The following is a 57,671-nucleotide window of genomic DNA, read 5'->3' as shown; positions in this document are numbered from 1 at the left end:
CTTTAGCCTAACGCTAATGTTACCATTAGGCTGATTAACAGTTACACTCCCAGGCCTATAGCCAATGTAGGAGAATGAAAGCACTGCCCCCTTTTCAACACTGAGCTGAAACTTACCATCCTGATTGGTTACCCCTACAGGGGTGCCGTTTGCAGCAATAGACACTCCGGGTAGTGGAATTCCATCCGTATCATCCAAAACGGTTCCGCTAACCTCTATTCTCTCGCCCTGCGCGAGCCTATCAGACAAAGGAGTTGCAGCTAATTCTGTTGTAAACGTGGGCCCTGTTAAACAGAGGCACAAGGAGAGCATTGCTGCCCGACTTATTTGGCGCCGCCCCTTTGAGGATAGTGGTAAATGTTTTCTCATGTGACAAGAGCTTTATTTAGCTGATTTTATTTAGGTTGTAATGTTTAGTCTCCTTGTTCCAGGTGAGGGCAGTAAAGAAAATAGCGAGCACACAGGCGGCCACTAACACTATAAATCCACCATCCCAGCCCCATGCGTCCACTACAAAGCCCATAGCAATGTTGGCAAACAAAGCCCCGCCCATGTAGCCGAATAACCCTGTAAGGCCCGCCGCTGTGCCGGCAGCTTTCTTTGGCACCAGATCCAGCGCCTGCACGCCAATGAGCATAACAGGTCCGTAAATCAGGAATCCTATGGCTATCAAGGCCATGTTATCGACCCAAATGTTGCCTGCCGGGTTTTTCCAGTACACTAAAACCGCCACCAGCACCAGCACCATGTAAATGATTGTTGCAGGAGCGCGCCGGCCTCTGAAAACCTTGTCGCTGATCCAGCCGCAGAGCAGCGTGCCAGGTATGCCAGCATACTCGTAGGCAAAGTATGCCCAGCCTGTTTCTTTCACAGAAAAGCCTTTCGCCTCTTCCAGGTAGGTTGGTGCCCAGTCCAGGATGCCGTAGCGCACTAAGTATACAAAGGCGTTGGCAAATGCGATGTACCACAGCACACGGCTGGTTAATACATACTTAAACAGGATCTCCTTCGCTGACAGCTCCTTTTCATGATCTGATGTATAATTGCTTGGGTAGTCGTTTTTATACTCTTCGATGGTAGGCAGGCCGCAGGATTGTGGCGTATCCCGCACTAACATGTATGTGATCATGGCGGAGAGCAGGGCGATCATGCCAGGGAAGTATAACTTACTCTCCCATGTACCAAAAAGCGCTACGGCAGCTATTGCCAGAGGCCCCACCAAACCGCCTCCTATATTATGCGCAATGTTCCAAACCGACATTTTCGTGCCTCGCTCTTTTGTGGAGAACCAGTGCACCATTACTCTCCCGCAAGGAGGCCAGCCCATACCCTGAAACCAACCATTCAAGAACAGCAGCACAAACATGATGGCAATAGAACTGGTAGCAACTGGCACTGTGCCCATCATAATCATGGTGAGCGCCGAGAGCAGAAGGCCAACACTTAGAAACACCCGTGCATTACTTCTGTCGGAAACATTGCCCATCAGAAACTTGCTTAAGCCATAGGCAACAGAAACACCAGACAAGGCAATACCTAAATCTGATTTAGAATACCCCTGCGCAATCAGGTCGGGCATTACAAGTGAGAAGTTTTTACGCACCAGGTAATAGCCGGCATACCCAATAAAAATCCCCAGGAAAACCTGAAACCGCAAGCGTTTATACTCCGGATCAATCCGTTCTAAAGGCAACCTATCTGTATGCTGAGCAGGAGAAATAAGCTTCATATAAAGTATAGTATTATGGTAAAATGATGAAACAAGTAAGCTTTCTGGTGCCTAGTTGGCAAAGAGGCGGCACTTGCATGTTGCTTTCAGTTTTCATACTTACCATTACATAAGTTTCGGCAGGTTATTATTCATTTCGATTTAACCCAAAACCTATTTCAGATACAAAACTATAAAAGCTTTAAACAAACTGGCACTGCCAACCCAGACTTAACTTTTTAGTAACATATATAGCGCAGCGCCAATACCTGCACCCAGCAAAGGCCCCACCACCGGCACCCAGGCATAGCTCCAGTCACTGGAACATTTATTTTTAATAGGCATAAGCGAGTGAATAATTCTCGGCCCAAGGTCGCGGGCAGGATTAATGGCGTAACCGGTTGTTCCGCCTAATGATAAACCTATCGCCCATACTAGAAAAGCCACTGGAATTGCCCCTAATGAGCCCATGCCAATAGGTGTTTTCTGATCTCCCAACTCTGGATTTGTGAAATAAAAGATCACGAAGATCAAGACAAAGGTGCCCAGGGCCTCGCTGAATATATTTGAAAACCGATGTCTGATGGCAGGGCCTGTGCAGAACACCGCGAGCTGCGAAGGCGCATCCTCGGTAGCATCGAAATGAGGCCTGTATAGCAGCCACACCAGCAAAGCACCCACCATGGCACCCAGCAACTGAGCCAGTACATACAACCCAACGCCCTGCCAACTGAATTTGCCAGCCAGTGCGAGTGCCAATGTCACGGCAGGGTTAAGGTGGGCTCCGCTATAAGGCGCCGCAATAACAACCCCTGTAAACACAGATAGCGCCCAGCCTGTGGTGATCACAATCCACCCGCCGTTACTCCCTTTGGTGCCCTTCAAGACAACATTCGCTACCACACCGTTGCCCATCAGGATCAAAAGCATGGTTCCAATAAACTCGGCTGAAAACGCTGACATATTTATACTTTAGCTTTAGCGTCCATGATTACACCCAGGCTTTTGCCGCCTTCACGGCCTTGTGCCAACCTTTTAGAAGATCATCTGAAGACAGGCTTGCACTTGGCTGAAAACTTTTACTGACAGTCCACTGCTGCTGTATCTCCTCAACACTGCCCCAATAGCCTGTTGCCAACCCTGCCAGATAAGCAGCACCAATGGCTGTAACCTCTGTTACCTCTGGTTTTATCACCCGGGCTCCAAGTATGTCTGCTTGAAACTGCATGAGCAAGTCGTTTTCGGTAGCCCCGCCATCAGCCCGCAATTCTTTGATAGTGATTCCGGCGTCTGCCTCCATGGCTTTTAACACCTCGTAGGTCTGGTAAGCTATACTTTCTAATGCTGCCCTGGCTATATGCGCAGAGGTTGTCCCTCTGGTTATGCCCACCATGGTGCCGCGTGCATGCTGGTCCCAGTGCGGCGCTCCCATGCCCACAAATGCCGGCACCAAGTATACGCCATCACTTCCGGCTACCTTTTTGGCCAAATGCTCTACTTCCTCAGAAGTTGCTATTACACCTAACCCGTCCCGTAGCCACTGTACTACTGCGCCGGCTATAAAAATGCTTCCTTCCAGCGCGTAATGCACCTGGCCCTGTATTTGCCAGGCAACGGTTGTTACCAGCCTGTGCTCAGATATTATTGGTTTCTCTCCGATGTTCATCAGCATAAAACACCCTGTACCATAGGTGTTTTTCACCATACCCGGTTTAGTGCACATTTGTCCGAACAAGGCAGCCTGTTGGTCGCCGGCAATGCCTGCGATGGGTATTTGAGTGGAGAAAAGAGAATTGGATGTATGGCCGACTACCTCGCTGGATGCTTTTACCTGAGGGAGCATGCTGGCCGGGATGCCAAAAAGGTGCAGCAGGTCTTCGTCCCATGCAAGGGTATGGATGTTGTAAAGCAAGGTGCGGGAGGCGTTGGTAACATCCGTAACATGCTTGTTGCCGCCGGTCATCTTCCAGATAAGCCAAGTGTCTATTGTTCCGAAGATTAAACTACCGCATTCGGCTTTCTCTCTGGCTCCAGGCACATTGTCGAGAATCCATTTTATTTTGGTGGCAGAGAAATAAGCATCGAGCACCAGCCCTGTTTTCTCTCTGATAAGCGGCTCCAGCCCCTGGTCTTTCAGCTGATCGCAGTATGCAGCAGTACGTCGGTCTTGCCACACAATGGCGTTGTGTACAACCTCGCCTGTATGCCTATCCCAAACAACAGTAGTTTCTCTTTGGTTGGTGATTCCGATGGCCTGAATATCCTTTGCCTGAAGCCCTGCTTTCAAGATGGATTCTGCTGCTACTCCTACCTGTGTAGACCATATTTCATTAGGGTTGTGCTCTACCCAACCTGGCTGAGGGTATAGTTGAGTAAACTCTTTCTGGGCAACAGACACAATAGCACCAGCATGATTAAATATAATGGCTCTGGAACTGGTAGTACCCTGATCAAAAGCAAGTATAAATTTCTCCATAGGTTTGCATTGTATGGTTAATCTTGGCTAACTGCTGCAGGCGCCATCTTTTTGAGAGGCTCCAGGAGATAGTTGTTGGCGAGCGCTGTAAAGACATCGACTTGCTTTTGCTGCCATTCTTCGTCAGTGCCTAACTCGGCAGCCATAAGCGCAGCTACCTGAGGCGCCATTTCTATCGCCGCTTTGGCATTCAGGAACAGCACGCGCAGCCTTCTAGCCAGCACGTCTTCTACTGTCCTGGCCATCTCGTGTCGCACTGCCCAAACTACTTCTGCATACATGTAAGGATATTCTTTGTGCAGTTTTACACCTAATTCCGGGTTGTCTGCAATGAGCAGGTTTATTTCCTCGGCATCAGCCCCGTAGATGCTTAAAGACCCGAATATATTGTTTTTTTTATTTATAGCACCGTGAATCTGCAGGTTTGCCGTTACACAGGAGCGCCTGGGCAAGCCTGCCACAGCAATAGCTTTGTCTATAGTATCTTCTGCCATTTTTCGGTAAGTGGTCCATTTACCGCCTGTTATGGTAATTAAGCCTGATTTGGCAACCAGCAGTTTATGGCTCCGAGAGATTTCTTTGGTACTGCTCGCATTCTTGAGAGGAGCCGCCAGCGGGCGTAGCCCGGCAAATACGCTTAACACATCTTTTCTGGTTGGCTTGCGCTCCAGGTACTGCCCGGCCGTTTGAAGTATAAAGTCTATTTCAGCCTCTAGCGCTGTTGGTTCTAAGCTAGGGTTCTCAAGTGGTGTATCTGTTGTTCCTAACAGCACGTGTCCGTGCCATGGCACAGCAAACAGCACGCGTCCGTCAGGGGTTTTAGGTAGCATCAGAGCATTCTCCCCGTCCAGGAAAGAGCGGTTTACCACTACGTGCACCCCTTGGCTTGGCCGCACTAGCGGCTGCTGGCTAGGGGCATCCATTTGCAGTACATTGTTTACAAAAACGCCAGTTGCGTTTACAACCGCCTTGGCATGTAATTTATACTTGCGGCCAGTCTCTACATCAAGCGCCAAAACTCCTGCCACCTCTCCCTGGTGGTTTTTCACCAACCCATCCACTTTCATATAGTTCAGCACCACTCCGCCTTGCTCTACACATGTCTGAGCTATATTTACAGCCAACCTTGCATCATCAAACTGTCCGTCGAAATATTCTACACCACCTTTCAGACCTTTCTTCCGCACGTTTGGCAAAAGGCGGGCAACTGTTTCCTTATCCAGAAGTGAGGTTTTCTGCAGCCTATACCTGCCCGCCATCCAGTCATACACCTTTAACCCTAAACCGTAAAACATTTTGTTCCACCAGCTGTAGTTCGGGATAATAAATGGCTGCTCGCTTACCAGGTGAGGCGCATTTTTTATCAACAAGCCTCTTTCATGCAACGCTTCATAAACAAGGCTTACATCGCCCTGTGCCAGGTAACGCACACCTCCGTGCACCAGCTTTGTGCTTCTGCTGGATGTGCCTTTTGCAAAATCACTCTGCTCCAGCAGCACAGTCTTGAAACCCCTAGATGCCGCATCCACAGCCACACCCAACCCTGTTGCCCCGCCTCCAATTACAATAACATCCCACACATTTTCCTCCCGCTCCAGTTCCTTTACTAATTGAGAGCGATTAAAATTCGACACGTTGCTTCTCTTTGTATTCTTATTACTCACAGGGCAAATAGATAAATTGATTACTTACTAACTGTTTCGAAATAAAAGTATAGATAATTATTTAATAATGAAACGAAATAATAAAAAATATATAAATAAGCGATTGCTCACATGTATGAATGCAGCACAACATTGGTAAACTGATTATTTTAGCCAACAATTATTGCAGCTAAGCACCTGATTTATTTCATTTAAAGAGCAAAAAAAGAAACAGTGATATCAATACAGGAGCAACACATATATACAGAGAAGAATCAAGCTAAGCGATATTTCTATTTCTTTCGAAACACCAGCTTTCGAAACTTAAGGGCATAGATGCAGGAAAGAGAGTTTCTATGGTTTATAAATACAAAGGCCGCGCAGATACTAAAATCTACGCGGCCTTTGCAGCAACTGCTTATACTTGAAATAGCTTAAAAAGGACTTTGCGGCAATGCAAAGCCCTTTTTAAGTAGATTGCGGACAAGATCCAACACCATTCATGCAAACGCAAAGTTAGCTTTGAGTCTGGAGGAGGGGTAAGTAGTACTAAGAAAACTGTAGCACTACCCCAACAGTTATGATTTATTACTGCATTTTTTACAGCGATTATGTGGGCATGAGACTTACCGGTAGCATCACCACCAGCATATCCTCCCTGTCAGAAGGTGTATTTTGGGATTTTCAGGATGAGCAGCTTTCCAAGGACATACTTCAGTACTACAACTTCAACAAATCGCTTTTCCCACAAATCAACCCTGTTTTCTCAGAGCACGGCACCGTAGAAAAAGGCGTGGCAGATGCGCTCGGGCTGGTGGCAGGCATACCTGTTACCTACAAATCCGGAGATCAGCCTAACAACGCGCTCTCGCTTAATGTGCTAAAACCCGGTGAGGTTGCTGCCACGGCAGGTACTTCGGGGGTAATTTATGGGATAAGCGACAAACTGGTTTTTGATCCGCAATCGCGGGTTAACACGTTTGCCCATGTTAATTACACCCGAAACCAGAAGCGCCTGGGTGTGCTTTTATGCATCAACGGCACAGGTAGCATTAACCGCTGGATAAAGGATATTGCAGGTACGGGCATTACCTATGCCGACATGAATGAGATGGCGGAAAAGATAGCCATAGGCAGTAATGGTCTGCGTGTTTTACCGTTTGGCAACGGCGCCGAGCGTATGCTTAACAATAAAATTGTCGGCACGCATTTCCACCACATCGACCTGAACACCCATACCAAGGCACATTTATTCCGGGCAGTGCAGGAGGGCATAGCCTTCGCCTTCCGCTACGGCCTTGACATCATGCGCGAGAATGGCATGAACCCTAATATTATTCGGGCAGGCAAAGCCAACCTCTTCCTGAGCGACACTTTTACAGAAGCCTTTTTGAACGCCACGCACGTGCCAGTTGAGCTTTACCGCAACGACGGCAGCGTGGGTGCGGCGCTGGGTGCAGGTATCGGCGTAAGGGCTTTTAAATCTGAAGAGGAGGCCTTTACCAACAGTGAAAAGCTACAGATAGTAGAGCCCAATGCGGTAAGCCAGTACGAGCCGGTTTACCAGGAGTGGAAAGCGCTGCTTGAAAAACAACTACACGAAGTTTAACATCCATATAACCATTTGACCTTATGGCAAGCCATACCTTAACACAAACAGAATATTTTAAAGGGATTGATAAGATAAAGTTTGAAGGGCTTGAGTCGGACAACCCGCTGGCGTACCGCTGGTACGATGAGAACCGCGTGGTGGCGGGCAAGAAGTAAGAGCACCTGCGCTTTGCCGTGGCTTACTGGCACTCTTTTAATGCTGATGGTTCTGATCCGTTTGGTGGGCCTACACTTCATTTCCCGTGGAACACGAAGTCTGACCCTATTGCCCGGGCGAAGGATAAGATGGATGCTGCGTTCGAGTTCATCACCAAGATCGGCATGCCTTACTACTGCTTCCATGACGTGGATGTGGTGGATTATACCAACGACATTACTGAGAACGAGAGAAGGCTGCAGACTATGGTGGAGTATGCACAGCAGAAGCAGCAGGAAACAGGCATAAAGCTGCTGTGGGGCACGGCCAACGTGTTCTCGCACAGCCGCTACATGAATGGTGCCTCCACCAACCCAGACTTCCATGTGCTGACGCACGCCGCAGCTCAGGTGAAGGCCGCACTCGACGCCACCATCGCCTTGAACGGCGAGAACTATGTGTTCTGGGGTGGCCGCGAAGGCTACATGACCTTGCTGAACACAAACATGAAGCGCGAGCAGGAACACTTCGCCAAGTTTCTGCACACGGCCAAGGACTACGCTCGCAAGCAGGGCTTTAAAGGCACGTTCTTTATAGAACCGAAGCCAATGGAGCCGACCACGCATCAGTACGACTACGACGCGGCCACTGTGATTGGCTTCCTTCGCCAGTACGACCTGCTGGACGACTTTAAGATCAACATTGAGGTAAACCACGCCACGCTGGCAGGCCATACGTTTCAGCATGAACTGCAGGTAGCCGCCGATGCCGGTTTGCTGGGCTCTATTGATGCCAACCGCGGGGATTACCAGAACGGCTGGGATACCGACCAGTTTCCGAACAACATCACCGAGCTGACAGAGGCCATGCTGGTGTTTTTGGAAGCAGGAGGTGTGCAGGGTGGCGGTATCAACTTTGATGCAAAGATCAGAAGAAACTCAACAGACCCAGCGGACTTGTTCTACGCCCACATCGGTGGTGCCGACACTTTTGCCCGCGCCCTGATCACGGCAGACAACATCCTGGAGAACTCAGACTATAAAAAGGTTCGGGAGGAGCGCTACGCCTCTTTTGACAGCGGCAAAGGCAAAGAGTACGAGGAAGGCAAACTGAGCCTGGAGGACCTGCGCAATTATGCTGCCGAAAAGGGAGAGCCCGAGGTGAGAAGCGGACGCCAGGAGTACCTGGAGAACCTGATCAACCGCTACATCTGAGAAACAAAGTTCTTTAACCATTTATCCTGAACATCATGAGTAAGAACGAGACAGAAACAGCGGGGCACAACCTCCCCTACATTGCCGGAATCACCCTGATCGCTACTTTAGGCGGCTTACTTTTCGGGTATGACACAGCGGTTATCTCGGGCGCTGAGAAATCAGTTCAGAACTACCTGATAGATGGGCTGGGGCTCAGCACCTGGGTGCACGGAGCCACAATCTCCAGCGCCTTAATCGGCTGCATTATAGGCGGAGCCATCTCAGGCTTCTTTGCGTCTGGTTTAGGCCGCAAGAAGACGCTGCTTATAGCGCCAGTGCTATTTTTTCTGTCTGCCTTAGGGTCTGCTTACCCAGAGGCTCTGTTCTTTAACCAGAGTGAGCCAACGATGGGCTTGCTCTACATGTTTAACTTCTACAGGATAATTGGAGGCATAGGCGTAGGCTTGGCCTCTGCAGTAAGTCCGGTTTACATCGGCGAAATAGCTCCGGCCAACCTGAGAGGCCGTTTGGTTTCACTAAATCAGTTTGCCATCATCTTCGGTATGCTGGTGGTATACTTTGTAAATTGGGGAATTTCCAGCGGCCAATCTATTGAATGGATCAACGAAGTAGGCTGGCGCAGAATGTTTCTTTCAGAGGCCATTCCGGCAGGGCTGTTTGGTATTCTGCTATTTTTTGTGCCCGAAACGCCACGCTATTTAAGTATGGCAGGCAGAGATGAAGAGGCAATGAAGATACTGAAAAAGATAAACGGGCCTGAGGCTGCCAAAAGGATATTTACTGATATCAAAAGCACTGTGGAGCACCATTCCGGCAAACTCCTCTCTTACGGCAGAACTATTATCATCATCGGTATACTGCTTTCGGTTTTTCAGCAGTTTGTAGGTATCAATGTGGCCCTCTACTATGCCCCAAGAATATTTGAAAGTATGGGTGCCGGCAAACACAAACAGCTACTTTTTTGAAGTAGCTGTTTGTGCTTATTTAGGAGATATTACCATATAGGATTCTCTTATTTCACCATTATCATTTTCAGCAAATAGGACTGGCTCAACCAACTCAAAACTGCTCCCAAATTCATTATGCTTTTTTTCATATTCATCGAGAAGTTCTTTATAGTTACTATACTGCTTATTTTTCCCAGTGAAACGATAAGAATCATGCTCAAAATCAGATAGATTTTTGATTTCAATAACAATATTATCTGTGATGGATTCTACTGTGAAAAAGGCAGGGTTGTAGTTAAGGTGATTTAAAAGCAAAATTTCTGCCTCTTTGTTTAGATGAGGCTCTTTTAATACTGTGTATCTATACAGCCTATATTTTTTACAAGCTTATCACTTAAGTATATAATCTTATAGATATAACCTCTAACTAATATTGGCTTTGCTAACCTATACCTATCAGTTGTGTATTCGGTATATTGAGTTTCATCAGAGAGATACATGGTCTCAAACTCAAAAATGTTTTCAAAATCAAACCCTCTCTTATCTAAAACAGATTTTAACGCTTTTTTGCCTGCTACCTCAGCATATACTTCAGAGAGTCTATTATGAATTTTTTCAATTTCTTCTACTTGTAGAGTTTCCGCTTCTTCTTCCGACCTCCTATGTTTACTATCAAGCCAACCCATAGTTCATTTTTTCAAGTAATTTATAATTTAAATGTTATTTAGAAACCATATTACTCTATTCATAAAGCCTTACATTTCAAAGGATGTACCTTATAAACAGCCACTCTTTAAGTAGCTGTTTATGCTTAAGTAGATGAACAACAGTAACTGACTTGAAACACAAAAGCCTTATCAATATTGATAAGGCTTTTGTTATGCTTGGAAGAATGTTATGCACTTTGTTGTGCAGTACAACTGCAAACAACTAATAAACAAGCACATAGCTAATATAATAGTGGAGATGCAGGGATTCGAACCCTGGTCCAGACAAGGAAACCGTCGTGCCTTCTACATGCTTAGGTTCATTCGGATTGTCGGGAGCTTGCTAGTATAAACCAAACTAATGCGCACTCCTTAGATGCTTAATTTCGCCTGTGCACCGCACCTTTACACAAACTAGTAAATCGGGTCGAAGCCTCTGATGTGCAAGCAGATTCACGAAGCCTGCACGAGACTATGGCTAGTGCTTAGTACCTAGACTAGGCAGCCATGGCGTAATTAGATTCGCCAGTTATTGTTCGAACGAATTTTTGACAGGTGGCACGTTCATCACCCGGCATGCTTACACGCAATCTGCGCAAGCTGTCAATTCCGGTCATCCCCATAAGTTAAAGAACGAATTCTTATTGTTTACACTTCAAGAAGTATGCCACAAATATAAGAAAAGTTTGTGGCATTTTGGCTGTTGCCACGCTTATTTAACGTGTGGCAACAGCCAAAAAGTTTCAGGTTTATACGTTATAGTTACTTAGAAGCAGTGGTGGCAGGCAGCACTGGCGCCTGGTACAGGTCTGCGAGCGAGCTGGTATACTTAAACCTGTCCAATTTATACTTGCGCTGGAACACTTCAGGCACTTTAGCCCCTACCGGCACCAGCATCAGCGAGCTCTTGCCGTCCACGGTTTCTCTCTGGAAGGCCACCCCCTCACGGTTATCAAACTTCACATCAAAGTAGTACAGGTATGGGTATATCCAGTTTACGTACTGCGCTTTGTTGGCTCCAGACAGGCTTCTGATCTCCAGTTTGCTGTAGTTCCTGGCGATGGCCTGCTGAAACTCCACAGCACTAAGCGGCACATTATTCAGCACCGGCATCACGTCGTACTGCCCGTCCAGCATTACCCACTTCTGCATGTCCGGCAAGTATACTTCTAGCAGCACGTGGCCGGCCCCGAACTCCATTGTTTCCACTTCCTTCATCTTCAGACCCATGGTGCGGGCTGGCAAGCCAATGGCATTTAAAGCGGCTGTTGTTACGATGCCATACTCTACGCAGCGGAACTGCTTGCCTTCTTTGGCCTCAGCAAGTATGGTCAGCGCGTCTGGCTGGCTTGGCTCGTTCATTCCGTTATGCTGCCACTGCTTGTGCACCCAGTTTACCATACGCAGCGCCTTCTCAGTATCATTGGCAGCACCTGCCACAATGGCATCCAGGTTATACTTGCTGCGTAGCTCCTGTAGGTAAGCGTTGTTTTGGTTCTGCTCATACATCAAGGTATAAGCTGGCACCCGCTGGTCTTTATTAAACTGAACCGCCTCAAAGCCGTAGCCCTGTAACTCTGTCAGGGCATAAGCTGTGTCGTTCAGGCTTACGTAGAAGCGGTACGACTTGCCAGCCTGTACTTTAAAGCTGATCGAGTCGGTGTTGGTGTAGAAGGTAAAGTTTTCTTTGGCCTTGTGCACCGGCACTTTCAGCACATCTGGTGAAAGCCGTGGCGAAATGTTCCAGTTCCCTTTTACCAGTTCCTTGCCAATCTTGTAATCTGCCATGCTGGAAGTTGCCTTTATAACAGGGAAGCCCTTGTAAACATTTTGGGCGAAGGCCGGCGCTATCAGCACTAACCACACAAGTAGTAATGAGAATGATTTTTTCATGGTTTTATTTTGTAGTAATGGTTCGTATAATCAAAATTCCGAGAATGTCTCTTATTCAGAGCGTAACGATGTTACGGGGTTGGCCACGGCAGTTTTAATGGCATGGAAGCTCAGGGTAAGCATGGCAATAAGGAAGGTTGAGATGAAAGCGAAGGTAAAGATCCACCAACTCAGCTCCATCCGGTCGGCATAGTTGTTCAGCCAGCCGCTCATAAAGTACCAACCCAGCGGCAGTGCGATCAGGTTAGCGATCAGCACCAGTTTCAGGAAGTTCTTGCTTAGCATGTACACGATGCTGGAGACGGAGGCGCCCAGCACTTTGCGGATACCGATCTCCTTGGTGCGCTGCTCCGCCGTGAACAGGGCCAAACCAAACAAGCCAAGGCAGGAGATAAAGATGGCTATACCCGCGAAGTACTTCGTCAGCTGGCCCATAATGGCTTCTGTTTTATACATCCGCTCAAAGTCCTCATCCAGGAAGTGATATTCGAACGGAAAGGCTGGGTTGTGCTTTTTCACAATGCCTTCCATGGCAGACAATACCTCTGCTGTTTGCCCGGAAGTAACGCGGACAAATACCGTATTGGCGTCATTCATGTCCAGCATCATCACCAACGGCTTCATCGTCTCGTGCATAGAGGTGGTTTTGAAGTCTTTCACCACACCGATAATTGCAGCGCGTTCATCTCCACGGCCAAGCCACTGCCCTACAGGCTCCTTCATCTGCATTAACCGGGCAGCTTCCTCATTGATGATCACTTTGGATTCTTCTGCGCCAAACTCTTTCGAGAAGCTTCTGCCCTCTTTCATCTGCACTCCCATGGTCTCCAGGAAATCATAGTCTACTTTCAGGATGCTAAACAGAATGTCCGCATTGGGGTCCTTCCCCTCCCACGCTATGTCTCCCGTAGAGTTACCGACCATCAGCGGGTTCTGGTTGGCAGCCGTAAGACCTGTTACTCCCGGCACCTTCAACATCTCTTCCTTCATCACATCGTAACGGTCAAGGAGCTCTCCCTCCAGTGGCAGCAGCACCACGTTTTCTCTGTTCAGGCCGATGTTCTTTGTGCGGATGAAGTGCAGTTGCAGGTATACCACCAGGGTACTAATGATCAGCAAGGCAGAAAGTATAAACTGGAATACCACCAAGCCTTTACGGAACACCGATACGCTCTTGCTGAGTTTTGCTGTGCCTTTCAGCACCACCGCCGGATTGAAAGAGGACAGGAAAAAGGCTGGGTAGCTACCAGAGACAACCCCTGTAAGTATAGCCACCCCCAACAGCATCAGGAGCAGCGACGGATCAGAGAGGTTGAGCTCTATAAACTTCCCGGTTAAGTCGTTGAAGTGCGGCAGCAGGATGCCAATCAGGTTTACCGCAATGAACAGCGCTAGGAATGCCACCAGCACCGATTCCACCATAAACTGTTGGATAAGGGCTGATTTGTTGGCCCCGATGGCTTTGCGCACCCCCACCTCTTTGGCGCGTTTGGCCGAGCGGGCAGTGGCCAGGTTCATAAAGTTGATGCAGGCAATGATCAGGATGAACACAGCTACCACCGCGAAGAGGCGCACGTTCTCTACGTTTCCGCCCGTGGCTTTGCTTCCCGTAAAATCGCCAAACAAATACATCTCGCTAACAGGCTGCACAAATACTTCAGTGTTCGAGCCCGGGTGATACTTCTGTATCATTGGCTTTACCTTCTCGTTGAAGGCGGCAATATCGGTGCCTGGCTGCAGCTGCAGGAAGGTGCGCAAGGCGTTATTTCCCCACTCCTTTAGCCATTCACCTCCGGGATTGTTGATCCAGTCACCCACCGGCATCACATAATCGAACTGCATAGTGGAGTTCTTCGGCACATCCTGCATCACGCCAGTTACCTTGTAGCTTTTGGTGTTATTAACCTTGAACAGCTTACCCATTGCCTCCTCGGGAGAGTTGAAAAACTGGTTCGCCACTGTTTCTGAGATCACCACAGAATTAGGTTCAGCCAGCACATTTTTAGTATCGCCATGTAAAAGCGGGAATGTGAATACCTCAAAGAACTCCGGGTCAGTATACCTTCCGTTTACCTTCAGTACTTTGTCGTTATAGGCGAAAAGCTGTTTCCAGTCCCAGGTAGTGGAGCGAACGGCATGAACCACCTCCGGCACATCCCGTTCCAGCGCCTCGGCCAAAGGACCCGGCGTAGCATCCACTGTCAGGTCATCAGCACCCGGGTAACTCTGCACTTCCATCACTCGGTACAGGTTGTCAACGTCTGCATGAAAACGGTTGACACTCAGCTCGTCCTGCACCCACAGCAGGATAAGAATGCTGCAGGTCATGCCCAGTGCCAGGCCTGATATGTTGATGAGCGAGAAGACCTTGTGCCGCATCAGGTTGCGGTAGGCCATTTTAAAATAGTTCTTAATCATAGTTGTAGGCTTTGTAGCGATGTAAAAGTATAGCTGCGAAAAATTTTTAATGTTTTCCTCTGATGTACCTCAAGGCTGCAAGAAATTAAGATGCCAAAAACATAAAATCCTATAAAACAGATAATTGCAAACAGCACACAGCCTAGATGTGTACGTTTTCGATACACTTGCCTGCGCCACACCTGTGCGCTTCCGCTACAGGTATAAACACAGGTTATACTTCACTACAACATACCGTTTCTTCTATTTTTAATTTTATCACAAGAAATTGTTATATTCGGTTCTTTAAACAGATTTTGCTGTACTATGGCCACTGTAAAAAATGCCCGCGTGCTGGTGGTAGATGATGAGACGGACGTGCTGTTCGCCCTGAAGATGCTGCTCAAAACGGAAGTAAAAGAAGTTGTAACCGAAAAGAACCCTGACCTGCTGCCCGGCCTGCTGGAGCGCCAGAAGTTTGATGTTATTTTTCTGGACATGAATTTTAAAAGCGCCCTGAACACAGGCAATGAAGGGCTTTTCTGGCTGCGGCAGATACTGGAGAAGGATAAAGATGCCTCGGTTATACTTATTACCGCCTATGGCGATGTAGAACTTGCCGTAAAGTCTCTGAAAGAAGGCGCAGCTGATTTTATTGTAAAGCCATGGCACAACGACAAATTAGTGGAAACGCTGCACCAAACACTGGAGAAGCGGCGACAAAAAGCGAAAGGAGGCACAGCTGCGGCAGCTATCCCAAAAAATACCAGCACTACTATACTTGGCGAGAGTGAGGCGATAAAAGAGATACTTTACAAGATAGAGAAAATTGCGCCCACCGAGGCCAACGTACTTATACTTGGCGAAAACGGCACCGGTAAAGAACTGGTGGCAAAAGCCCTGCACGAGAAGTCGTTTAGGGCCAGCAAACCTTTTGTAAGCGTAGACATGGGGGCACTTACGGGCTCTTTGTTCGAGAGCGAGTTGTTTGGCTATAAAAAGGGTGCCTTTACCGATGCCCGCGAAGACCGCCCCGGACGGTTTGAGGCAGCCAGCGGCGGCACGCTTTTCTTAGATGAGATAGGCAATATTTCGCCGGCTATGCAAGCCAAATTGCTTACGGTGCTCCAGAACCGGCAGGTAACTCCGCTTGGCTCAAACACCCCCACACCTGTAGACATTCGTTTGATATCGGCCACCAACGAGCCTATTTATGAGCTGGCGGCCCGCAACCAGTTTCGGAAAGACCTGATTTACCGCATCAACACTGTTGAGGTTACGCTTCCGCCGCTGCGCCAGCGCCATGGCGATGTGGAGTTGCTGGCACGGCACTTTGCTGCCATCTATGCCCGGAAAAATCACAAGGCCACTCCCGATTTTGCACCCGAAACCCTGCAGAAGCTACGGCAGCACAGCTGGCCAGGCAACGTGCGCGAGCTGCAGCATGCCGTGGAGCGTGCCATTATACTTGCCGAAAGCAGTGTGCTACAACCGCAGGACTTCAGTTTCTCGCCTATGGAGACGGTGCCTGCAGCACCAGCCGCAGCCTACATTCCCGATACGCCAGTGCCGCTAAGCGAGATTGAGCGCGAAACCATTATCCGGGCGCTGGAAAAGAATAAAGGCAATATCTCCCGAACCGCTAAGGAACTCGGCCTTACCCGCACCGCCCTTTACCGCCGACTGAACAAGCATGATATTTAGGCGCCTTGAGTTTGGGCTACTGCTCCGGTTTATACTTTTGCTGGGCATGATGTACCTCACTGTGCATTACCTGGTGCGGTTTACGTGGCTGCAGGTTGGGTCGGGTATACTTGTAATGCTGGCGCAGCTGTGGGAAATGGCCAAGTATGTAACCCGTAGCAACAACGAATTAGCCCGTTTTCTGGAGGCCGTTAAACAGCGGGACTTTTCGCAACGGTTTAACGAGCACACCACCAACAGCTCACTGCGGCAGCTGCATTACGCCTTCAACCTGATCAACAATACCTATAAGCAACTCCACATGGAGCAGGAGGCGCAGTTCCAGTATATGCAGACCATCCTGCAGATGATTGATACAGGTATAATAGCTGTGGAGGAGGAAACCGGGGAAGTGGAGTGGGTAAACGATGCCTTCAAGAAAATACTGCACCTGCCCTACCTTAAAAGCATAAACGGTTTAGCGCCTCGCTACCCGCTCCTGCACAAAACTTTGCAAAGTATAAAGGCCGGCGATAACCACCTGCTTAAGCTAAAGTTGCAGGAAGGCACCTCGCAGCTGCTTGTTTCTGCTACTGCCTTTACCCTACAGCGTCGCCAACTGCTGCTGATTGCCTTTAAAAACGTGAGTGCCACTGTAGATGCCACCGAGACAGAGGCCTGGCAAAAGCTGCTGCGCGTGATGACGCATGAAATTATGAACTCCGTGGCTCCTATCGCCTCTTTGGCCGACACACTGGGCCGCCACCTGCACCAAGAGCGGGAGAAGTATGAACAGGAAAGCTACATTGACCCGGAGCTGCTGCAGGACACGGAAGAAGGTATCTCTATTATAAAAAAGCGGAGTGAAGGATTATTACGCTTTGCCCACTTTTACCGCAACCTGAACAAATCGCAGGAGCTGATGCTGACCACGGTTTATGTGCAGGAGCTTTTTAAAAGTATAAACGGCCTGATGCGCCCGCAGCTGGAGGAGCAGGGCGTGCAGCTACACTGCCAGGTAACACCGCCAAGCCTCACCCTCTACGGCGATGTAAACTTACTGGAGCAGGTACTTATTAACCTAATCCTGAATGCCAAGCGTGCTGTTTCAGGCCGCCCTGATGCTAAAGTAACGCTTACCGCCGGCCACGAAAACGGTAAAACATTACTAGAGGTGCAGGATAACGGCATCGGCATACCCGAAGAACTGCAGGAAAGTATATTTATACCATTTTTCACCTCGCATAAAGATGGCTCCGGTATAGGATTAAGCTTGGCCAAACACATCATGCTGCTGCATAAAGGCAGCATTCAGGTGGAGAGCAAGGAAGGTGTAGGCACAGTATTCAAGCTATACTTCTAGCAGTTCTGCTCAGCTATACTTTAATTAAAGCGCAGCCGCAATAGCTTACTTCTTTCAGGTTCACCTCCTTTTAAGTCCATCATTAAATAGGGTGCTCCAATCAAGCAGGAACTCTCCTTCCGCAGGGGCAGGGATGGAGTTTTGATGCCACTCCTCTAAAAGTACGTCTTAGTGAGCAGAAGTTCTTTAAGATCAGTTTAACTAAAGTATAAAATCATACTTTCAACGTTTACAATATAGGCTCCCATAAGACAAAACCCATAAAAAACAAAACATCAGGATCCTTAAAAATTCACCATTCTGCCTGGCTACGTATTCACCCAAGTTTTTAACAATTATCTGCTGCTCGCGTTCTAGTATAAAACAACTATAAATACACATAATACAATTCGGCATACTTAACCCTCTGAACAATGAGTTCTCAAAACTTACGGCAGCAGGTTGCAGAAGCATTAGCCATAGCAGACGTTAAAATAAACAGGTCTGCCCCATGGGACCTGCAGGTGCACGACAGCAGGTTTTATAAACGCATACTCACCGAAGGAACTCTGGGGCTTGGCGAGTCTTACATGGACGGCTGGTGGGACTGTGAAAGTATAGATGGGTTTGTATTCAGGGTTCTGCGAGCAGATTTATATAAACAAGCCAAACTTGGGTGGAGATCAGTGCTGCAGGTGCTGCTGGCCAAACTCCTGAACATGCAGGGCAAAGGCAATGCCGCCCGTAACTCACAGCGCCACTACGACATCGGAAACAAGCTTTACCAGCTGATGCTCGACAAGCGCATGACCTATAGTTGCGGCTACTGGCGCGGTGCAGAAAACCTGGACCAGGCGCAGGAAAACAAGTTAGACCTTATCTGCCGGAAACTGCGGATACAGCCGGGCCAGCGGGTATTGGATATCGGGTGCGGCTGGGGCAGCTTTGCAGGTTACGCCGCAGCAAAGTATGGCGCTGAAGTAGTGGGGGTAACTGTTTCAAAGGAGCAGGCTTTGCTAGCCCGGCAACTTTGCCAGGGCTTGCCTGTAGAGATAAGACTGCAGGATTACCGTGAGGTGAATGAAACTTTTGATCATGTGGTTTCGGTGGGTATGGTGGAGCATGTCGGCTATCGGAACCACAGAACTTTTATGAAAACCGCCGCCCACTGCCTTAAAGACGAAGGCCTTTTTCTGCTGCACACCATAGGCCACAACTTCTCAAAAGTATCAGCAGACCCTTTTACTGACACTTATATTTTCCCGAACTGTCTTATACCTTCCATCAAACAATTGGGCACTGCCATGGAGCACGTTTTTATGGTGGAGGACTGGCACAACTTCGGCCCTTATTATGACCCTACTCTTATGGCCTGGTTCAGCAACTTCGACAATAACTGGGAGCAGCTGCAGGATGAGTATGGTAAGCGTTTTTACCGCATGTGGAAGTACTACCTGCTCTCCAGCGCCGGCTCGTTCCGAGCCCGTAATAACCACCTTTGGCAACTGGTACTCTCTAAAAAAGGAGTTATAGGCGGATATGAAGCAGTTCGATAATAGAAAGGGCCGGCAGAATACTCTGCCGGCCCTTTCTTGTTGCTAAACAGTTGTGTTATCTGTTTACCACAATACGGGTAAAGGTCACCTCTTTGTCAGTTGTTAGTCTGGCAATATATACACCTGCCGCCAGTTTACCTCTCTCAAACTGATAGCTATGATGTTCTCCTGCCTTGCCAGCACCTTCAGCCAGCACAGCAACCGACTTTCCTCTCATGTCCACAATATCCAACCTATAGTTAGCATCGTCTGTCAGCGTAAAGTCAATATCAGTTTTGGCGTCTACAGGGTTAGGCACAGCTCTTAAAGCTAGTTTTCCATCCTTGCCCAGATTATCTAAGGTAACTGCAGCTGATGAAGACGTTGCCACAAGACCGCAGTCTCCTAATTTACCTTTGGCAGAAGTTATGAGAGCAGGTACAGCGTTAGGGCTTACACACACTGCTACACCATCTTTGCAAACCAGCACTTTGTCTTTCTTGCTGTTGCCGCAACGCACATCAATCACCTCTATGGTAACTGTGTTTGATTTGGTACAGCCAACATTGTCGGTACCGGTAACCGTTAAAGTATAGGTTCCCGCTGCTGTCGGGGTAAACACAGGGTTTGTAATATTGGCATCGCTCAGGCCTGCTGCCGGGCTCCAGCTATAATTTACGCTACCGCTTGCTTCCAGCATTACGCTTTGCGGTCCGTAACCTAAGAAGATAGTTGTGGGAGCAGCACCGGTATACACGTTGGATGTTGGCGTTACTTTTATCTCTGGCTTTGAGCAAGCATATAGCGGAGGCACATCAAACGCTTCTACCTGGTCTAGCCTGCTGGTGTTTGTTCCCTGGCTAGCACTGAAACCAAGGCCTCTTTTAGCAAATACCTTCCAGAGGAGTTCCTGGTTAGCGCCACCATAGTTCAGCTGGTCTGCCAGCAGAATAGCATCTCGGCCGTCAATAAAGCCAGGTCTGCAGCTCTGCAGCTTTAAACCATCAATCACCAGTTGCATGGCTATGTTATTACCGCCCGTTCCGTTGTAGATATCCTCGTCATAGCCATACTGGTCTATCATAGCCCAGGTCATATCCCACAGCATAGTTGACCAGACAAACCCGATACCGTGCGGCTGGCTGATAGCTGTGTTGTTAGTGGCTGCATAAGTATAGCCGTTCACACTGAAATCAGTAGAGTATGGTGCCGGTCTGATACCCTGGCCTGTGGTTGGCTGATGATTGGCGTATGTACCAATTCCACGGCGTTTTTCACCTGTGTCACCTGGTTTCATGGTCATCATCAGGCCAAACCAGTCGCTCCAGCCCTCGCCCATCTGCTCGGCGTTGCCAAGGCAGTTTACTACCAGACGGCCACCTGTTAAGCGATTAGAAATGCCATGTCCGTATTCGTGCACAATAATACCGTTGTCAAAATCACCATCTATCTCAGGGCCAGAGCCATCGTCTTTCAGCACTACGCTTACCTCCTGGTTGTTGTCAAGCTGTGTTCTAATGTTTGCCCCCGTTTCGTTGCTTACCATAACAGCCGGAATGGTAATAGGCACAGCAGGCACGCCTCCCATTGTTGATGGCGGCCCTGGTACGTTGTTTATAACGATCACAGCGATTGCGCCGGCTGCCTGGGCATTTTCCACCTTCACGGCAAAGCCACAGCTGCCTCTGTAAATAACGGCAATATTGCCAGCTACTTCGTTTGCATTGGCAAGTGCACCGCAACCTTCGGCAGGAGCCGCAGAGCCATCGTTTACCAGCACAAGTTTGCCTGTTAACGGTGTGGAGGTGAGTTGTATACTAAACGACGCCTGCACAGCTGCATAGCTGCCTGCCATACTTGCAGGAGAAGAGATTCTGAACATATCCTGATCCGGAAGGCCGCTCCACAAATACATTTGCATTCTTGGCCGCTGCCCCTCTGGCGTGGTTGAGAAGTTGGCGTTATTTCTGGTGGCAACTATGTTACGGCTATCCTGCGCCTCAGCCATTACATGGTCGCCGGCGGTACCGCCTCTGCCAAAGTTATCTGCCTGAAAATTGCCGCTTTCTTCGTCAAACCCATACTGATACCAAACGTCGTGGGTCAGGTTGTTCCAGTAAAACAAGTTGGCAATGGCGGCATCGCGGTAGGTTACCGGCTCTTTGGTAAAATCTACCGGAAAGTCGAAAACAAGCTCTGAACCTCCCTCTGGGCTATAACCATAAACTTCCTGGGCTGCTCCTACATAGCCTGTGTTATTTGGGTCTTCGTAGGCAAATACGTTATTGCCTCTTGTAGTTGTGTAGGCGTTTGCACCAACCTTGTGCCAGCCCGATGGAGAGGCAACCGCATCAGCAGCGGCATTGCTTACTTGCACTCTGCCACCATGGCTAGGGCTTTCGGCTGGCATCGGGTATACATTGTAATAGTTTGCTGTAAGTAATGTGGCTGCTACAACTGTCTCAGGAGCAAAGGGAGCGGCAGGCTCGTGGCTGTGGTTTTCGTGGAGCACGCTACCTCCCGCTCCGTCGTTCTCAAAATTGCAATGCGTTACCAGGTTGTCCTTATCCAGCACCTCGCCTGAGTTAGCATCTAGCCGGAGCAGCCAGTAGTTCTGCGCATCCAGCATGTAAATAGCTACTTCCCAGGCAAGTTTCAGGCTGCCGTCTTCCATAGGCTGATAAACCAGCTTTGCGGTGATTGGCTCCAGCGAAATGCCTCCTTTGGAGAATGTAACTGCTTTGTTTGGCTCAGAGCTTTTTTCCTGCACCTTAAGCGGCTCTTTAAGGGTTACGTTCAGGTAGCTGGCTGCCGCCGCCACTGCACCTGCCGCATCCAGGTTAGCCTTATTGCTTTTTACTTTTTTACCTACCTCCTTATGGAAGCGGTTGCCCATTGTTATAACTTTATCTTCTTTTGTAATGCTGATGTTTGTAACAGAACCGTGCACCTCAATACCCTGATGGAGCTGCTTGATGTAAAGGTGCCTCACCCCGCTTTTTTTGCTTCGTGTTTCGCTGCTGAGTTCCAGTTCAGCTATGTCCTGATCTGTAACCTGCATCTTTTGCTTGTTCTTCTTGATATGATCAAGCGCTACCTGTGGAATTTGTTTTTTCTCGGCCTTGCCTGCTCCTTGTCCATAAGAAACAGTGCTGCCGAACAGCATGGCTACAACAATAGCCAGCCGCGTGTAAGCGCGTAGATTTTTACCCATGATTTGTCTTTGAAAGTGATAAAGTTATTAAGGAATAAGTCAACTTTGTACGCCCTATATTACAATATAGTTATGGTAATAGCGAACAATATTCTCATTGTATTATTAATATTTTAGCAAAACCTTACCATTAGTTTAAAAATATAGATATATATAAATACAAATCATTTAATTAATTGATTTATAAGCAATAAAATTAATTTCTACTAAAACATAATGCGTAAAACTCAATGTCATCACATTTAAACTTCATAAAAATACTACAACTTATACCACACTTGCAGTCTACATATTTTTAAAGCTCTTACTCAAATCGTTTTTATATTTGGCGAAAGCTTATACTTGATGAAATTAGTTAGGTAATTTTGTAAAGCTACCTCTGCGTATAGCCGCTAAAGAAGTATAGTATTAAAGAGATAATTGATGCAGCCCAGGCAATTTTATACTTTAGGAACAGCCTCTCGGAGAATATTAGCTAATTGATATTGACAGGAGCTGCCTTTTTCATCCCAAAGAAATAAAAGTGGTATTGCGCCAACAAAAAATACAAGATTTTATCTATTTTAGGGCTGTATATGTGTAGTATGCATTGTAGGGGCTTGGTAGGTGCTTTTGCAATGTAAGAGCCAAGCCCAAAATTTGTATGAAGAAGCATTACCGTTCCGAAAAAAACTGTCTCAACTGCGGCACCACGGTACACGATAAGTTTTGCCCGAACTGTGGCCAGGAAAACCTGGAAATGCATGAGAACTTTCTGCACCTGGCCCTGCACAGCGTAGGTCATTACTTTCATTTCGAGTCTAAGCTTTTTAACAGCATAGTTCCCCTTTTTACTAAACCCGGCTACCTTACCAAAGAATATTTTGCTGGCAAAAGAGCCTCTCACCTGAACCCGGTGAGTATGTATATCTTCATCAGCATTTTGTTTTTCTTCCTGTTTACGGCAAATACCAACATCAACAAACGGGAAATTATAGACGAAAATGCAACGGCTGAAAAACCAGCCACCGAAACGGAGAACATACAAAAGGCCGTTAGTTTGGCAAAGAACAAATTAAACAAAGATGTAGCCGCCGGAGAAATATCAGAGAAAACAGCAGCTTATACTTACACTATACTTGATAAGACTGAGGCAGCCCTTGATACAAGTCAGATAAAACCCAATGAGGCAGTTATTTATACAAAGCCTGTTACCGAGGCGGAGCAAAAAGCTGTGGAGACTGAGGAGAGCGGAGTATTTTATGCCTTAAAAACTAAATTTAAGCAAGTAGCGGATGATGATCTCAGCAGCGAGTTGTTTAAAAACAAACTGGTAAGTCACCTGCCGAAGATCATGTTTATACTTCTGCCGCTGTTTGCCCTGATCCTCAAGTTTGTGCACTGGCGATCATCGAAACTATATGTCGAACACCTGATCTACTCTGTTCACGTTCATTCTTTCCTGTTCCTTTTTATCTCGCTGCTAATCATACTTAGCTGGATAATGCCTTTTCTGTCGGATTGGCTTTCTTTTCTGGGTAGCATGACGATTCTTTGGTATATATACCGGTCGATGCGCAACATTTACGGCAACTCGCGCTGGCGAACCATTTCTAAGTTTTTCCTGCTGTTTTTTGCTTACAGTTTCCTGCTGTTTGTGTGCGGCTTTGCAGTGGTGGTAGCTACGCTGTATACTGTTTAAGAATAATTTGGCGCAATTTAGAAGACTTTCTCTTTTACCCAGTTAAGGGCGCCGGAGGCTTTATCGGCATAGTTGTTTATGTCGTTTACCACCTCCCCTATGTGGTGTTTTTCCCAGAGGGCGCCAAAGGTTTTGCTGCGCGGTTTGTCGATGTTCAGCAGCTTGTTTTCGGGTTGTACGTTTATTTCATCCTCCAGCGTAAAACCTTTTACTTCCGCCAGTACATAGTGCTGCTTATTGAGGAGCACGTAAAACTTATCGGATCGGTCTGGACGCACATCAAATGCAGCGGAGTCGATATCGGTGTAAAATATAACTTTCTCTTTTTGGTCACTTACCTGTATGCGCAGCGCATTAGGAGTATATTCTGGCTTAATGGTCCAGAGGCCTTTCACAAACGCGTTTCCAATCCGCACGTTTACATTGCTGGCGTTTGCCTTTAGCAGCGGCAACCCTTTGTAGGCCGCATTCTGTGCCAGAGCTGGGGTAAACAAGAAGAAAGATGAAGCAGTGAGGCTCAATAAGGTCGTTTTCAGCGTTTTCATAGCTGGATATTTTTTTTAGCAGATTTTAGAGCAAATATAGATTGCCAGCACAAGGCAATGCATTCCTCTATGTTAGAGCGTATAGCAACAGGTAATAGTACAGCAAGTTAAAATTTAAATGTATACTTTATCTAAGTGAAGGGCATTAATTTTTATAAAAATGCTGTTGTAAGTATACAGGCTAAAGTATAGCTGCTGGTGGATAAGTATCTGGAAAAGCACTGGATAAAAAGCACTCCCATCTCACCTTCAGTTTGATTATCTTTGTAGTAATGGAAAATTTTGTAGTATCAGCGCGTAAATACCGCCCTACCACATTCGATAGCGTGGTGGGACAGCACCATATAACCAATACCCTTAAAAACGCCATTAGCAGCAAGCATTTGGCGCAGGCCTTTCTGTTTTGCGGCCCACGGGGTGTGGGTAAAACCACCTGTGCCCGCATTTTGGCCAAAACCATTAACTGCCAGAACATCACCCCGGAAATTGAGGCCTGCAACGAATGCGAATCGTGCCGCAGCTTTAACTCCAATAGCTCCTTTAACATACATGAGCTCGATGCCGCTTCCAACAACTCGGTAGAGGATATCCGGAACCTGGTGGAGCAGGTGCGCTACGCCCCGCAAACCGGAAAGTATAAAATCTACATCATAGATGAGGTGCACATGCTCTCGAACCAAGCCTTCAATGCCTTTCTGAAGACGCTGGAGGAGCCGCCATCCTATGCCATATTTATACTTGCCACCACGGAGCGCCACAAAATCATCCCGACCATACTTTCGCGTTGTCAGATCTTTGATTTCAACCGAATCCGGATTGAGGACATGGTACGCCACCTGGGCAGCATAGCCCAAAAAGAAAGTATACAGGCCGAGCCGGATGCCCTGCACCTGATCTCACAGAAAGCCGATGGAGCCCTGCGCGACGCTCTGTCGATTTTCGATCAGATGGTGACTTTCTCGGGCAGCAACGTGACGTATAAATCCACGGTTGAGAACCTGCACATCCTGGACTACGACTACTACTTTAGGCTGACAGACCACCTGCTCACGCAGAACCTATCGGGCTCATTGTTGCTGTTTGATGAAATCCTGAAAAACGGGTTTGATGCGCACAACTTTCTGATTGGCATTGGCGAGCATTTCCGTAGCCTGCTGGTATGCAAAGACCCGCAAACGGTGCAGCTGCTGGAGGTATCGGATAACATAAAGGCAAAGTATGCCGAGCAGTCGCAGAAGGCCTCTGTGTCGTTTCTGCTGTCGGGCCTTAACCTGGTTAGCACCTGCGACACCAATTACAAGAGCAGCAAAAACCAGCGCCTGCACGTGGAGCTGTGCCTCATGAAAATGGCGCACCTGAACGCTGCGCTCAGTTTTGCACAGGAAGGCGACGTATCAAAAAAAGCTAAGGTAGCAGCGCCGGCACCAGCCGCTACCGGTTCAGCAGGTGCTACTACGCCGTCTGTGCCGCCATCGGCCCAGATGCAGCAGCCATCGCCGGGCAGTGTGCCGTCGGAGCGTTTGCAGCAGCCGCACACGCCAATGCATGTACCCTCCGAAGGATTGCAGGAATCCTCAAAGCCGCAACACGTAACCAAAGATGCGCACATTGCACCGGGCACGCCACAAACACCTCCAGGCACTGGCCCTGAGCGCGGACCGGATAAACCACGCGCCGGTTTGCAACTGCCTCCGCAGAAAAAACTGAGCAAGCTGCCCAGCCTGAAAGACTTACAGAATGCGCCAGTTGCGGTAGCTGAGGTAGCCGTAGCAGAAGAGGAGGAAGATGCCACTTACGGCGCTGTGGTGCCCGTGGATGAGGCAAAGCTGAAAACTGTATGGCATGCTATTCTTCGCCGCAAGAAATCTGAAAACATGATGGAGTTTACGCTCCTCAACCGCCAGTACCACATTGGGCCGGAGAACGAAATTATACTTCACCTGGAGAACCACGTGATGTTGGATCAGTTTACAGCCCTTCGCCCGGATATTCTGCGTGAGTTGAAGCTTGAACTTGGCAACCGAAGTATAAAACTCAGGGCTGAGGTAGTGGAGGCACAGGACGAAGGCCGCAAACTTTATACTTCTGCAGACAAGTTTAACTATCTGGCCGAAAAGTACCCTGTCATCATCGACCTGAAACAACGCTTCGGCCTGGACGCAGATTTTTAATACTGTCCGCTCCTAGTAAACAGGGACTTTCACCTCACCGCAGCCCTCTCCTTTTATCGTGGGCCCCTACCCCGAAACAGGAGAGGGAGTACCTGCAGCGCCTGATCCAACCACCCCTGCCCCTCAGAGCTACGCTCGCTAGTTTCGAACTCTCGTTCTCACTAGTCTAAGGAGGGGAATTCTGCTGAAGCTCCGTCAGCCGCAGCTATCGAACTGATCCCAGTACTTGGGTTGAGCGCCTTCTATATTTCCAGTTTCGCTTCAGCGAAATTGCGATGAAGGAGCAAAGGAAATGTAGACAGCGCGATGCCCTTATCGAGGGCCCCTTCCCCCAGGACGAGGCCTCCCAGCTATGAGGGAGCCAAAGCCAGAGGTGAAACGAGCAGGATGTAAAGCCGTGGATAAGCTATGGCTAGAAAGTATAGCTTGCATCGATTCGCTAGAAGCAAGGGCTAAGGTATCAAAGGCACAAGCTGACGCTTACGCCAGTCAGAGGATGGATCGCAGCTACGCAGCATCAGCAGAAAATAAAGAAGCACCACAGCGTTCGCGTGAATTAAAAGTTTTCCTGCTATCTTTATAATGCAATAACAAACATCAAAACTATGGCTATAAAAAAAGGCTACTCTTTGCTCTTGCTTGCGTTAGGCTTAACGTTTACGCAGTGCAAAAACGAAGCATACCAATCCCAATCCACCACAGAGGCAACCGCCACTTCTCCGGCTGCCCTAAAAGATTATACCTACGAAACAGCGCCAAACGACCCGCTGAACGCCCGTATCTATACTTTGAGCAACGGCCTGAAAGTATACCTGTCGGATTATGAGGAGGCGCCGCGCATCCAAACCTTTATTGCCGTGCGCGCCGGCTCTAAAAACGACCCTGCCGACGCTACAGGCCTGGCGCACTACCTGGAGCACATGGTGTTTAAAGGAACCTCAGAGCTTGGCACCCAAAACTGGGAGAAAGAAAAAGCAGAGCTCGACAAAATAGAAGCGCTTTACGAAAAATACCGCGCTACCGAAGACGAAGCTGCCCGCAAAAAGATTTATGCCCAGATCGACTCTGTATCAGGCGTAGCTGCTACTTATGCCGTTGCCAACGAGTACGATAAAATACTGGGCGCTATCGGAGCGAAAGGCACCAATGCCTATACCTGGGTAGACCAGACGGTGTATACCAATGACATTCCGAGCAACCAGCTGGAGCGCTGGATTGAACTGGAGGCGGATCGTTTCGGTGACATGGTTCCCCGCATTTTCCACACTGAGTTGGAAGCCGTTTACGAAGAGAAGAACCGCTCCCTGGACAGCGATGGCCGCAAAGTAGCCGAGGTTATCAATACCGAACTGTTCCCGACCCACCAGTACGGCACGCAAACCACCATCGGTACTATTGAGCACCTGAAAAACCCGTCTATCACTGAGATCAAAAAGTATTATAATAAATATTACGTGCCCAACAACATGGCCATCGCTATGTCCGGCGACATCGACTTTGACCAGACCATCCGCCTGATTGATAAATACTGGGGAGGAATTAACAAAAGCCAGGTGCCAAACTTTACCGTGGCCCAGGAGCAGCCTATTCAGAAGCCGATCGTAAAAGAAGTGCTAGGCCCGGATGCAGAGAACGTATCTATTGCTTACCGCACGCCGGGTATAAATGAGCGTGAGGCCTTGGTAGTGCAGATGATCAGCAACCTGCTTTACAACGGGCAGGCTGGCCTGGTGGACCTGAACCTGAACCAGCAGCAGAAAGTATTGCAGGCTTACGCCTACGATACCCCGATGAAAGATTACGGCACCTTCCGGATGACGGGCATGCCGCGCCAGGGCCAGTCGCTGGACCAGGTACGTGACTTGCTGCTCAAGCAACTCGACCTGATCAAGAAAGGCACTTTTGATGAATCGCTGATACAGGCAGTAGTGAACAACGACAAGATCAACACCATGAAAGCCTATGAAGACAACGGAAACCGTGCCGATGCCTTTGTAAGCGCCTTTATTTATGATATACCGTGGCAGAAGTATGTAAGCCGCCAGGAGGAGTTTGCCAGCATCACGAAGCAGGAAGTAATGGATGTGGCTAATAAGTACTTCAACAACAATTACGTACTGGTTTACAAGCGCAACGGCAAAGACCCGAACGCCCAGAAAGTAGAGAAACCAGCCATCACGCCAGTGGCCGTAAACCGCGATGTGCAATCGGAATACTACAAGGAATTTATGGCCAAAGAGGTGCAGCCGCTGGAGCCAGTATTTATAGACTACAGCAAAGATATTACGGAAGTGAAGCTGAAGCAGGACATTCCGCTGCTGTATACTAAGAACAAAGACAACGGCCTGTTCCAGCTGTACTACATCCTGGACATGGGCACCAACAACGACCAGAAACTTGGCATGGCCGTGAATTACCTGAAGTACCTGGGCACCGACAAGTATACGGCAGAAGAACTGCAGAAGGAGTTTTTTAAGTTAGGCACTTCATTCGACGTTTTCTCTAGCGCTGACCAGGTGTATGTAAGCCTGACCGGTCTGGACGAGAATTTTGAGCAGGGCCTTAACCTGTTCGAGAGCGTGTTAGCCAACGCTAAGCCAAACCAGCAAGCGTTAAATGATATGGTGGCCGGCACATTAAAAGCCCGCGAAGACGCCAAGAAGAACAAAGGCGTGATTTTGCAGCAGGCAATGGTAAACTATGCTAAGTATGGCAAAAAGAACCCTTTCAACACGCTGCTAAGCGAGAAAGAGCTGAAAGCCGTGAAACCGCAGGAACTGGTTAGCATCATCAAGAGCATCCCGTCCTTCGAGCACCGCGTGTTATACTATGGTCCACGTGAAACAGAGGCTCTGGCAGCTACCCTGAACGAAGGCCATAAAGTACCTGCATCGCTTAAGCCGGTGCCAGCCGAGAAAGTATACGCAGAACTCGACTTTAGAGAGCCAACCGTATACTGGGCTGATTACGACATGGTGCAGGCTGAAATGCTGTTCCTGAGCAAATCTGTGCCTTACAGCAAGGATATTGTGCCGGTGGTGAGGTTGTATAATGAGTATATGGGCGGTATCGTGTTCCAGGACCTGCGTGAGTCTAAAGCGTTGGCCTACTCTACTTACTCTTTCTATGCACCAGCCTCAAAGAAGGAGCGTGCAAACTACCTGATGTCTTATATCGGAGCACAGTCTGATAAGCTGGAAGAGGCTATGGCGGGTATGCAGACTTTACTGACTGATATGCCGCTGGCTGATGCGAACTTCCAGAATGCACGCGCCTCTTTGCGCAACAGCATCTCGACGGAGCGCATCACCAAAGCCGGTATTTTGTTCGATTACGAGCGCGCTAAGAAGCTAGGTCTAAACTATGACATTCGTCAGGATGTATACCAGAGCGCCAACAGCATGACTTTTGACCAGCTAAAGGAGTTCCAGCAGAAGTATGTAAAAGGACAGCCGCAAGCTATACTTGTGATCGGCTCTAAAGACAAGCTGAACTTTAAGGCACTTGAGAAGTATGGCAAAGTGAAGCAGCTGAAGCTAGAAGAGTTGTTTGGATATTAACCTCCCCCTATCCCCCTCCTAAAAACAGGAGGGGGATTTTTTTGTCTATACTTTCCTGTTTACACTGTTCTGGTTTTGAAATTCGGAATTCAGTTAACTGCGGATTTGCAATCCGTCTGCTTGTCAGTGGCATCTGCCTTTGCTATTACGGATTATAAATCCGCGGTTAGTGTACTTTCTGATTGCAAATCCGAAAGAGCGGGTTAGCAATGATGATAGCACTTTGTTTGTAAAAGCTCCGCTAGTATGAGCTTGTAGCTCGTATTGTTATTTTATGAATGTATAGCTGCGTGAAAGGGCTAAAGCAAGAACTACAAACGAGCGCCAACGGACTTACTCTTCCTGGTACTACTGGCCAATTTAAGATATCTTAACTTATAGCCTTAGGTGTAGTGAAAGTATAACTTTTATTTCTTCGCCAGCACTTCAGCCACGCTGGTCCATTTTATCTCAGGGTAGCGGTCGTTATCCAAGGGCTCCAGCTTTGGCAATCCGCTGAACATGTCGCGCATATACTGCATCCCCTGCCAGGCCGGGAAGACTTCATTGTTACTAGGCGTAACTGCTTTGGTGATCTTAATGATAGTATTTAGTAACCCTAGTCCACCAACCCGGAACAGTTTAAATTCTTCTCCTGTCGCTTTACTGGCAGCATCTTTCAACCCATGAGCATCAAGCACATCGCCGGCGATGCGCAGGTAACGCGGTGTGGATGGATCCATGGCGGCGGCGGCGGTATAGTCAGCTGTATTGTGAATGGTCGTGAAATCCATCGGTTGATCTGCACTGCCATAGTACATCACTCTTTTTAAGGAGAAAAGGACAATAGGTGCCTCTCCGGTCAGCAGATCTGTGAACATGCCATTAAGTATGGAAGTGGCCGCAATGGGCGCTTTATCTAATCGCTCTTTGAATTCTTTCCGGAAATCCAGGTTGCGGTTACTGCCATAAGGCAGCCTGGTAATGTCAATGGCAAAGTCAGAAGGAATGAAGCGTTGCACTCCGGCAGCCACAGCTGCATTCAACAGCAAGGTCTGTATTCCTACCATTACATAGTGCAGCCCCGATAAGGCCGAAACCACACAGGTGGCGCCCTCGCAGGCTTTAGCCAGTTCAGCAGCATTATGGAAATCTACTTCTACAACAGTAGCGCCCAACTCCCACAAACCCGCAATCTTATCACTGGCGCTACTGTTCCTGGCCAAAGCTCTCACGTTGGCCCCTCTCTCAAGCAGTGCCCGAGCTATAAGACCACCCAAATGCCCGGTGGCTCCTGCCAGCACTATAGTTGGCTTTTTTGAAGTATTGTTACTTTCCATAGCTGTTTATTTACCTTTGGTTTGTAACAGGCTTTTGTAGGAAAGGTTGCGGCTTAAATCTGCTTATCCAGCCAGTTTATAACTGGAACGAATCTGAGACACCTCTGCTAGTTCGAGCTTGTAGCTCGTACTGTTACTAAATGGGGTATAGCTGCCTGGAAAGAAAGTCACGAGCTGCAAGCTCGCGCCAGCGGAGGAATGCTTGTGTATTAATAAGTAACAAATAAAATTTGCTATATTGTAATCTAAGTGTTTAACCTTAAGTATAATATGATACCTAGAATTTTTGTTAGTTCCACTTATTATGATTTAAGGCATGTAAGGGAGAGACTTGAGAAGTTTATTAATAACTATGGGTTTGAGCCAATCTTATTTGAAAGCGACAAAGTAACTTATCAACATGGTAAGGAATTAGATTTGTCCGCATATTATGAAGTGGGTTTGTGTCACGTAATGGTATTAATTATAGGAGGAAGGTACGGCTCCCCATCATCACAAACAAAGATTGATGAAGAGAGAAGAAAGTATGACGAAGACTATATCTCTATTACTAGAAAGGAATTTGAAACAGCGGCAATTAAAAATATTCCCATCCTAATTTTTGTTGACAGAAATGTTTACTCCGAATATCAGACTTATAAAGAGAATCAAGAGTTTTTTGATAATCTATATCTAAAACCACTAGAAACCGAACCTCCCGGAAGAAAAAAATTTAAATTTGCCCATGTTGACCATGTCAATGTTTTCAAATTTATTGATATGGTTAGAACAAAGCCTATTAAAACCTTTGAAAAGGTAGAGGAGATCGAAAGCTATATAAGAATTCAATTTTCAGGTATGTTCTACCTCCACTTAGAATCTTTAAAAAAGGCTTCTGAGGAGAGCAAAGTACTAGATACAGTTTCAGAACTTAAAAAAGTGACACTAATGATGAATGAGATGCTCAATTCTGTAGGAAAAGAGATCTTAGGGAATGATAAAGGCAAGTATGAGGAAGTTATTGACAACCAATTCACAATATTATTAGATTTCTTTTGTGAAAAATTTGCAAACAATATTGCGTTCGTTGAAACAATAAGTGATGAAGAGGTAGGCCAAATCAATTTAAGGAAAGCTGCTGAAGTAATTTATAACAAAGCGCTGATTTGCTCAATTACTAAAGTTGAAGAATCATACAAAAATTTAGATTGGCTAAAAAGATATAATGCAGTTGATAATAAAATAATCTCAGATTTGGATCAAGAATTGATGACTATTTCTGATAAATTAAAAATCAAAAAATTTGATTATAGAGCATTAAATAGGGATTTGCAGCAGAAAGTACTTCCATTTGTAACTAATGAGACGGATAAAGAAAGGTTGTTAAATTGCCTCGAAAGCAAACTATCTCAAAGTCTGACGGATCTGCCATTTTGATATTAAATGTTCTAGATTCTTCAACCAAAAAAGGCTGCCCAATCAGGCAGCCTTTCTTTTTTATACTTTATAATTCAGCTTAGAAGCTAGCTAAAGCGTTGTTTAACGTCTCGCTTGGGCGCATGGCTTTGCGGGCTTTCTCAACGTCCGGGTGGAAGTAGCCGCCTAGCTCTACAGGTTGGCCCTGCACAGCATTCAGTTCTTCCACAATCTTCTGCTCGTTGTCGGTCAGCTCTTTCGCCAGTTTAGAGAAACGCTCCTTCAGCTCCTGATCTTTGTTCTGCTCGGCCATTGCTTGTGCCCAGTACAGCGCCAGGTAGAAGTGGCTGCCGCGGTTGTCGATGCCACCGATGCGGCGGGTTGGCGACTTATCCTTCTCCAGGAACTCGGCGTTAGCCTTGTTCAGCGCCTCTGCCAGCACTTCTGCTTTCTGGTTCTTGGTCTTGTAAGCTTTGTCCTCCAGCGATACCGCCAGTGCCAGGAACTCGCCCAGTGAATCCCAGCGTAGGTAGTTTTCTTCCATAAACTGCTCTACGTGCTTCGGTGCAGAACCACCGGCACCTGTCTCAAACAGGCCACCGCCATCCAGCAACGGAACAATAGAAAGCATTTTAGCGCTTGTACCTAATTCAAGAATCGGGAAAAGGTCAGTCAGGTAGTCGCGGAGTACGTTACCAGTTACCGAGATGGTGTCTTTACCAGCTTTGGCACGCTCGCAAGTATAACGCATCGCCTCAACCGGCGACATGATCTTAATCTCCAGGCCATTGGTATCGTGGTCCTGCAGGTACTTCTCTACTTTTTTGATCAGGTTGGCATCGTGCGCACGCTCTGAGTCTAACCAGAAGATAGCCGGTGTGCTCGTGATTCTAGCTCTTGTAACGGCCAGCTTCACCCAGTCTTGTATAGCAATATCTTTTGTCTGGCAAGCTCTGAAAATATCGCCTTTCTCCACCTGCTGCTCCATCAACGCATTTCCATCTGCATCTACAATACGCACCGTACCAGCCTCAGCCATTTCGAAGGTTTTATCGTGAGAGCCGTACTCTTCTGCTTTCTGAGCCATCAAGCCAATGTTCGGAACAGTACCCATGGTAGTCGGGTCGAAAGCGCCGTTTTCTTTGTTAAACTTGATTACCTCCTGGTAGATCCCTGCATAAGAGCGGTCTGGAATAATAGCTACAGTATCTTGCAGTTTACCATCCGGTCCCCACATTTTGCCTGAAGAGCGGATTGCAGCCGGCATAGACGCATCGATGATCACGTCGCTTGGCACGTGCAGGTTGGTAATGCCTTTATCTGAGTTCACCATTGCCAGTTCAGGGCGCTGCTCCATCTCTGCTTTCAAATCAGCTTCGATTTCAGCACGCTTGTCCTCTGGCAGGTTTTGGATCTTGTTATAAACGTCGCCTAAACCATTATTTGCGTCAACGCCTAATTCTTTAAAAGTGCTGCTATACTTAGCAAATGTATCCTTAAAGAATACTTTCACTGCGTGGCCAAACATAATTGGGTCTGATACCTTCATCATGGTAGCCTTCAGGTGCAGCGACAGTAGAATGTTATCTTCCTTCGCCTCTGCAATAGCTCTCTCAAAGAAAGCATTCAGCTCGGCAACATGCATTACCGAAGAGTCCATAACTTCGCCTTCTTTCAGCGCTACTTTCTCTTTCAGCACCTTTGTCTCGCCATTGGCACCTACAAACTCGATGCGCACGTCTGTCGCCTTATCAGCTACTACAGATTTCTCGCTGCCATAGAAGTCGCCGCTTTCCATATGGGCTACGCGTGTTTTAGAGTCTGACGACCAAGCTCCCATCGAGTGCGGGTGTTTCTTGGCGTAGTTTTTCACAGCATCAGCCACACGACGATCCGAGTTACCTTCGCGAAGCACCGGGTTTACCGCGCTACCCAAAATTTTAGCGTAACGGGCTTTAATATCTTTTTCCTCATCGTTTTTAGGCTCCGAAGGATAGTTTGGAATGTTATACCCCTGCGACTGCAGCTCTTTGATAGCCGCGTTCAGCTGCGGAATAGATGCGCTGATATTTGGCAGCTTAATGATATTGGCCTCAGGCGTTTTAGCCAACTCCCCTAAATAAGCAAGGTCATCTGATTGCTTCTGCTCCTCCGTCAGGTTATCTGGGAAAGTAGCCAGAATACGGCCCGCCAATGAAATATCTCTTGTCTCTATCTCAATGCCAGCGGCTTCTGTAAAGCTTCTAACGATAGGTAAAAAAGAGCGCGTTGCTAAAGCTGGCGCTTCATCGGTTATAGTATAAATAATGGTGTCTGATTTTTTCGTCATTTTATTCTCATTTTAAATTATACTACTCCCAACAAGGGAAGTGAATATAGGTTATAATAGCAAATATAAGAGTCTTTTTGATATTGCCGAGGTTGCAGGCAAGTATATGCAGCGCTTCCCCTGAAATCCTGCTAAAAGCTAATAGGCGGCTGCTTCTCCCTCCAAACCTACATACTTGCTTTACGGCAAAGTACATTCAACTGCTTTTCCAGATAACTCATTTCCAAGATAAATTATACTTGGGTAGGCTTACTCAGGATATTAAAACTAGCGTCGTTTGATAGCAGCACCATACTAAGGCAGATTTTAAATATACCTGAGCAATAAGTTTTTAGCTGCGCTAACATATTCCAGTTTAAACTTTACAATGTAGTAAATGCTGCTTAGAGTGCAAACAGAAGCCTCTTTTACCATAGCTGTTTTAGTTTACTTACCAGATATGGCCACTCCCTCACTCCTGCCCTATACCCACAGTTTATTGCAGCGGACAGTGTAACCACCATCACCTGCTACCGTCTGAGATAGCTTAGTACTTCTTACTATTATTCCGCTGAATATGAGTGCAATTTATACTTTCCCTCGCCTTCACCTTTTGCTCTTTCTCTCCGTTTTATTCCTGATCACTTTTTGTATGCCTGCTGCAGCACAGCTTAAGGTCATGCCACTTGGCAATTCTATTACGCAAGGAGATTCGGAACACCCGGGATACAAGTACAGACTCTGGAAAAAGCTTGTCGACGCTGAAGTAGACGTTGAATTTGTTGGATCGCATGATGTGAACAAGGACGGAGCGCCCTCCTTGAGAGGAGAAGTGTATAAAGGTAAAACTTTCACAAACCGTAACGAAGGCCATTGGGGCTGGCGCACAGATGAGATACTGAACGGCCAGGGCAATAACAAACAAAACAGACTGAAAGAATGGCTAAAAAATTACTCGCCGGATATTGTACTGCTGCATCTGGGCTCTAACGATGTCATGCAGGAGCAGCCTGTAGCAGAAACAATTGCAGAGCTAGAGAGCGTTGTACGGGAGATCAGAAAAAAGAACCCTAACGTAACCATTCTGATGGCCCAGCTCATACCAATATGGCTACAGAAAGTCGGCCAGAATACCATTGACAGGCTCAACGATTTTAATGCACAAATACCTCCCTTGGCCAACCGCTTAAATACAGAACAATCTCCGGTTATAGTTGTGAACCAAAATGCCAACTTTGATCCGGTGCCTGGTGCTGACACTTGGGACGGCATACATCCGAATAGCAGCGGAGAAGAGAAAATGGCTCAGCGCTGGTTTGATGCGATGGCTATAGTAATCACTCCACTCCCTGTAGAACTTGCCGCCTTCAGCGCCAGCAGCAACCCAAACCAGAATGTTACCTTGAGTTGGCAAACAGCTTCAGAAAAAGATAATGCCTACTTTGAGGTGCAGCGCTCGCTGAACGGAAACGATTTTCAGGAGATAGGACGGGTAACCGGGGCCGGCACGACTTCTATGGCACAGAGTTATACTTACACAGACGCTGCTGCCATGGCAGGCACGCTCTACTACAGGTTAAAGCAGGTTGATACAGATGGCACTAGCAGCTTTTCTAAGGTTGTGCAGGTGCAGGTAAAAGAGCGGGAACAAGCCTTAATGGTCTTTCCGACGAGTAGCAGAGGCCAAAACGTTAGCCTGCACCTGCACCACAACCATCCGGCAGAAGAAGCGGAAGTGCGTGTGTATACTTTCGATGGAAAGCTGGTGCACAAAATGGAAAACGTACAGGGAAGCAACGGAGCTTTTCGTACTCAAATCCTGACAAACCAACTACAGGGGGCCGGTTTATACTTGGTGCGCGTTACTTCCGGAGATAAGGTATATCACTCAAAATTTATTCTTGAGCGGTAGCTATACTTGGTCCCGTAGCAGTTGTATCACTTCTTCGTCGGAAGTTTGGGTGAACTCTTCGTAAAACTGGCCCACTGCCTGAAAAAACGGAGGTGTGAGCAGGCACACAAAATCATCCACAAGTCCAGAAAAATGCTTGGCGGCGGCAGGCGGTGCAACTGGCACGGCTACCACAATTTTACGGGGCTGTTCTTTTTTTACCAGCATTACGGTAGCCTCCAAGGTTTTGCCTGTTGCAATACCATCATCCACAATAATCACGACACGGCCTTTTAGAGGAATGTGCCGGCGGTTGCCCATAAAGAGCGCATACTTCTGCTGAATGCTCTGCCGAATCCGCTCTACCTCTGCCTGAATATACTCCTCCGGCACATCAGGCCTTTTGTCATATGTTACGCTATCTATACTTACAGCACCAACCGCGAACTCCGGGTTCATGGGGTGCCCTATTTTTTTAGAGACTGTCACCTCCAGCGGCATGCCCAGCGTTTTGGCAATTGGCGCCGCGACAGGCACACCGCCCCGGGGTATGGCCAGCACCACACCTTGTTCTCCTTTATACTTCTGGAGTCGCTCAGTTAGCAGCTGCGCAGCCTCCGCCCTGTTTCGAATCATGTCCATAGCTTTACATTTTATTACAAGTGTATGGGTGAGTATTCTGAATCAGCAGTTGCATAAGTACGAGGATGCGCAGAAGTATAAATTGAGTGCGTTCTAGGGCTTGGATTTCATGTGATCATCCTAAAACTCGTTTATACTTTCGCTAAGGCCGATTTTGGTGCAGGGGCTGTTGCTTTTCGGGCTTCACGTACTTCCGGAACCAATCGGTGGCAAGGCGGGCTACCAGTTCCAGGGCCCCTGGTTCTGCAAACAAATGGGTGGCATCCGGCACTATCTCTAAATCTTTTATGCACTGCATCTGGTTCTGCGCCTGTATGTTCATCTCCAGCACAGCCTCATCTTTGCCGCCTACTATCAGCAGCGTAGGCACCTGCAGGTCCATCAACACGGTATCAGCTAAGTCTGGCCTTCCGCCACGGCTTACCACGGCCTTTATAATTTGAGGGCCTTCGGCAGCGGCGGCTCCTATGGCCGAGGCAGCGCCCGTACTTGCCCCAAAGAAGGCGAGGTTCAGATCGCGTGTGCGCGGGTCTTGCTGCAACCAGTAGGTTGTCTCGATCAGTCGCCGGGTTAGCTTAGGTATATCAAAACGGTTGTTGTATTCTTTATCCTCCGACCCGGTAAGCAGGTCGAAGAGCAGTGTGGCGAAACCCGATTGCTGCAGGTGTTTGGCCACAAAACGATTGCGGCTGCTGAGGCGGCTACTGCCACTGCCATGAGAGAAAACAATGAGGCCCGCTGCACTCTCCGGAATAGCCAGATCACCGGTAAGCGATGCGTCCTGCAGCTCAATCCTGATGCTTTCGTTAAAAGTATAATTCGTCATAGTTTATGTAGGTTATCAGTATAAGTAATTGATAATATGTATACTTAACTTTACGAACCGCCATATTCAAAGTTCACAAGTATAACTCCATGGCTACCCAATGCCGTATCTGTGTTTAAAGCTTACTTTCTACTATGCGTTTTACTTTTGCTATACTTGCTGTGCTGGTTATGTGCACCTCCTGCGGCCCCGACAGCAGGCCGGGTATGTTAGGCAGCCAACGGGTAGATTCCCTTCAGGCCGCACAGGAAGAGGCCCGGCCAGCAGCACCTGACTCAGCCTCTTTTGCAGAAGAATTTAACCGGTTCTTTAACGCGCTACAAGCTGGCGACACGGCAGCGCTAAACGATTTTGTAGATGCCCAATCAGGTATCTGGCTAATAGAGCAACCCGGCGCAATGCCCGCTTACAGCCACTTTAAAAGTATACAGGAGGTACAGCGGAACTATCAGCAGCGGCCATTTACAAGTATAAACCAGGAGGTAAAAGTATGCGAGTTGCAGCACCGGGAGGCGTTTCCAGCTTTTGATTGTGCCGACATGGACCGTGGCGCAACTGGTTTTGCCGAAGATGGCTGCTTTTACACCTTCAGCACCTCCAGTTTTCAGACCACAACTATGTGGCAATACGCCAACCTAAGCGAGCAACAGGCCCAACAAGTACAGCAGCTGCAGGAGCAGGTGCAAGCCACAGTATTGCATACAGCTACCGCTTATCGCTTTCACTTCGGTTTCCGCAATGGCCGCTGGCTGCTACTCTTCGCCGACCTCCGCACGCCTTGCAGCGCGTAGAAAGTTTGGGAGTTAGGGAATTGTAGGGTTGAGGCATTTGAGTCAGGCTGGTTAGGTAGCTTTTTGCACTGGTCGCCGTAATAGCAACGAATCATTTAACCTTATATTCAACTCTCTAACTACCCATGGCTTACTACAGACGATACGATGCGCCGCCACCTGACTCAAAAGTGCTACAGGAACTTACTGCACAGCAGCGGCAAATGCAGGCAAGCATTATACTGCAAAAACCGGATTTCGAGCTAAAGTATATCGCAGGCTGTGATTCCTCGTTTATCGGCGAAGACACGATTCTGTCTGTATTCATACTTCTGACGTACCCTGCGCTGGAGGTAGCGGAGAAAGTATGGCACCATGGCCCGGTTGACCTCCCGTATATTCCCGGCTTCCTGTCTTTTCGCGAAGCCCCGAATTTGCTAAAGGCCTACGAAAAGCTGCAGCAAAAGCCCGACCTGATTATGGTAGATGGCCATGGCATTTCGCACCCGCGCCGCCTGGGCATTGCCACGCACCTGGGCCTGCAACTCAACAAGCCAACCATGGGCGTGGCCAAGAAAGTACTGGTAGGCAAGTATACCGAACCTGCCGCCGCCAAAGGTTCTATTGCTCCGCTGGTTTACAAAGATGAAGTCATTGCCAACGTAGTCCGTACTAAGGATAATATCAAACCTGTGTTCGTCTCGCCGGGCCACCTCATGGATTTAGACGCTGCAACCGATATTGCCATGCATTGCGCCCTGAAACACAAACTCCCCGAACCCACACGATTAGCTGACCACTATGCGGCGGTATTTAAGAAACTTGTCTGAATCAGGATTTGCAGGATTTTAGGATGGACAGGATTTTTCAGCATGAGTAAACTCAGCTTAAGTAAATTTTAAGGATTAAAAAGTTGAAACCTTGATGAAGCAGCTAGATGAAATAACATACAAGATTATTGGCTGTGCCATGAAGGTGCATAATACCTTAGGCAATGGATTTCAGGAGGTGATTTACCAGCGGTGCTTAGCAATAGAATTGCAGCAGGCCGAGCTAGAATTTGTGCGGGAGAAAGAGCAAACGATTTACTACAATAACATTGAGGTTGGTAGCAGGAGAGCAGATTTTATAGTTGAAGACAACATTGTGATAGAACTTAAGGCGATGATTAATCTTGAAGACATTCATTTAGCACAGGCTAAGAATTATACCGTCGCTTATAACTTGCCAGTGGGATTGCTCATAAATTTCGGTAGCCTCAGCCTCCAATACAAGAAAGTATTCAATAGCAAGTATAAATCCTTAACATAATTTTTTCATCCTCTCATCTACTAATCCAAGAGCATCCTGTCCATCCAATAATCCTGCAAATCCTGATTCAGACAAAAAGTCCGAGTTCCTTCTAAACTCTTCTCCATAGCCTGCCAAAATTACATAAAAACCGCCCAAAAATACCAATGGTGTATCCTTTGCTATAAAGCTCGTAGAATTAAAACTAAGGGAAAAACAGGTAAAGCGATATGAATTTTAATAACTATACCATCAAAGCCCAGGAGGCCATCCAGAAGGCCACCGAGGTAGCAGGCGGCAACCAGCAGCAGGCCATCGAGACCGGGCATATACTAAAGGCGATACTGGAGACAGACGAGAACGTAACCAACTTCCTGCTCCAGAAGCTGAACATCAACGGTAACATCCTGCACACAAAACTGGACGAGATAGTGGCGGCTTATCCAAAAGTGAGCGGCGGCAGCCCATACTTAGCGAACGACGCGGCGGCGGCGCTGCAAAAAGCTACGTCTTACCTAAAGGAGTTTGGCGATGAGTATGTCGCCATTGAGCACATGCTGCTGGGCCTGCTGGCCGGCCGCGATAAAGTAGCTGGCCTGATGAAGGATGTCGGGTTTAATGAGAAAGACCTGAAGAAGGCGATCAAGGAGTTGCGCGGCGGCGCCAAAGTAACCGACCAGAACGCGGAAGCCAAGTATAACTCACTAAAGCGCTACGCCAAAAATCTGAACGAACTGGCCCGTTCCGGCAAGATCGACCCGGTGATTGGCCGCGATGAAGAAATCCGCCGTGTGCTGCAAATCCTGAGCCGCCGTACCAAGAACAACCCAGTGCTGCTCGGTGAGCCAGGCGTGGGTAAAACCGCCATCGTGGAAGGTTTGGCTCAGCGCATGGTTTCCGGCGACATTCCGGAAAACCTGAAAAACAAGACGCTGATGAGCCTGGACATGGGTCTGCTGGTGGCAGGCGCTAAGTATAAAGGCGAGTTTGAGGAGCGCCTGAAGGCTGTAATTAAAGAAGTAACCGACGCCGAAGGTGAGATCATCCTTTTCATCGACGAGATTCATACTTTGATTGGCGCTGGTGCGGGCGGCGAGAGCGCCATGGATGCTGCCAACCTACTGAAACCAGCCTTGGCGCGCGGCGAGCTGCACGCCATCGGTGCCACGACTCTAAAAGAATACCAGAAATATATCGAGAAGGATAAAGCGCTGGAACGTCGTTTCCAGGCGGTGATGGTGGATGAGCCTAACGTGCCGGATGCCATTTCCATACTTCGCGGAATCAAAGACAAGTATGAAGTACACCACGGCGTGCGCATTAAAGATGATGCCATTATTGCCGCTGTGGAGTTATCGAACCGTTACATCACCGACCGTTTCTTGCCTGACAAAGCTATTGACCTAATGGACGAGGCGGCAGCGAAACTGCGCATCGAGATTGACTCCTTGCCGGTAGAACTGGACGAGTTGCAGCGCCGCATCATGCAACTGGAGATTGAGCGTGAGGCCATCCGCCGTGAAAATGATAAGGATAAGGAAACTGTTCTCTCAAAAGAAATTGCCGACCTAAGCGGAAAGCGCGACGACCTGAAAGCCAAATGGCAGAACGAAAAACAGATCATCGAGGGCATCCAGAAGGAAAAAGAGAACGTCGAGAACTATAAGCTGGAAGCGGAGCAGGCTGAACGCGCCGGTGATTATGGCCGTGTGGCAGAACTGCGTTACGGCAAGATTCAGGAAGCCGAGGCCCACCTGAAGCAGCTGCAAGAGCAGGTGCACCAGATGCAAGGCGAAAACCCGATGCTGAAGGAAGAAGTTACCTCAGAAGACATCGCCGAAATTGTTGCCAAGTGGACCGGCATACCAGTAAGCAAAATGCTGCAAAGCGATCGCGAAAAGCTCCTGAACCTGGAAAAAGAACTTGGTAAGCGCGTAGCTGGTCAGGAAGAGGCGATCGGAGCCATTTCGGATGCCGTGCGCCGCAGCCGTGCTGGTATGCAGGACCCGAAACGCCCAATCGGTTCGTTCATATTCCTGGGTACGACGGGTGTGGGTAAAACCGAGCTTGCCAAAGCGCTGGCAGATTACCTTTTTAACGATGATAACGCTATGGTGCGCATCGATATGAGTGAGTACCAGGAGCGCCACGCCGTGAGCCGTATGGTGGGAGCGCCTCCAGGCTACGTGGGCTACGAAGAAGGTGGCCAGCTAACTGAGGCCGTGCGCCGCAAGCCATACTCTGTGGTGCTACTGGATGAGATCGAAAAAGCGCACCCAGACGTGTTCAACATCCTGCTGCAGGTGCTCGACGATGGCCGACTAACGGATAGCAAAGGCCGTGTGGTGAACTTTAAGAATACCATCATCATCATGACCTCGAACATCGGTTCGCATATCATCCAAAGCAATTTTGAGAAGATGACGCCGCTGAACCACGACGAGGTAGTGGAGCAGACGAAAGAGGAAGTGTTTGACCTGCTGAAAAAGTCGGTGAGGCCGGAGTTTCTGAACCGTATCGATGAGCTGGTAATGTTCCGTCCGCTCAGCCGTGGCGACATCCGCAAGATTGTGAGCATCCAGTTCCGTCAAATTCAGCAACGCCTGGAAGAAGCAGGTATACAGCTGGTTGCCACTGACGAGGTGCTGGATTACCTGGGCGAACGGGGCTTCGACCCGCAGTTTGGTGCACGCCCGCTGAAGCGCGTGATTCAGCGCCAGGTGCTGAACGAACTGTCTAAAGAGATACTGTCTGGCAAGATTAACAAAGATTCTGTGGTAGAGGCTGTACTAGACAGCGGAGAGATTCGTTTCAATAATATCGACGTCGAGTTACCGACGGAGAAATAAGAGTAGCATAAAGATTAAAGTTTAGTTGAGAAAAAGCCCCGCCGCCTGGTGGGGCTTTTTGTTTTATCATACTCTCGCGAGCTTCCAGCTCATGGTAAAGTATAAGTCAAGCTTTCAGCTTGCGTGAATAAGACCATCTATACTTCCGCAATCCCGAAACTTGAAACAGCACCTGAAATTTCATACTTTGCCGTAGCATCACCAATCAAACCGTATGAAATATATCCGCTTCACCCTGCTCCTCTTCTTTACTTTCACCATACTTACTGCCCAGGCCAAAGTAGACACGCTTACAATTCAGAGCCCATCGATGCAGAAAATGCTGAAGGCGGGCGTGGTGACGCCAACAGATTATCAGAAGAAGAAAAACGGCCCCTATCCTGTTTTATACTTGCTGCATGGCTATAGCGGCAATTTTAGCAATTGGCTGAAGTCTCCGCGCCAAAACAATTTGCTCCAGCAGATGGCCGATAAGTATGATTTTATCATTGTAACGCCGGAAGGCGGCTACAGCAGCTGGTATTATGATAGCCCCGTGGATAAATCGATCCAGTACGAAACATACCTTACACAGGAACTGCTGCAGGAGGTGGATCGCAAGTATAAAACTATCAACAACAAGAGCGGACGGTTTATTTCTGGCCTGAGCATGGGCGGACATGGGGCTTTATATATTTCAGCCCGGAACCCTGAATTATACTTAGCCGCCGGCAGCATGAGCGGCGCCGTGAACGTAGCAGGTATTGAGCAGGAAAAGTTTTTGCAAAGTATCGAAGCCGTACTCGGTCCGAAACCTCAGAACCAGGAACTGTTTCGCCAAAGCTCTATCGTTTACTTAACGCCACTTCTTAAGAAAAGCGGCCTCAGGCTTATAATTGACTGCGGGGTAAAAGACTTTCTGATAGAGGACAACCGGGAGCTGCACCGCCGCTTGGTGTACGAAAATGTACCGCATGAATACATAGAGCGACCAGGCGCGCACACGTGGGAGTACTGGGGCAACTCACTGGAGTATCACCTGCTGTTCTTCCAGAAGGCAAGGGCCGAGGCACTGACACAGTAGTCATGCCAATTTATTCCCCCTCCCGCACCCACTGCATGGCCTGCTTCCGCTCGTGCAGGTCGAAGTAGCGCACGCCTTTATTTTTTACCGGACTGATGAGCTTGGCCGCCCACTTCTGCCATACTTTTTCATTCTATCGCGGATCTCCTTACGGTAAAGGTCGAAATCTTCATTGGTTAGCTCACCGCTCACACGCACGGCCAGCATATCGCCCGTAATTCAGGAAGTATCTGTATCATAGCATGATCTTATTTTGCTGCATCCCTACAGTTTTAAGAAAATAACCGCCATATTTAGTGACACCCTACGTAAATTCTTCTTTTAAATAAAGGCCAATAATCTACGTCAATCTCAGTTATACTTACGTAAGTGTTTTAGCAGAATCAATTATAAATGCTTGCTTGTTTGCCTGCGGCTGCAACTTATAACCTGACTTGCAGAGCACGAAATTCCCAGTATACCCTACCTTATGAAACTACTTTTCCTGCTGATCTCCTTATTTATACTTTGTACGCTTGTAAGTTTTACTGCTGATAAGCAGCAGGAGGCCTACTCTATAGTTGGCAGCTGGAAATTAGTGGATATGCAGATTGGTAATGATGAAGGGGCAAAAACCAAAAGCGACATCAAAAATACCCTAAGCCAAAGCTCCATGCGGTTTGTTTTCGAAGAGTCAGGGCAGTTTAGGATGGAGTTAGCTGCTGATGGCCGTGGCCTGCACGGCGGTTACCTATACGACTCCGTAACTCAGGTTCTCAGCATCCGTTATGGCACACACACAGACACAGCACTGGTCTCTTGGCAAGGAAAAGATAAAATGATACACGCCACACAAGACGGCAAAACCACTACCACGCTGGAGCGGGTTACGGAATAATAAACAGGAAAGGCCAGCTGCATTAGCTGGCCTTTCCTGTTTATACATGCCTCCCTTAGCGGAAAACAATATTAACCGGCTTCTGCACCTGCGCCGTGTTACTGGTAGCGGTAAGTTTGCCGGTGGCTTTGTCTACTTTAAAAGAGGTAATACTGTTTGAGCGCTCATTGGCAATCAGCAATATATTTCCGGATGGGTCTATAGAAAAATCGCGTGGCCAATCGCCGCCGGTGCTTACGTGCTGCGCCAACGAAAGCTTGCCTGTGCCTTCCTCAATAGCGTAAACCACAATGCTGTTGTGCCCACGGTTGGAGCCGTAAAGGAACCTGCCATCCGGAGAAACCTTAACGGCGGCAGGCTGGTTGTTTTCCTTAAAATCAGAAGGCAGCGTGGTGATGGTTTGCACTTCCGAAAAAGTGCCTTTCGCTGCATCGTAGGCAAGCGTTGTCATGGTAGAATTGAGCTCGTGCAGCAGAAAAGCATACTTGCCATTCGGGTGGAAAACCATGTGGCGCGGCCCTGACCCAGCTGCAGCGGCATAAGCTACGTCCGGGCTATTCTTTACCAGCTGCCCGTTTTCCACTTTATACCCTAAAACCTTATCAGCGCCTAAATCTACGGCAAAACTATACTTGCCATCCGGAGAGGGTGCAATATAATGGGCGTGCGGCCCCTCCTGCCGGTTTTGGTTTGGTCCGGAGCCTTGGTGCTGCACCACGTTGGGCTGGCCCAGTTGCCCGTTTTCCTGCACCGGCAACGCCGCCACATTGCCTCCTACATAATTGGCCACCAGCACTGTATTACCGACCATGGCAATGTAGCAAGGCGCACCGCCCTCAGATGGCATTCTGTTCAGCAGGCGCAGTTTATCTCCTTCATCCTCTATCGCAAACGCACTCACCGCACCGCTTTCCTTTACTTCAAACTCCTGCGTTTCATTTACGGCATACAAATACTCACCCGAAGCATCCAATGTTAAGTAAGAAGGGTTTTCTCCTGCTTTAAAACCACTCACGCGCGTTAACTCGCCGGTTTTAGAGTTCAAGCTGTACAGAAAAATGCTCTCCTCGTTCGGGTCGGCGTAAGTGCCCACGTATAGCAAAGTTGTTTTCATACTGTCTGATTCTGATGTAGTGGTAGCTACTGCCTCCTGCTGCTCTGTGGCGGTATTGCAACCTGCCAAAGCTAAAGCAAAAACCAGCGCTGCTCTGTTTACCAGTTTCTGGCGGATTTGGTTAAATATCTTATACATAATATAGTTTTGGGGGATAGTCTGAATAGAAGCTAAAGGTATAAATTCTTACCAAGGAAGTATAGTTACGGGCATAGTAGTTTAAGTCAATGCCTTTGCTGATGTTATTTTATGTTGATTCAGCCTTTGCTCAGGAACGGGGTCTGCTCGGTAATGACTATCATTCCCTGCACATTTCAAAGTATAAGGTTGTGAGTTTCTGCATCACCGGGTCGAACCACCCCTAACCCCTCCTTGCCCAAGGAGGGGAATTCTTACCTTACCCCAGCCCTCTCCTTTTATCGAGGACCCCTACCCCCAAAACAGGAGAGGGAGTTCGGTTCAAACTCCGTCAGCGGTGGCTATCGAAATAATTCCCAGTCTTTCCGTTGAGCGCCTATGGAGTTTTTCCGGTGACGAGCGATAGCGAGGCATTGCGACGTAGGAGCAAAGGAAAAGGTCCCAGCGCGATGCGGGAAGACGAGGCCTCCCGGCCTTGAGGGAACCAAAGCCAGAGATGAATCAAGCAGGTTGTAAAGCCGTGGATCAACAAAGGTTAGAGAGTATAGCTTGGTTCAAACTGAAATCAGCAGCAGCTAAAGTATAAACTTGGCAACAACTTGAAGCATAGCTCATGCTGAAAGCAGCCACTAAACGTCTAAACTTATAGAGCTAATACCTCTATTCGTCGATATACCTGCTGCAACTGCTGCACAAGCCTGTCAGAACATTGCATGTTTAGCCGCAGATGCGTAATTTGCAACTTAGCTATATCTACATCCTAATATACTTACGCAGTGTCATCTGTATTCAATACTTACATAGAACTGGGCTTCAATCACATATTTGATTTTAAAGCCTATGATCACATGCTGTTCCTGCTGGCCCTGAGCGCCATTTATACCTTACAGGACTGGAAGAAAGCAATTGCACTGGTTACCAGCTTTACCATCGGCCACAGCATTACACTGGCACTTGCCACCTTCAACATCATTAAGTTTGACTCATCCTTGATTGAGTTCCTGATACCGGTAACCATACTTTTTACATGCGTCACTAACTTCTTTAAGCTGAACGGCGCAGCAAGCAAGCAGGGAACTATCCTGTCGATGCACAACCTGTTGGCGATTTTATTTGGCCTGATTCATGGCATGGGCTTCTCCAATTTCCTGCGCCAGATGCTGGGCCGCAACGGTAATATCTGGCAGCAGCTGCTGGCCTTTAATATTGGCATAGAGCTGGGGCAGCTGCTGATCGTAAGTATACTTCTGATAGTAGGATTCCTGATAATGAACCTGTTTCGGGCAAAAAAGCGCGATTGGATCCTGGTGCTTTCCAGCGCTGCAGCCGGCATTTCCTTAATTCTAATGATAGAAACCAACATCTTCTAGCTTAAGCTAGAAAGGTAAATTTTACTTTAACCCTTACTTTATCTATCCTAACTAAAACCACATGAGAAACATTTTAGCAGGATTGGCTCTGGTTAGCTTAGTGGCAGGCCCTTTAGCGGCACTGGCACAGGATACCAAGTTTGCCCAGCTGGGGCAAGAGCTGCCAACCCCTAACACGTACCGCACCGCTTCGGGCGCTCCAGGCCACCAGTACTGGCAGCAGCGTGCTGACTATACTATAAAAGTGGAGCTCGACGACGAAAACCAAGCCATCACCGGCTCCGAAACAATTACCTACACCAACAACTCGCCAGACGTACTCTCTTACCTGTGGGTGCAGCTGGATCAGAACATCTTCGAGCCGAACTCGATGAGCAACCTGACACAGACGGCGGAGCTGCGACAAGAGATTCCACTGCGTGCCGTGGAGTACATGACGCGCGAGAAGTTTGACGGCGGCTTTAAGATTAGCAAAGTGGCCGACCGTGGCGGCAAGGCGCTGCAGTATACCATCAACAACACCATGATGCGTATCGACCTTCCTTCCCCGCTTAAGCCAAAGCAAAGCATTACCTTCAGCATCGACTGGAAACATAACATCAACAACCAGAAAACATTGGGCGGCCGCTCTGGCTACGAGTATTTCCCGGAGGATGACAACTACCTCTACGAGATGGCGCAGTGGTTTCCGCGCATGGCTGTGTACGACGACGTGAACGGATGGCAGCACAAGCAGTTCCTGGGCAGCGGCGAGTTTGCCCTGCCTTTCGGCGACTACAAAGTAAGCATTACCGTACCAGCCGACCACGTGGTAGCTGCTACCGGCGAGCTGCAAAATGCCAACCAGGTGCTTTCTTCTACGCACCAGAAGCGCTGGGCAGAAGCCGCCAAAAGCAACGAACCAGTAGTGATCGTGACGCAAGAGGAGGCTACTAAAGCTGAGAAAACCAAAGCCAAGAACAAAAAAACCTGGGTATACTCGGCAGATAACGTACGCGACTTTGCCTGGGCCAGTTCCCGTAAGTTTATCTGGGATGCCATGAACGTGAAAGTGGCTGGCAAGAATGTTTTGGCCATGTCTTACTACCCGAAAGAGGCTAACCCACTTTGGGGGCAGTACTCAACCGAGGCTGTAGCGCATACTTTAGAAGTGTACTCTAAGCACACTATTGATTACCCATACCCGGTTGCTATTTCGGTACACGGCCCGGTAGGTGGCATGGAGTACCCTATGCTGTCGTTTAACGGGTACCGCCCGGAGCCGGACGGCACGTATTCTGACCGCATCAAGTATGGTTTGATCTCCGTGATTATCCACGAAGTGGGCCACAACTTCTTCCCGATGATCATTAACTCGGATGAGCGCCAGTGGACGTGGATGGATGAGGGCCTGAACACCTTTATGCAGTACCTGGCAGAGCAGGAATGGGAGCGCACCTATCCATCGCGCCGGGGTGAGCCACAGGATATTGTGGAGTACATGAAGAGCGCTAAAAACACGCAGGTTCCGATCATGACAAATTCGGAGTCGGTGCTTCAGTTTGGCAACAACGCCTATGGCAAGCCGGCCACTGCTCTAAATGTTTTACGTGAAACAGTGATGGGCCGCGAGCTGTTCGATTACGCCTTTAAGGAATACTCTAAGCGCTGGGCCTTTAAGCACCCAATGCCTGCCGACTTCTTCCGTACGATGGAAGACGCATCTGGCGTGGATCTGGACTGGTTCTGGAGAGGCTGGTTCTATACCACTGACCACACCGATATTGCCATGACCGACGTGAAATGGTATACCATCGACTCGCAGGACCCGGCTTTTGTGAACGCTCAGATGCGCGAGCAGCAGAATAAAGCGCCTCAAACACTGTCGCAGCAGCGCAACCTGACGGACATCAAGAAAACGCGCGTGGAGCTTCGCCCGCAGCTGAACGACTTCTACAACAACTACGACCCATTGGCTACCACAGCCGCTGATGAGCAGGCATACCGCCAGTTCCTGGGCCAGCTAACGCCTGAGCAAAAGGAGAAGCTGAACTCCGGCCTAAACTTCTACGAAGTTAGCTTTGCAAACCAAGGCGGCCTGGTTATGCCTTTAATCGTGCGGATGGCATATGAGGATGGCTCTGAAGAAGTGGTGAACATCCCGGCCGAGATCTGGCGCTACAACAACGATGAGATTACCAAGGTATTCATCACCGAGAAGCCAGTGGTAAGTTTCGAACTGGATCCATACCTGCAGACCGCAGACACGGACCTTTCAAACAACACTTTCCCGCGCCAGGTTGCTCCATCTCGTTTCGAGATATTTAAGCAGCAGAACAGCCGCATGAACCCTATGCAGCGTGAGCGCGCCACCAGCAGCCGCAGCGGCGGCCAGAGCGGCAGCGGTCAGTAGGTTTATACTTTAGCTGAAACAGAAAAGCGCCTGCAGATAAATTCTGCAGGCGCTTTTCTGTTTTATACTTTGCGGATTTCAAAAGGCAGATACAAGCAATATCCCCCTGCTCCTTCAAGGCTACCATTAGGACAAGTATAAAGCGAGAACTGCTCTTCGGGATTTGTAATCTCGAAGAGCTTAATTGGAGGATTTGCGATCCGACTTTTAGCTTTTAGCAGCAGCCTGGCTACTGGCAACGTACAGAATTGGATTACAAATCCTGATAATGACATACTTCAGGATTGCAAATCCGGAAGAGCGGTTCCGCGCCAGAAAGTGGAGAACTTAACAGCCCTACTCCAAGGAGTTGAATTAATAAAAAGCTCCTTTTTAACTTTCTAACTCTCTAACTCCTAAACTCCCTAATCTCCCGCATACTTATCTATGAACTTACGCTTGGCTCTGTCGCCGCGCCGCACAAACGGACGGATGATAAGGCGTGTACCGTTTTCATAAGTGAAGAACTTGTAGACCCAGTTGCTGAGCACTACTAACTTATTCCGGAAGCCTACTAGCGCCATCACGTGCACAAAAAGCCAGATAGCCCAGGCAAAGAATCCTCCAAAGTGCAGGTTGCCCGGCAAGTCTGCTACAGCGCGGTTGCGGCCAATTATCGCCAGAGAGCCTTTGTCTTTATACTTAAACGGCTCCAGCGGCTCTTTACGGATAATGCGTTTCAGGTTTTTGCCGAGTAGCTTGCCCTGCTGTATGGCCGGCTGCGCCACGCCCGGGTGCCCCTTCGGAAAATCAGGCGTTTTCATGAAGGCAATGTCGCCGATGGCATATATGTTATCATAGCCCAGCACTTGGTTGTAATCATTTACAAGTATACGCCCACGCTCTACGGATGTCTCCGGCAGGCCCGGGATCAGCGCACCTGATACGCCCGCCGCCCAGATCAACGTGTTTGTGCTTATCTGTTCGCCGCTTTTCAGCGTTACAAGTTCGCCATCATAAGAATCCACAAGGGTATTCAGGCGTATATCCACGCCCAGCTCTTTTAGGTATTTAAAAGTTTTCTCGCTCGCCTCCACCGACATTGGCGGCAGCACACGGTCCATTCCCTCCACTAGCATGATGTTCATCTGCCCAAAGTCCAGCCCCGGATAATCTGTTGGCAGCACATGGCTCCGCATTTCGGCCAGGGCACCGGCTAGCTCCACGCCCGTAGGCCCCGCCCCCACAATCACGAAGTTCATGAGCGTTTGCCGCATGGCCGGATCTTTGGTCATGTTGGCCTGCTCAAAACACTGCAGCATCTGGCTGCGCAGGTTCAGCGCCTCCGGCACCTGCTTAAGCGGGAAGGAGTATTTCTTGATCTGATCGTTGCCAAAGTAGTTGGGCTTAGTACCGGTGGCAATTACCAGGTAGTCATAGTTTATATCGCCAATAAGCGTGGCAATGGTTCTGGATTCGGGGTTGATGCCGATTACTTTTACCAAGCGGAAGTGGAAGTCCTCGTAATCATCGGCGCCAAATATCTTGCGCAGCGGCTCAGCTATAGAATCCGGTTCCAGGCCGGCGGTTGCTACCTGGTACAGCAGCGGCCAAAAGCCATGGTAATTCTGCTTATCGAACATTATCACCTGAAAATCTTTACCTGAGAGCTTTTTAGCAAGATTTATACCGCCAAAGCCTCCGCCGATAATTACTACGCGGGGTTTAGTTGTGTCAGGAATATTAAGGGAGAGTTGTTCCGGTTCAAGCATGGTATATTTTATTTAGTACAGTAGTGATGAGCGGGTGCCGGTGCACTATACTTATCTATACGCACAACACCTCATTGGCAACAAACGGATAGCTTGTTTGTTAGTTGCCAAAACAGCCTCTGCGGTTAAGCAAGGCCATAAATCATACTATACTTATACTTGCCGGAGCAGGCACAGCATTGCACTTAAAATCAGTTTTTTTTATTTGTTGTTGCCGTTAAGGAGGGTGCGGATCAGGCCAGGTATGGCCATCATATTAACCGTAGGTGCCATGATGCGGTTCTGCTGATGCTGTATCTGCTGGTTTTGCCAGAACCGGTAGTTCTGCGCATCGCTCATGGGGGTTATTCGGGCCAGTTCTTCCAGCCGTCGCGGGTCCAGGTCGCGGGTAATGATGGCGTTGCCTTTGTCAGGTAGCCTCACGTTTGCCACGGCCTCCTTAAAGTCGCGCTCGGTTGGCCACGGAAAAACCTCCACGGTTGGCAGCTCCGTCGGGTCTTCCTGCATCTGCATAATAATGGAATAGCTCTGGCTTTCGTAGCTTTCAGGGATGATGAGGTACTGCGTTTTAAACCCCAGCCCGCTAAACAGAACGCTATCGCCGGCCAGCACCGGCATAGAGAAGTAACCGTAGTCGTTGGTGTAAGTACCGCGGTTGGTGCCCGGCACGTACACGCCCGCACCCGCCACTCCGTACAGGCTGTCGCCGGTGGCCACAAAACCCGACAGCTGCACTACGCGCTGCTTATTCTGCGCCTGCGCCTCGTCGGGCATCAGCAGCAATAACAGCAACGGCAGCCACAACCACTTCAGCATTTTTGGGAAGGAAGTATGAAGTATGGCAGGAGAAATCATAGGTTACAATTATACTTATTAATTCTTTTATAATAGCCACTTTTGGCTAATTTTGTTCAGACTGCCCCCAGCCACTACCACTGCCGTATGAGACTAAAACACTTCAGCCTGGCCTACGGGCAGCAGATACTGAAAGCCCTTGCCGACGAATCCAGATTACGTATTCTGCACCTGATCCTGCGCAACCGCGAGATGTGCACCTCCGACCTGGAGCAAGTGCTGGACTATACCCAGACAAAGACTTCGCGCCACCTGGCTTACCTGCGTAACGCCGGCTTGGTAGCTCCCCGTAAACTGGACCAGTGGGTATACTATTCCATAAAAGACGAGGCAGCTGACTTTGTAAACCAGATATTTACTTACATGGAGCGTGACAGTGCCTTGCAAAAGGATCTGGAAGTGTACAGCATTTTATACTCTAACCGCGAGCTGGCCGTTACTAAACTGCAAAACCGCCGCTGGGATCCTTCGTAACAGGCTCCTGAAAAAGTATAACTCCCGAACCAATGTTTTAGTATAGCAGTTCCGCCCCGGCCATCTCTTTCCCAGCCTTTCCCGAAACATACGCCCCCGCCAGGCGTTGTACTCTTACCTTACCCTGTTAATATTTATGAAGACATACACACACATCCTCTTCGACCTGGACCATACCTTGTGGGATTTCGAGAAGAACTCCGAAGAAACCATCTATACTCTATATGAGCAGTTTGAGCTGGCCAAGCACGGCAAGTTTACCTGCGACTCGTTTTACCGCAAGTATAAATTTGTGAACCTGCGGCTCTGGGACTTGTACAACAAAGGCAAGATTAACCAGGAGGAACTGCGCCAGACTCGCTTTACAAAAACGCTGACCGGCCTGGGACTGGCAGCGCATGAAGTGCCGGAAGGCATTTCGGAGGCTTACATTTCGCTTTGCCCCACTAAAACGGCTGTCTTTCCTTATACCTATGATGTGCTGGATTACCTGCAGCCAAAGTATGGGCTCCACATTATCACCAACGGCTTTAAGGAGGTGCAAAAGGTAAAAATGGGCTCAGCTATGCTACACCCATACTTTAAGGAGGTGGTAACTTCGGAGTGCTGCGGATTTAAAAAACCGGACCAGCGCATGTTCAAGCACCTGCTGGACCGAGTAAATGTACGCCCGGAAGAATGCCTGATGATCGGGGATAACTACGAGTGCGATATTGAAGGCGCCCGTAACGCCGGTATTGACCAGGTTTTCTTTAACCCTGAGAAAGGCAAAGCCCGCAGAAGACCCAAACCAACTTTTGAAATCAGCTGTCTGAGCGAGCTGAAGCAAATTTTATAAATGAAAAAGGGCGATGAAGATCATCGCCCTTTTTCATTTATACTTGGCTGTAGACTTAGTCTTTGATATCTGCCTTTGTCTCCAGCGATCTAAACTCGGCTTGCAGCAACTTAATTTTGCCTTTATCATCGGTGCCTAGCTCTTTCTCTACAGTCTCTTTATGCGCGTTCAGGCGCTCCAGCACGTTTTTGGCATTCTGCCAGTCCTGGTCGGCCCAATTGTCTTTCTTCGCACGCACATTCTCCATAAAGGTGATGTAGGCCTGTCGGGTGTTTGCTGCAGATATGGCACTCATGTTGGCAAATTCGCCTAGCAGTTCCTGCTGCATAGGCAGCATGTTCTGGCCGTCTTGTACCGTAAATGCCGCAGTTTCAGATTTTATGTTGTTATAGTTAGTGGCTTCGGCAGCGAAAGAGAAGCCCAAGGCTGCTGCCAGCATCACTTTAGCGTATGTTCTATTTGAATTTTTCATAGTACTTAAATTTAAAACTACCGCTACATTCTGGCAACGGCAGGAACCTTATACGGGAAACAGTGCAATTTTAGTTACATGATGCTTGCATATTTAAAAGCTAACCATCTTTAAAGCTGTCTCACGGGAGGCTCCAGGTAAAAAACAATGCAACACAATACCGCCCGGCCAATACTGTTCTGCCAGCCTCTGCATTAAAATACCGTACAGGCAATGCGCCCGGAGTTGTGCCAAAGCTAAGGGCTGTTGATGCCTAAAAATCAAATAATAAGCCTTACCTTTGTCTAGATGGCCTGCTGAGGCCGTATTAACTATGAAAATCTAATTCTAAATCTGTAACTATATAACGAATGGCAACCGGATTTTTTAGAGTACCAACCCCTGTAAACGAGCCTATAAACTCTTACGCTCCTGGCTCTTCTGAAAAAGAGGAATTATTACGCACCTATAAAGAGCTGAAGTCGCAGCAGCTGGATGTGCCTATGTACATCGGCGGCGACAAGGTTTACACCGATAACAAACAGCCGATGCTGCAGCCGCACGACCACCAGCATATCCTGGGTCACTTTAGCGAGGGCGATGCGTCACACGTGGAACAAGCGATTAACGCTGCGCTTGCCGCCCGCGAAGATTGGGCTGCCATGGGCTGGGAGCATCGTGCCAGCATTTTCCTGAAGGCTGCCGAGCTGTTGGCTGGCCCCTGGAGAGCCCGCCTGAACGCTGCTACCATGCTGGGGCAGTCGAAGAACGCTTTCCAGGCTGAGATTGACTCTGCCTGCGAACTGATAGACTTCCTGCGCTTTAACGTGCATTTCGCAACAGAAATTTACCATATGCAGCCTGAGTCCTCGCCGGGTGTTTGGAACCGCATGGAGCACCGCCCGCTGGAAGGCTTCGTGTTTGCCCTTACGCCGTTTAACTTCACGGCTATTGCCGGTAACCTGCCAACCTCTGTAGCCATGATGGGCAACGTAGTAGTTTGGAAGCCTGCGCACACGCAGATCTACGCCGCGCACATGATCATGGAACTGTTGAAGGAAGCCGGCCTTCCTGATGGCGTGATCAACCTGGTGTATGTGGATGGCCCAACCACCGGAGACGTAGTATTTAACCACGCTGACTTCGCCGGCATTCACTTTACAGGCAGCACGGGCGTATTCCAGCACATCTGGAAAACCATCGGAACAAACATACACAAGTATAAATCATACCCACGCATTGTAGGCGAGACGGGTGGCAAGGACTTTATACTTGCTCACAAGTCTGCCGATGCCAAAGCGCTGGCAACTGCCATCTCGCGTGGCGCATTCGAGTTCCAGGGCCAGAAATGCTCTGCCGCCTCGCGTGCCTACATCCCGAGCAACCTGTGGGAAGAGGTAAAAGGCTATGTGCAGGAAGACCTGAAATCGTTTAAAATGGGCGCACCGGAGGATTTCGGCAACTTTGTCAACGCCGTCATCGATGAGAAGTCTTTTGATAAGATTGCCCGCTACATCGACAATGCCAAAGAAAGCAACGAAGTAGAGATTATAGCAGGCGGCAACTACGATAAGTCTAAAGGTTACTTTATTGAACCAACCGTGCTGCTGTCGCACAACCCGCAGTATATTACCATGTGCGAGGAGATCTTCGGGCCGGTTATCACTATCTATGTGTATGACGAGAACAACTTTGAAGAGACTGTGGAGCTGGTAAACGCCACTTCGCCTTACGCCCTTACAGGCGCTATCTTCAGCCAGGACCGTTATATTATAGAGTATGCCACTAAGAAGCTGGACCAGGCGGCCGGCAACTTCTACATCAACGACAAGCCGACAGGCGCTGTGGTTGGCCAGCAGCCGTTTGGTGGTGCGCGTGCATCCGGCACCAACGACAAGGCTGGCTCTATGCTGAACCTGCTGCGTTGGGTATCTGCCCGCTCTATCAAAGAAACATTTGTATCGCCGGTGGATTACCGTTACCCATTCCTGGGCGAAAACAAGTAAGCTATACTTAGCAAGTAAAATCACGAAGGCCATACCCAAACAGGGTGTGGCCTTTTACTTTATATATCTATCTACAGCAATATAAACCACTGTTCCAACTTTGTTAGCGGCTATCTTCAGGGTTAAACTATGTTTAAAGGCATTTTAGAGGTTAGTTATACTTTTGATTAATGGCTATTTATACCTAATTTTGCTCCCAAATCTTAAGAAAGCGACACAGAGATATGGAACCAACTGTAAATCAGTATGTACCGTCGGATTACCTGCCTATAATAATTCAGTTTGCAGCTGCACTCGGGTTTGTAATTTTTGCACTGGTGCTCACCCACCTGCTAGGCCCGAAAAGAACCAGTGAGGTAAAAGGCGCAGCCTGGGAAAGCGGTATTGAGTCTGTGGGGGATGCCCGTACGCCTATCTCTTACAAGTACTTCATGACCGCCATCCTTTTTGTACTGTTTGACGTGGAGGTTATCTTTATGTACCCATGGGCGGTAAACTTTAAAGCACTGGGTATTACAGGCTTTTTACAGATGCTCACGTTCATTACGCTGCTTATGTCCGGCTTCTTCTACGTGATCAAAAAAGG

The 57,671-nt window shown here is 48.4% G+C and carries 44 protein-coding genes, 1 other RNA gene and 1 pseudogene (2 of these 46 running past the window's edge); 24 read left to right on the top strand and 22 right to left on the bottom strand.

The features are described from left to right. The 5 genes from Q1B04_RS05415 to Q1B04_RS05395 form a co-directional block, all read right to left on the bottom strand. Window positions 1-249, bottom strand: partial view of a SusC/RagA family TonB-linked outer membrane protein gene (locus Q1B04_RS05415; protein WP_299756519.1) — the 5' end (the start) only. It extends 2,874 nt beyond the left edge of the window; the window shows 249 of its 3,123 coding nt (coding positions 1-249); the start codon lies at window positions 247-249; its stop codon lies beyond the left edge, outside the window. A 136-nt stretch (window positions 250-385) separates the two neighbouring features. After that, a complete protein-coding gene (gene glpT, locus Q1B04_RS05410) occupies window positions 386-1,729 on the bottom strand; it encodes a glycerol-3-phosphate transporter (protein ID WP_299756517.1) in 1,344 nt (447 codons plus the stop codon). A gap of 210 nt (window positions 1,730-1,939) precedes the next feature. Continuing rightward, window positions 1,940-2,671, bottom strand: a complete 732-nt coding sequence (locus tag Q1B04_RS05405; protein ID WP_299756515.1) for an MIP/aquaporin family protein — start codon at window positions 2,669-2,671, stop codon at window positions 1,940-1,942. A 28-nt stretch (window positions 2,672-2,699) separates the two neighbouring features. Next, window positions 2,700-4,184: a glycerol kinase GlpK gene (glpK, locus tag Q1B04_RS05400; RefSeq protein WP_299756512.1), complete on the bottom strand. Its 1,485-nt coding sequence runs from the start codon at window positions 4,182-4,184 to the stop codon at window positions 2,700-2,702. Between the two features lie 17 nt (window positions 4,185-4,201). After that, entirely contained in the window at window positions 4,202-5,818 is a 1,617-nt protein-coding gene (locus Q1B04_RS05395; protein ID WP_299756510.1) for a glycerol-3-phosphate dehydrogenase/oxidase, read from the bottom strand. A 589-nt stretch (window positions 5,819-6,407) separates the two neighbouring features. On the opposite strand from Q1B04_RS05395, the gene Q1B04_RS05390 reads away from it, so the two are divergent. From Q1B04_RS05390 to Q1B04_RS05380, 3 genes and pseudogenes are all read left to right on the top strand, one after another. Beyond that, entirely contained in the window at window positions 6,408-7,436 is a 1,029-nt protein-coding gene (locus tag Q1B04_RS05390) for an FGGY family carbohydrate kinase (RefSeq protein WP_299756508.1), read from the top strand. A gap of 23 nt (window positions 7,437-7,459) precedes the next feature. Continuing rightward, window positions 7,460-8,788: pseudogene (gene xylA, locus Q1B04_RS05385) on the top strand (xylose isomerase). Window positions 8,789-8,823: 35 nt separating this feature from the next. Beyond that, window positions 8,824-9,756, top strand: a complete 933-nt coding sequence (locus Q1B04_RS05380; RefSeq protein ID WP_299756505.1) for a sugar porter family MFS transporter — start codon at window positions 8,824-8,826, stop codon at window positions 9,754-9,756. A 15-nt stretch (window positions 9,757-9,771) separates the two neighbouring features. On the opposite strand, the gene Q1B04_RS05375 is transcribed toward Q1B04_RS05380, so the two are convergent. The 5 genes from Q1B04_RS05375 to Q1B04_RS05355 form a co-directional block, all read right to left on the bottom strand. Next, on the bottom strand, window positions 9,772-10,053 hold the full coding sequence (locus tag Q1B04_RS05375) for a hypothetical protein (RefSeq protein WP_299756503.1): 282 nt from the start codon (window positions 10,051-10,053) through the stop codon (window positions 9,772-9,774). A gap of 32 nt (window positions 10,054-10,085) precedes the next feature. After that, complete coding sequence (locus Q1B04_RS05370) at window positions 10,086-10,424, bottom strand: hypothetical protein (protein ID WP_299756500.1); 339 nt, start codon at window positions 10,422-10,424, stop codon at window positions 10,086-10,088. 272 nt (window positions 10,425-10,696) lie between these two features. Continuing rightward, window positions 10,697-11,066: a transfer-messenger RNA gene (ssrA, locus tag Q1B04_RS05365) on the bottom strand. A gap of 141 nt (window positions 11,067-11,207) precedes the next feature. Beyond that, complete coding sequence (locus Q1B04_RS05360; protein ID WP_299756498.1) at window positions 11,208-12,338, bottom strand: transglutaminase-like domain-containing protein; 1,131 nt, start codon at window positions 12,336-12,338, stop codon at window positions 11,208-11,210. A 51-nt stretch (window positions 12,339-12,389) separates the two neighbouring features. Then, the gene (locus Q1B04_RS05355) at window positions 12,390-14,756 is read right to left on the bottom strand and encodes an ABC transporter permease (protein WP_299756495.1); all 2,367 of its coding nucleotides are present in this window, start codon (window positions 14,754-14,756) and stop codon (window positions 12,390-12,392) included. A gap of 306 nt (window positions 14,757-15,062) precedes the next feature. Here Q1B04_RS05355 and Q1B04_RS05350 point away from each other — a divergent pair, with 306 nt between their 5' ends. The 3 genes from Q1B04_RS05350 (at window position 15,063) to cfa (ending at window position 19,316) form a co-directional block, all read left to right on the top strand. Then, entirely contained in the window at window positions 15,063-16,439 is a 1,377-nt protein-coding gene (locus Q1B04_RS05350; protein WP_299756494.1) for a sigma-54 dependent transcriptional regulator, read from the top strand. Next, window positions 16,429-17,781 carry an ATP-binding protein gene (locus tag Q1B04_RS05345; RefSeq protein WP_299756491.1) on the top strand — a complete coding sequence of 451 codons (1,353 nt, stop codon included), beginning with the start codon at window positions 16,429-16,431 and terminating at the stop codon, window positions 17,779-17,781. Before Q1B04_RS05350 ends, Q1B04_RS05345 begins: the two co-directional genes overlap by 11 nt. A 413-nt stretch (window positions 17,782-18,194) precedes the next feature. After that, window positions 18,195-19,316, top strand: a complete 1,122-nt coding sequence (gene cfa / locus Q1B04_RS05340; RefSeq protein WP_299756489.1) for a cyclopropane fatty acyl phospholipid synthase — start codon at window positions 18,195-18,197, stop codon at window positions 19,314-19,316. 55 nt (window positions 19,317-19,371) lie between these two features. On the opposite strand, the gene Q1B04_RS05335 is transcribed toward cfa, so the two are convergent. Then, the gene (locus Q1B04_RS05335; RefSeq protein WP_299756487.1) at window positions 19,372-22,509 is read right to left on the bottom strand and encodes a T9SS-dependent M36 family metallopeptidase; all 3,138 of its coding nucleotides are present in this window, start codon (window positions 22,507-22,509) and stop codon (window positions 19,372-19,374) included. A gap of 643 nt (window positions 22,510-23,152) precedes the next feature. Here Q1B04_RS05335 and Q1B04_RS05330 point away from each other — a divergent pair. Then, window positions 23,153-24,190, top strand: a complete 1,038-nt coding sequence (locus Q1B04_RS05330; RefSeq protein WP_299756486.1) for a DUF3667 domain-containing protein — start codon at window positions 23,153-23,155, stop codon at window positions 24,188-24,190. A gap of 17 nt (window positions 24,191-24,207) precedes the next feature. On the opposite strand, the gene Q1B04_RS05325 is transcribed toward Q1B04_RS05330, so the two are convergent. Beyond that, window positions 24,208-24,735 carry a hypothetical protein gene (locus Q1B04_RS05325; RefSeq protein ID WP_299756484.1) on the bottom strand — a complete coding sequence of 176 codons (528 nt, stop codon included), beginning with the start codon at window positions 24,733-24,735 and terminating at the stop codon, window positions 24,208-24,210. Window positions 24,736-25,007: 272 nt separating this feature from the next. Here Q1B04_RS05325 and Q1B04_RS05320 point away from each other — a divergent pair, with 272 nt between their 5' ends. From Q1B04_RS05320 to Q1B04_RS05310, 3 genes are all read left to right on the top strand, one after another. Continuing rightward, on the top strand, window positions 25,008-26,906 hold the full coding sequence (locus Q1B04_RS05320; protein ID WP_299756482.1) for a DNA polymerase III subunit gamma/tau: 1,899 nt from the start codon (window positions 25,008-25,010) through the stop codon (window positions 26,904-26,906). Window positions 26,907-27,303: 397 nt separating this feature from the next. Beyond that, complete coding sequence (locus Q1B04_RS05315) at window positions 27,304-27,489, top strand: hypothetical protein (RefSeq protein WP_299756480.1); 186 nt, start codon at window positions 27,304-27,306, stop codon at window positions 27,487-27,489. Between the two features lie 22 nt (window positions 27,490-27,511). Beyond that, the gene (locus Q1B04_RS05310) at window positions 27,512-30,466 is read left to right on the top strand and encodes an insulinase family protein (RefSeq protein ID WP_299756478.1); all 2,955 of its coding nucleotides are present in this window, start codon (window positions 27,512-27,514) and stop codon (window positions 30,464-30,466) included. A 407-nt stretch (window positions 30,467-30,873) separates the two neighbouring features. On the opposite strand, the gene Q1B04_RS05305 is transcribed toward Q1B04_RS05310, so the two are convergent. Continuing rightward, window positions 30,874-31,785, bottom strand: a complete 912-nt coding sequence (locus Q1B04_RS05305) for an NmrA family NAD(P)-binding protein (protein WP_299756476.1) — start codon at window positions 31,783-31,785, stop codon at window positions 30,874-30,876. Between the two features lie 270 nt (window positions 31,786-32,055). Between Q1B04_RS05305 and Q1B04_RS05300 the strand changes: the two genes are divergently transcribed. Further along, window positions 32,056-33,201, top strand: coding sequence for a DUF4062 domain-containing protein (locus tag Q1B04_RS05300; RefSeq protein ID WP_299756473.1), 1,146 nt, complete (start codon window positions 32,056-32,058; stop codon window positions 33,199-33,201). 79 nt (window positions 33,202-33,280) lie between these two features. Here Q1B04_RS05300 and Q1B04_RS05295 read toward each other — a convergent pair whose 3' ends face one another. Beyond that, entirely contained in the window at window positions 33,281-35,509 is a 2,229-nt protein-coding gene (locus tag Q1B04_RS05295; RefSeq protein ID WP_299756471.1) for an NADP-dependent isocitrate dehydrogenase, read from the bottom strand. Window positions 35,510-36,167: 658 nt separating this feature from the next. On the opposite strand from Q1B04_RS05295, the gene Q1B04_RS05290 reads away from it, so the two are divergent. Next, on the top strand, window positions 36,168-37,400 hold the full coding sequence (locus tag Q1B04_RS05290) for a GDSL-type esterase/lipase family protein (RefSeq protein ID WP_299756469.1): 1,233 nt from the start codon (window positions 36,168-36,170) through the stop codon (window positions 37,398-37,400). On the opposite strand, the gene Q1B04_RS05285 is transcribed toward Q1B04_RS05290, so the two are convergent. Then, window positions 37,401-38,015 carry a phosphoribosyltransferase family protein gene (locus Q1B04_RS05285; RefSeq protein WP_299756466.1) on the bottom strand — a complete coding sequence of 205 codons (615 nt, stop codon included), beginning with the start codon at window positions 38,013-38,015 and terminating at the stop codon, window positions 37,401-37,403. It abuts the gene before it with no gap. Window positions 38,016-38,163: 148 nt separating this feature from the next. After that, on the bottom strand, window positions 38,164-38,847 hold the full coding sequence (locus Q1B04_RS05280; RefSeq protein WP_299756464.1) for a dienelactone hydrolase family protein: 684 nt from the start codon (window positions 38,845-38,847) through the stop codon (window positions 38,164-38,166). A 134-nt stretch (window positions 38,848-38,981) separates the two neighbouring features. Here Q1B04_RS05280 and Q1B04_RS05275 point away from each other — a divergent pair, with 134 nt between their 5' ends. The 5 genes from Q1B04_RS05275 (at window position 38,982) to Q1B04_RS05255 (ending at window position 44,819) form a co-directional block, all read left to right on the top strand. Next, entirely contained in the window at window positions 38,982-39,638 is a 657-nt protein-coding gene (locus Q1B04_RS05275) for a hypothetical protein (protein ID WP_299756462.1), read from the top strand. A 125-nt stretch (window positions 39,639-39,763) separates the two neighbouring features. Beyond that, the gene (gene nfi, locus Q1B04_RS05270) at window positions 39,764-40,447 is read left to right on the top strand and encodes a deoxyribonuclease V (protein WP_299756459.1); all 684 of its coding nucleotides are present in this window, start codon (window positions 39,764-39,766) and stop codon (window positions 40,445-40,447) included. Between the two features lie 94 nt (window positions 40,448-40,541). Further along, window positions 40,542-40,928, top strand: a complete 387-nt coding sequence (locus Q1B04_RS05265; RefSeq protein ID WP_299756456.1) for a GxxExxY protein — start codon at window positions 40,542-40,544, stop codon at window positions 40,926-40,928. A gap of 209 nt (window positions 40,929-41,137) precedes the next feature. After that, window positions 41,138-43,756: an ATP-dependent chaperone ClpB gene (gene clpB / locus Q1B04_RS05260; protein WP_299756453.1), complete on the top strand. Its 2,619-nt coding sequence runs from the start codon at window positions 41,138-41,140 to the stop codon at window positions 43,754-43,756. A 214-nt stretch (window positions 43,757-43,970) separates the two neighbouring features. Next, a complete protein-coding gene (locus tag Q1B04_RS05255) occupies window positions 43,971-44,819 on the top strand; it encodes an alpha/beta hydrolase family protein (RefSeq protein WP_299756451.1) in 849 nt (282 codons plus the stop codon). A 10-nt stretch (window positions 44,820-44,829) separates the two neighbouring features. Here Q1B04_RS05255 and Q1B04_RS19990 read toward each other — a convergent pair whose 3' ends face one another. Next, complete coding sequence (locus Q1B04_RS19990) at window positions 44,830-44,916, bottom strand: hypothetical protein (RefSeq protein ID WP_366524638.1); 87 nt, start codon at window positions 44,914-44,916, stop codon at window positions 44,830-44,832. Then, the gene (locus Q1B04_RS05250) at window positions 44,904-45,026 is read right to left on the bottom strand and encodes a hypothetical protein (protein ID WP_299756449.1); all 123 of its coding nucleotides are present in this window, start codon (window positions 45,024-45,026) and stop codon (window positions 44,904-44,906) included. The genes Q1B04_RS19990 and Q1B04_RS05250 overlap by 13 nt, the downstream gene beginning before the upstream one ends. 262 nt (window positions 45,027-45,288) lie before the next feature. Between Q1B04_RS05250 and Q1B04_RS05245 the strand changes: the two genes are divergently transcribed. Continuing rightward, window positions 45,289-45,696, top strand: coding sequence for a DUF5004 domain-containing protein (locus tag Q1B04_RS05245; RefSeq protein WP_299756446.1), 408 nt, complete (start codon window positions 45,289-45,291; stop codon window positions 45,694-45,696). Between the two features lie 55 nt (window positions 45,697-45,751). On the opposite strand, the gene Q1B04_RS05240 is transcribed toward Q1B04_RS05245, so the two are convergent. Further along, window positions 45,752-46,948 (bottom strand): lactonase family protein, encoded by a 1,197-nt coding sequence (locus tag Q1B04_RS05240; protein ID WP_299756444.1) that lies wholly within the window; start codon window positions 46,946-46,948, stop codon window positions 45,752-45,754. A 776-nt stretch (window positions 46,949-47,724) separates the two neighbouring features. Between Q1B04_RS05240 and Q1B04_RS05235 the strand changes: the two genes are divergently transcribed. Together Q1B04_RS05235 and Q1B04_RS05230 are read left to right on the top strand one after the other, a co-directional pair. Further along, entirely contained in the window at window positions 47,725-48,318 is a 594-nt protein-coding gene (locus Q1B04_RS05235) for a HupE/UreJ family protein (RefSeq protein ID WP_299756442.1), read from the top strand. A gap of 61 nt (window positions 48,319-48,379) precedes the next feature. Next, window positions 48,380-50,710: a M1 family metallopeptidase gene (locus Q1B04_RS05230; RefSeq protein ID WP_299756440.1), complete on the top strand. Its 2,331-nt coding sequence runs from the start codon at window positions 48,380-48,382 to the stop codon at window positions 50,708-50,710. Between the two features lie 404 nt (window positions 50,711-51,114). Here Q1B04_RS05230 and Q1B04_RS05225 read toward each other — a convergent pair whose 3' ends face one another. Both Q1B04_RS05225 and Q1B04_RS05220 read right to left on the bottom strand, forming a co-directional pair. Further along, the gene (locus Q1B04_RS05225; protein WP_299756438.1) at window positions 51,115-52,461 is read right to left on the bottom strand and encodes an NAD(P)/FAD-dependent oxidoreductase; all 1,347 of its coding nucleotides are present in this window, start codon (window positions 52,459-52,461) and stop codon (window positions 51,115-51,117) included. Window positions 52,462-52,662: 201 nt separating this feature from the next. Next, complete coding sequence (locus Q1B04_RS05220; RefSeq protein ID WP_299756435.1) at window positions 52,663-53,316, bottom strand: carboxypeptidase-like regulatory domain-containing protein; 654 nt, start codon at window positions 53,314-53,316, stop codon at window positions 52,663-52,665. Between the two features lie 87 nt (window positions 53,317-53,403). Between Q1B04_RS05220 and Q1B04_RS05215 the strand changes: the two genes are divergently transcribed. Continuing rightward, window positions 53,404-53,790 (top strand): metalloregulator ArsR/SmtB family transcription factor, encoded by a 387-nt coding sequence (locus Q1B04_RS05215; RefSeq protein ID WP_299756434.1) that lies wholly within the window; start codon window positions 53,404-53,406, stop codon window positions 53,788-53,790. A 136-nt stretch (window positions 53,791-53,926) separates the two neighbouring features. Continuing rightward, entirely contained in the window at window positions 53,927-54,628 is a 702-nt protein-coding gene (locus tag Q1B04_RS05210) for a YjjG family noncanonical pyrimidine nucleotidase (RefSeq protein ID WP_299756431.1), read from the top strand. Window positions 54,629-54,683: 55 nt separating this feature from the next. Here Q1B04_RS05210 and Q1B04_RS05205 read toward each other — a convergent pair whose 3' ends face one another. Next, entirely contained in the window at window positions 54,684-55,100 is a 417-nt protein-coding gene (locus Q1B04_RS05205; protein ID WP_299756430.1) for a hypothetical protein, read from the bottom strand. A 350-nt stretch (window positions 55,101-55,450) separates the two neighbouring features. Here Q1B04_RS05205 and pruA point away from each other — a divergent pair, with 350 nt between their 5' ends. Beyond that, window positions 55,451-57,085, top strand: coding sequence for an L-glutamate gamma-semialdehyde dehydrogenase (gene pruA, locus Q1B04_RS05200; RefSeq protein ID WP_299756428.1), 1,635 nt, complete (start codon window positions 55,451-55,453; stop codon window positions 57,083-57,085). 224 nt (window positions 57,086-57,309) lie between these two features. Continuing rightward, window positions 57,310-57,671 carry the 5' portion of an NADH-quinone oxidoreductase subunit A gene (locus tag Q1B04_RS05195; RefSeq protein WP_299756425.1) on the top strand. Its footprint extends 19 nt past the window's final position, so the window shows 362 of its 381 coding nt (coding positions 1-362); its start codon is at window positions 57,310-57,312; the stop codon falls past the right edge of the window.

The organism is uncultured Pontibacter sp. (assembly GCF_947495565.1).
Taxonomy (GTDB): domain Bacteria; phylum Bacteroidota; class Bacteroidia; order Cytophagales; family Hymenobacteraceae; genus Pontibacter.
Note: the sequence above shows the minus strand (reverse complement) of the source record. Positions and strands in the feature narration are given on the sequence as shown.

Coding starts and splice junctions, on each gene's coding strand:
- Q1B04_RS05305 (WP_299756476.1), bottom strand. CDS start 31,785: ATGGAAAGTAACAATACTTCAAAAAAGCCAACTATAGTGCTGGCAGGA.
- clpB (WP_299756453.1), top strand. CDS start 41,138: ATGAATTTTAATAACTATACCATCAAAGCCCAGGAGGCCATCCAGAAG.
- Q1B04_RS05250 (WP_299756449.1), bottom strand. CDS start 45,026: ATGCTGGCCGTGCGTGTGAGCGGTGAGCTAACCAATGAAGATTTCGAC.
- Q1B04_RS05290 (WP_299756469.1), top strand. CDS start 36,168: ATGCCACTTGGCAATTCTATTACGCAAGGAGATTCGGAACACCCGGGA.
- pruA (WP_299756428.1), top strand. CDS start 55,451: ATGGCAACCGGATTTTTTAGAGTACCAACCCCTGTAAACGAGCCTATA.
- cfa (WP_299756489.1), top strand. CDS start 18,195: ATGAGTTCTCAAAACTTACGGCAGCAGGTTGCAGAAGCATTAGCCATA.
- Q1B04_RS05230 (WP_299756440.1), top strand. CDS start 48,380: ATGAGAAACATTTTAGCAGGATTGGCTCTGGTTAGCTTAGTGGCAGGC.
- Q1B04_RS05390 (WP_299756508.1), top strand. CDS start 6,408: ATGATTTATTACTGCATTTTTTACAGCGATTATGTGGGCATGAGACTT.
- Q1B04_RS05220 (WP_299756435.1), bottom strand. CDS start 53,316: ATGATTTCTCCTGCCATACTTCATACTTCCTTCCCAAAAATGCTGAAG.
- Q1B04_RS05360 (WP_299756498.1), bottom strand. CDS start 12,338: ATGAAAAAATCATTCTCATTACTACTTGTGTGGTTAGTGCTGATAGCG.
- Q1B04_RS05295 (WP_299756471.1), bottom strand. CDS start 35,509: ATGACGAAAAAATCAGACACCATTATTTATACTATAACCGATGAAGCG.
- Q1B04_RS05380 (WP_299756505.1), top strand. CDS start 8,824: ATGAGTAAGAACGAGACAGAAACAGCGGGGCACAACCTCCCCTACATT.
- Q1B04_RS05345 (WP_299756491.1), top strand. CDS start 16,429: ATGATATTTAGGCGCCTTGAGTTTGGGCTACTGCTCCGGTTTATACTT.
- Q1B04_RS05240 (WP_299756444.1), bottom strand. CDS start 46,948: ATGTATAAGATATTTAACCAAATCCGCCAGAAACTGGTAAACAGAGCA.
- Q1B04_RS05205 (WP_299756430.1), bottom strand. CDS start 55,100: ATGAAAAATTCAAATAGAACATACGCTAAAGTGATGCTGGCAGCAGCC.
- Q1B04_RS05405 (WP_299756515.1), bottom strand. CDS start 2,671: ATGTCAGCGTTTTCAGCCGAGTTTATTGGAACCATGCTTTTGATCCTG.
- nfi (WP_299756459.1), top strand. CDS start 39,764: ATGGCTTACTACAGACGATACGATGCGCCGCCACCTGACTCAAAAGTG.
- glpT (WP_299756517.1), bottom strand. CDS start 1,729: ATGAAGCTTATTTCTCCTGCTCAGCATACAGATAGGTTGCCTTTAGAA.
- Q1B04_RS05280 (WP_299756464.1), bottom strand. CDS start 38,847: ATGACGAATTATACTTTTAACGAAAGCATCAGGATTGAGCTGCAGGAC.
- Q1B04_RS05335 (WP_299756487.1), bottom strand. CDS start 22,509: ATGGGTAAAAATCTACGCGCTTACACGCGGCTGGCTATTGTTGTAGCC.
- Q1B04_RS05325 (WP_299756484.1), bottom strand. CDS start 24,735: ATGAAAACGCTGAAAACGACCTTATTGAGCCTCACTGCTTCATCTTTC.
- Q1B04_RS05265 (WP_299756456.1), top strand. CDS start 40,542: ATGAAGCAGCTAGATGAAATAACATACAAGATTATTGGCTGTGCCATG.
- Q1B04_RS05245 (WP_299756446.1), top strand. CDS start 45,289: ATGAAACTACTTTTCCTGCTGATCTCCTTATTTATACTTTGTACGCTT.
- Q1B04_RS05285 (WP_299756466.1), bottom strand. CDS start 38,015: ATGATTCGAAACAGGGCGGAGGCTGCGCAGCTGCTAACTGAGCGACTC.
- Q1B04_RS05350 (WP_299756494.1), top strand. CDS start 15,063: ATGGCCACTGTAAAAAATGCCCGCGTGCTGGTGGTAGATGATGAGACG.
- Q1B04_RS05330 (WP_299756486.1), top strand. CDS start 23,153: ATGAAGAAGCATTACCGTTCCGAAAAAAACTGTCTCAACTGCGGCACC.
- Q1B04_RS05320 (WP_299756482.1), top strand. CDS start 25,008: ATGGAAAATTTTGTAGTATCAGCGCGTAAATACCGCCCTACCACATTC.
- Q1B04_RS05300 (WP_299756473.1), top strand. CDS start 32,056: ATGATACCTAGAATTTTTGTTAGTTCCACTTATTATGATTTAAGGCAT.
- Q1B04_RS05255 (WP_299756451.1), top strand. CDS start 43,971: ATGAAATATATCCGCTTCACCCTGCTCCTCTTCTTTACTTTCACCATA.
- Q1B04_RS05210 (WP_299756431.1), top strand. CDS start 53,927: ATGAAGACATACACACACATCCTCTTCGACCTGGACCATACCTTGTGG.
- Q1B04_RS05225 (WP_299756438.1), bottom strand. CDS start 52,461: ATGCTTGAACCGGAACAACTCTCCCTTAATATTCCTGACACAACTAAA.
- Q1B04_RS05215 (WP_299756434.1), top strand. CDS start 53,404: ATGAGACTAAAACACTTCAGCCTGGCCTACGGGCAGCAGATACTGAAA.
- glpK (WP_299756512.1), bottom strand. CDS start 4,184: ATGGAGAAATTTATACTTGCTTTTGATCAGGGTACTACCAGTTCCAGA.
- Q1B04_RS05275 (WP_299756462.1), top strand. CDS start 38,982: ATGCGTTTTACTTTTGCTATACTTGCTGTGCTGGTTATGTGCACCTCC.
- Q1B04_RS05370 (WP_299756500.1), bottom strand. CDS start 10,424: ATGGGTTGGCTTGATAGTAAACATAGGAGGTCGGAAGAAGAAGCGGAA.
- Q1B04_RS05355 (WP_299756495.1), bottom strand. CDS start 14,756: ATGATTAAGAACTATTTTAAAATGGCCTACCGCAACCTGATGCGGCAC.
- Q1B04_RS05310 (WP_299756478.1), top strand. CDS start 27,512: ATGGCTATAAAAAAAGGCTACTCTTTGCTCTTGCTTGCGTTAGGCTTA.